The organism is Gordonia sp. SGD-V-85, from assembly GCF_001456905.1.
Taxonomy (GTDB): Bacteria; Actinomycetota; Actinomycetes; order Mycobacteriales; family Mycobacteriaceae; genus Gordonia; species Gordonia hongkongensis.
Genome location: NZ_LNQO01000007.1, coordinates 115,343 through 173,013 on the forward strand (window position 1 = coordinate 115,343; position 57,671 = coordinate 173,013).

Here is a 57,671-nt window from a genome sequence, read left to right on the forward strand (position 1 = left end):
ATCAGGTTCACGTCCTTCGGGTTCACGCCGGCCTGGTCCAACGCGGCGAGCAGGCTGTAATGGGCGGTGGACGCGAACGCTGTCGCGACCCGCTTGCCCTTGAGATCGGCGACTGTCTCGATGCCGGTTCCGTTGCGCGCGACAAGGGCCTCGTTGTCGCCGGCGACGTCGAGCACGAAGGCCACCTGGTACGGGATGTTCAGCGGCGCGGACAGTCCACGGGCCACCGGGCTGGAGCCGATGGCGGCGAAGTCGACCTCCTTGGCGACGAACGCGGTGTTGATGTCGGCACCGGAGTCGAACTTGGTCCACTTGATGTTGTAGTCCGGCAGCGCTTCTTCGAGCCACCCGTTGTTCTTGACGATCAGGTCGCCGCTCGGGAACGACTGGTAGGCGAGCCGGATCGTCGGCTTGCTGCCGTCCCCGGAGTTGTCGACCGAGCAACCGGCGAGCACCAACGCCACTGCGGCGATCATCCCGAGCACCGCACCGAAGCGCGACCGGCGCAGCCGGTACGAACCGGACCCCTTGCGTGTGATTGTCATGTCTTTCAGGCCTTTCCGCGCCACGGCACCACTCGGTGCTCGACTGTTCGTAGGAGCCCGTCGATGATCAGTCCGGACAGACCGATGGCGATGATGCCGACCAGGACGACGGGGGTGTTGTTGTAGTTGCTGGCGTCCTTGACCACGCCACCGATTCCGGGGATGCCGTTGAACAGCTCGGCCGCGACCACGGAGGAATACGCGATGCCGACCGAAAGCCTTACGCCGGTGAAGGTCTCGGGCAGCGCCGACGGTACGACGACATCGCGGATCACCTCGGACCGCGAGGCCCCGAGCGCGCGCGCCGCCTCGATGAGACTCACCGGCGCGGCACTGACGGCGGCGGTGGTCGCCACCGCCGCGGGCGGTAGCGCGGCCAATGCCAGCAGCGTGATCTTCGGCGCTTCGTCGATGCCGAGCCAGATGACCAACAGGAAGAAGTAGGCCAGCGGCGGTAGAGCGCGCAGGAACGTGAGCCACGGTTCGAGCAGGCGTCGGAACCACCCCACCGTTCCCATCGCCAGACCGAGCAGCACGCCGAGGATCACGCCGATCGCCACACCTGCGAAGACCCGGCGCAGCGTCATGTATAGGTGTTCCCACCAGTAATAGTCGGCATAGCCGCGGACTCCGTCGTGCGTCGTGGACATGTCGACAAAGGCCTGCCACACGGTGCCCAGGCGCGGCACGAAGGTCTCACTCCAGATCCCGCTGACGGCGACGACCTGCCACACGGCGGCGAACAGCACCACCGAGAGCAACGGGAGTCCCACCCGGGTCAACAGCGATCGCGCGCGAGACGAACCGCCGGGCGACGTGCGCTCCGCCCCACCACCCGCTTCGTCCGGGGTGATGTCCACAAACAAGGTCACCGTGCATGTCTAGACATCGCGAACCCCGGCGACCAGAGTTTTCCTCTCCGAGAGGAAAACTCCTGTCGGATGCATACGGATCCGGCGCGATGTGCATGTGGCGTGGGGTTTCGCTGGTCGCGTCCGTGTGGAAGTTGCCTAGAACACGAACTGCGCGGCCACCTCGGCGACACCGGCCAGCGCGGACTGGACGCGAGCGTGTAGCGCGACTCCGGCGGCTGTCCATCCGGGTTCGTCGTCGAGGTCGGCGTCGTGTGGACGCGCGTTCCACACGTCGTTCCACTCGGTGAGCTCCGCTGCCAGCTCGGGGTCGAGGCCCAGGCGCAATGGGTCGGCGGGGTAGTTCTCGGTGAAGTTCTCCCAGAGTGGTCCGGCGCCCCACTCGGGAAACATGCGGATGAGCCGCAGGCCGTCGGGAAGCACCACCGGTCGTGACTCTGCGGAGCGGGAGGCAAGATATCGCAGTTGCATCTCGGCTCGCCCTGCCCGCTCGACCCGTGTTCGAGCGGGCTCCCGATAGTCGTACCCCGACAGCCACACCAATCGCTCATGGTCGGCTCGATCGTCGACGACGACAGCGAGCGACCACAACTTGCCCTGATCGGTGAAGAAGTAATCGGCGTCCGAGATCACCGTCGTCACATCACATCCGGAGTAGTCGAGGACCTCCGCGCGGTGGCCGGCCCCGTCTTACTCGAAACCGAAGAGTCTCAACGGTGTCTCGTCACCGGCGTCATCGCCACCCGACCGCGCTGTGTTGCTGTTCGTCATCTCTTCACACCCCCGATCGGTGAGCATCTCTCACACATCCAGCCGCCCTAAGCGACAAACCCTTGCGACCGAGGTGCACGACAAGACGCCTGCGCGTCCGAGGTGCGGGAAGCGTACGCATGCTTCCTGATCCGAAAGAACCGCAAACCCCTGGTCCCTGAGGTGCGAGGAGCGCAAGCCGCCGGGCCGAGCAAGCGACGAAGGAGCGCGTCGAGGTCGACGAGCCACGAAGGGCCCTGATGAGGCACCTTGCGAGCCCTTCGTGGCAGTGAGAATGGGTGTGGGTGGTTGACCGGGTTTGGGTCTGACTTACTTCGTGGCTGACGGTGCTGTCATGGGCGAGATGTGTCGGCCCAGAACTTCGGTCGATCACCTGCACCAAGTGACCTTGAGGGCCGGGGCGGGTGTGACCTGATTAGGACCCTGTCTGGCTGGTAGGCCGTGACTCTTCACTGTCCTGTCCACCCGCCCCGGTGAGGTCATCCCACACCGCAGTGAAGGAGACACCGCCAGAATGGCTGAGACAGCAGTGACCACGCAAGTGGTCGTACTCGGAGTCGACACCCATCAACAGACCCATCACGCCGCGATCGTCGCCACCGACGGCCGCCCGCTGGCCGATCGCGAGTTCCCGACCACCACCGCCGGCTACACCCAGTTGTGGCAGTGGGCGTGTGGCTTCGGCCGCGTCGAGGATGCCGCGGTGGAATCGAGCGCCTCCTATGGGGCCGGGTTGACCCGCATGCTCACCGCTGAAGGGGTGCGAGTGATCGAGGTCAACACCCCCGATCTGCCGCGCCGCTACGCCCACGGTAAGACCGATCAACTCGATGCCTACGCCGCGGCGATGGCCGTCATCACCGGCCGCGCCACCGCGGTGGCCAAAGACACCCGCGGCGCGGTCGAATCTGTTCGGATGCTCACCGTGGCAAGGGCTTCGGCCGTCGCAGAGGCCACCCGGATCGGTAACCAGATCCGTGACCTGTGTACCACCGCACCAGCCGAGCACGCCGATCAAGCGCGCCAGGCCCGCACCATCGCCAAGCGGGCAGCATTCATCACAGACTTGCCGGTACCAGCCGAGAAAGCTGATCTGTCCGCGCCGGCCGCGGCGTTCGTGCGCGCGGCGCGGTCGCTGCTCGACCGACACCGACTCGCCCAACAACAAGCCCGGTCCTTGGCCCGCGAACTCACACGACTGCTGAGCAAGCTGGTACCCACCCTGCTCTCGCGCCCGCAGATCGGGCCGATCACCGCCGCCCGCCTGGTGATCACCGCCGGTGACAACGTCGAGCGGATGGGCACCGAGGCACGGTTCGCCAAACTCGTCGGCGCCGCCCCGTTACCGGCATCCTCAGGCAAAACCAGCCGCCACCGACTCAACCGGGGCGGGGACCGGCAAGCCAACAGCGCTCTGCACATGATCGCGGTCGGACGCATGAAATCCCACGCCCCCACCCGCGCCTACGTCGAACGCCGCTCCGCCGAACACAAAACGAAGAAAGACATCCTCCGCTGCCTCAAGCGATACATCGCCCGCGAAGTGTTCCGCGACCTCACCACCGACCTCGGAGCACTTGACAAGCTATAGGACTCCTCTCGCTTCGCTCGCACCTCAGCATGCAGAAGTCTGGACGCTCACGAGTGTTTTTCGTAGTCCACAACGGCCGCCAGGCCGTACCTACTGAGGTGCAAGAAACGAACCCTCCCCCGCTCCCCGAGACGGGAGAAGCGCAAGCACCGACCCCCTCCGTCCCCCGAGGCGCGACGAGCGCAAGCGACGAGCCTCGAAGGGGTCTACACCCCAGGCCGAACTCAAAACCGCTCGCAATCAGGCCGATCGAACGTGAACCGAAATGCGGGACGAGTGTGACTGGAGTACACCTTGTCAACAATCCACGCCCACCCAACGCGAATCGACGCACAGACGACGAAATATGCTGCACAGTCGATGAATTCGTGGTTCTCGGCCTGTGGAATTTTCTCGAAATCGAACGAATGTTCCTGTACCTTGGAGTCATGCCAGAGCTCGCCACTCTCCTCGATCAGCTCATCGAAACCACACCACCCGCCGATGACCCCACGGGCAGAGCGACGTTCGACGCCCTCGAGACGCTGCGTTTGATCCGCAACACCGTCGACCACCAGATCGTCACCCACACAGCGCAACTCGACGACCTCCGTGTCGCCCAGAAAGCGGGCAGCACCACCAAGAAACTGCTGATCGAGTCAGGCCATGCCCCGGTCGCCGCTCTTCGCACCATGCGGAGTGTCGACGCCCTGCCCACGCTGCCCGCCCTGGCGAGTCACGCGGCCGACGGGCGGCTGTCCAGCGAGATCGTCGACGCCATCGTCCGAGGCATCAACCAGATCGACAAGCGTTGTCACAAAGCCCTTTCCGACGACAAGCGCTCACGGTACGAACTCGAACTCATCGCCCAAGCACTCTCCGGCGCAACACCGACACAAGTACTCAAGCATGCCCGAGCCATCGCCAACACTCTGGCGGACACCTCCGACACCAGCGTACCGGCCGCCGACGACCCATCGCTGAACGCGGTCAACGCCCACACCACCGACGACGGCCGCGTCGAAATCCGGGCCGACCTCACCCAGATCGTCGGCGAGAAGTTCCTGGCCATGATCGACGAACGATCGTGTCCACGGCCCGAACCCGACGGAGCCGAAGATCGACGAACCGCCGAGCAGCGCCGTGCCGACGCTTTCGAACTGATCCTCGACCAAGCAGCGATCGGCGCGACCATCGACACCGTCGGAAGCCCACGCACGCAACTGATGCTGACCATCCCCGCCACCGGAGAACTCGCAACGCTGCCGTGGACCGGGACGGTCAGCCATGCCACCGCGAAACAGGTCTCCTGCGACGGATCCCTGATCGAGATCGTCCTCGACAGTGAGGGCGTACCGCTGCAGATGGGCCACACCCGTCGGTTGTATCCGGCACACCTCCGCAAAGCAATCATCGTCCGCGACGCCTGCTGTATCAAATGTGGTGCACCACCGTCATATACCCAGGTCCACCACATCCAGCCATGGGCCGACGGTGGACCCACCGACCTCGACAACGGCTGTTTGCTGTGTCAGCGCTGCCATACGCAGGTCCACCACCACGGCTGGGACATCGTGATGGGTTTCGACCGTCATCCCTGGCTTGTCCCACCCGCGACCATCGATCCGCGGCGCCGACCACTACCCGCCTACAACCGACGCACCATGCGACTCGACGACGCCGCCTGACCGCTGCCGCCACAGACCACCAGACTTTCGCGTAGCAACCTCGCTCCCGGCGCCCGCCCGGGACCGCATCCGTCCCTTGACAACTCCACAGCGACACTGCAGTCGGCTCCGTTCCTGGTCGGATCGTGGACCGGGAACGGGGCCGTACTGTGAAACCCTCGCCGCTACCCCGCCCTTGCACCTGGACCACATGCGGGCTGACGGCCGCCGTGAACTGCCGAATGGGCTGCCGCCCCGTCAGTGGGCCGCGATACTTCCGACTGCGGCAAATCGATGTCCGGTAGCGCACCCTGTTGGGCAGCTTCACCTGCAGGCCGAAGTTTCTCTTAGACAACTGCGCCCAATGGAAAGACCGGCATCGCTGTATGCCCGTGCCCCCGACATTGAAGCGCTCCTTCGGCCGAACGTGCGCTACTGAATACATGCGCAACCGATCCGAGGAGCGCGGTTGCCTCACCCCCGGCCGCAAGGCTCAACCGAGGAGCGCAGTCGACCTCGACCGGCGGGACTGTCTCGCATACCTGCCCCGACTTGTGACCGACAGACTGCAACTCGACTCCCAGACCTCGATCGAAGTCTCTGCCGGTCGAGTTGAAGCTTGCCGGTCGCCGGACCCTTCGTGGCTCGTCGCTGCGCTCCTCGCACCTCAGGGAGCAGGGGCTGACGCGCCCTCCGCAAGCTCCGGACGCACCTCAGGGAGCAGGGGCTGACGCGCCCTCCGCAAGCTCCGGACGCACCTCAGGGAGCAGGGGCTGACGCGCCCTCCGCAAGCTCCGGACGCACCTCAGGGAGCAGGGGCTGACGCGCCCTCCGCAAGCTCCGGACGCACCTCAGGGAGCAGGGGCTGCCGCGGGCACACCGACGACAACCGCCTGCTCATCACGCCGACGTCAGCTGACCGCGAGCCACGCCGCGAGTCCGAGCCCGCACACCCCGACCACGATCCGGAGCGGCCCGGGCGGCAGCCGTTTCACGACAGGCGGGCCGCACCACCCGCCGGCAAGACAGCCGACGGCCATGGCGAGCGCCGCCCACCAGTCGACGGGACCCCAGATCATGAAGCCGATGGCGGCGATCGTGTTGGCGATGCCGAGGAACAACGACTTGGACAACGCTGCGCGCCACAATGGTTCGCTGGTCACCACGAGCATGAGCGCGAGAATCATGATGCCGGCGCCCGCCCCGAAGTACCCGCCGTACACCGAGATCAGCGTCAGGCCCAGGATGAACACCCAGGGACGCTCGGCGTGCGAGGTGGCCCACCGCCGCAGAACCGGTTGCGCCAACAGGGCGATCGCGGCGATCGCCACCAGGAACGGCACGACGGCCTCGAACGCCTCGGCCGGCGTCGACAACAACAGCACCGCCCCGACCGTGCCGCCGATGAGCGCGGCGATCGCGCCGATGGTCAGCCGCCTGCGGTCACCGTCGAGGAGGGAGCGTCCCGACTGTGCGGTACTGCCCACCCCGACGGCGACCAGCGCGACCGTGTTCGTGACATTGGCCGCGATCGGACTGAGTCCGACGGCGAGCAGTGCGGGATAGCTGACGATCGACGCCAGCCCGGTGATGTAGCCGATCAGGCCGGCGCCGAAACCGGCGACGACCAGTAGAGCGAGCTCAGTGAGCGAAATGACGCGCCCCGGTGAGGTAGAGCGTCACGCCCGCCTCGTCGGCCGCCTCGATCACCTCGTTGTCGCGAATCGAACCGCCCGGCTGCGCAACGGCTTTCACCCCGGCCGACAGCAGTACCTGCAGTCCGTCCGGAAAGGGGAAGAACGCGTCCGACGCCCCGACGCTCCCCGCTGCACGGTCACCGGCGCGTTGCACGGCCAGGTGCGCGGAGTCGACGCGATTGACCTGGCCCATGCCGACGCCGACCGACGCACCGTCGGACGCCAGCAGGATGGCGTTGGACTTGACCGAACGGCACGCACGCCAGGCGAACTCGAGGTCGGCAAGGGTCTGGTTGTCGGCCGGCGGACCCGCCACGAGGTTCCAGTTGGCCGGATTGTCGCCGTCGGCGTCGAGGACGTCGCGCTGCTGCATCAGCAGTCCGCCCGACACCGGCTTCGTCTCGATCCCGGTCGCCGCCGGCGGGGTGGCCACCAGGACGCGGATGTTCTTCTTACGGGTCAGCACCGAGAGCGCACCGTCGGCGAAGCCGGGCGCGACGATCACCTCGGTGAAGATCTCGGCGACCTGCTCGGCCATCGCCACGGTGATCTCACGATTCGCCGCGATCACGCCGCCGTAGGCGCTGACCGGATCGCACGCGTGCGCCTTGCGATGCGCCTCCGCGATGTCGGCGCCGATGGCGATGCCACACGGGTTGGCGTGCTTGATGATCGCGACCGCCGGGGCATCGAAGTCGTAGGCGGCGCGCCACGCGGCATCGGCGTCGGTGTAGTTGTTGTAACTCATCTCCTTGCCGTGGAGCTGCTCGGCGGTCGCAACCCCGCCGGCCCCGGCGTTACCGACATACAGTGCGGCCGGCTGGTGCGGGTTCTCGCCGTAACGCAGCACCGCGGAGCGGGTCCAGGTCGCACCGGCCCACGCCGGGAACTGCGACTCGTCCTCGGGCGCAACCACACTCGACATCCACGACGCGACCGCGACGTCATAGTCCGCGGTGTGCCGGAAAGCCTTTGCCGCAAGCTTCTTCCGGTCGACGAGCGAGAACCCGTCGGCCGTGAGGGCCTCGGTCACCAGCGAGTAGTCATCGGGATCGACCACGACGGCGACCGACGGGTGGTTCTTCGCGGCCCCACGCACCATCGACGGGCCGCCGATGTCGATTTGCTCGATGCACTCGTCCGGAGTCGCACCGGACGCCACCGTCTCGGTGAACGGATAGAGATTGACGACGACGAGATCGAATGCGGCGACGCCCAGTTCGTCGAGCTGAGCCACATGATCGGACTTACGGGTATCGGCGAGGATGCCCGCGTGCACCTTGGGGTGCAGGGTCTTGACGCGGCCGTCGAGGCACTCGGGGAAGCCCGTCAGCGTGGACACCTCCACGACCGGCACGCCCGCGCCGGCGATGGTCTTCGCGGTGGACCCGGTGGACACGATCTCCACTCCGGCCGCGTGTAGTGCCGTCGCGAGGTCGGCGAGACCGCTCTTGTCGTAGACACTCACCAGCGCGCGCCGAATCGGTCGACGAGAGCTGTCAGAGCTGGGTGCGTTCACGGGATGCGGGCCTTTCGTCCATCGATGACTACTCCTCGGGTGACCAGTGCGGTCACCACGTCGGCGAGCAACACACGCTCAACCGTCTTGATGCGTTCGTGCAGGGTGTCGACCGTGTCGTCGTCGTCGACGGTGACCACTCGTTGCGCGAGGATCGGGCCGGTGTCGACGCCTTCGTCGACCAGATGCACCGTCGCGCCCGTGACCTTGACGCCGTAGTCGAGCGCCTCGACGACACCGTGGGCGCCCGGGAACGCGGGTAGCAGCGCTGGATGACTGTTGACGACGCGACCGCCGAACCGGCCGAGAAAAGCCGGGCCGAGGATCTTCATGAAACCGGCGGTCACCACCCACTCCGGCTCGATCGCGGCGACCTCGTCGGTCAGCGCACGATCCCACGTCGCACGGTCGGCGTGGTCGGCGACACGGCAGGTGATGAGCGGGATGTCGTGGCGCTGCGCGACCTCTTGCGCCCGGCACGAGCGGTCGACCACGATCGCCGCGACACGGAACGGGGCATCCTCGTCACCGGCGCGCGCGATCAGCGATTCCAGCAGCGAACCGGTGCCCGACGCCATCACCACCAGCGGGGTGCGACCAGGTGCCGTCGGGGATGTCACGTCGTCGAGACTAATCGCCGCACGTTGGGCCGCCCGCGCCGGGTGGCGCCGCCGGAGCACGCCCGGGAAGCGCGCTGTCAGCGTTGCCGTGAGGCCCCGTGCGAACCGGGATGGAGGTCGTGATCCACGTCGACGGCGAGATCCGCCACGTCGAGATCGTCGTCGTACACGCGGTTCTTCGCCGGCGCGCGCCCGGATGCGGTGTCGAGATCGGAGTCGTCCGGGTCCGACGCGGCGACGTTCTCCGCGTCGTCGTCCGCGAGGTCAGCGTCCCCGAATTCACCGTCGTCGAACTCACCGTCGTCGTAGTCCGAGTCCTCGTACTCGCCGTCCTCGAATTCGCCGTCCTCGACCTCTGAGTACTCGGCGTACTCGTCGTCCTCGTCCAGATCGGTGACGATGACGTATTCGTCCTCGTAACCGAGGTCGAGTGGATCCTCGAAGTACTCCTCGCCGACAGCGAGACGTGCCGCTCGGGTCGACGGCAGGAAGGCGTAGACGAGCACGATGAGCAGGCCGACGACCGCGATCCAACCCAGTGTGAAGACCCCGGCCGCCGACACCGTCACGACGACCTCGCCGAACTCCCCCAGCGTTCCACCCGCCGAGACGGTGAGAACGGCGACCACCGAAGCCGCGACCGCCGCGGCGACACCCACCGAACGCACGTGGGCCATGGGATCGAGGTCGCGGCATCGCCAGCCGACGAACGCGGCGACACCGGCCGGCACGAGCAGTCCGACGAATCCCCATGCCCCGGCACCCGGCCCGTCGGGAAGGACCGCGAGAACCGGGACGGGCGGGACGGCGTCACCGCGGACCGTGAACAGGTCGACCGTCGTCGCACCGATCTGGACGTCGGAACCCACGAGCACCGCCATCGCGGCGACCATCACGTTCGGGAGGTAGAGCATCGACAGCAGGGTGAGTCCCAGGAACCCGTCGAAGTCGTAACCGGTTTCGATCAGTTCACCGATCTGCCCGTGCCTCATCAACATTCGCAGACACACCAGCACGGCTCCGGCCACCAGTAGCAGCAGCGCCGCCACCAGCCCGTACCGGAAACCGCGACGATCGGCGTGGGTCACGCCCCCGCGGACGGCGAAGTCGCGTCGCCGGCTCCACACGACACCGGCGACCGCCGCACCGCCGTGTACGCCGAGGGTGTAGAGGAACGCGAGCAGCGCGTTGGGCGTCTGCACCGGCAGGACCGACCCGCCGTCCATGACGACCGCCAGGGACATCGCGGTGATGAGAACGGGACCGATCACCGCCGAGAACACGACGGCGCCGAGGTCGAACAGGTCGTGCCGATCGCGTTCGTTCGAGTTCGTGCCACCGGCGACGGCCCGGGCCGTCAGCCAGGCAGTGCCGGCGGCGACCGCCAGCGTCGGCAGCAGCGGCAGCACACCTATGGTGACCCCGCTGATCGTGACCGGCATCTGGTGGACGGCCAGCCAGCCCGAGGCGATCGCACTCGGCAGTCCGGTCAGGCCGCTGCCGGCCAGCAGCAGCACCGAGAGCATCACGACGATCAGCGTCACCAGCGCTATCGCGGGAACGGTGAACGCGACAACCGCGAGCTGCCGGGCCGAGCCCTCGGCCGCCGTGCGCTGCGCACGACGTGATCGCCGCAGGTTACGCAGCTGCGACGCCAGATTGTCCGTGGTCGGGTCCGACTTGAGGGAGGGCATCGTCATGAGCCTGACACGGTCCCGGCCGAGGCCGTCGTAGACGCGCCGAGCGGGCTGCGAAAGGGAGTCAGCTCACCGCTGGACCGTCCGCACAACGACAGTGCCCCGTCGACCGATGGTCGACGGGGCACTGTGGGTTCTGTCAGTTGCCGCTGCCGGTGGGCGGTTCCGGCTTCTGGAAGACCGTGGTGGAGTGGTCTCCGGCCGGGGTGTCGGTGCCCGAGGGGCTGGCGGATCCACTGGGCGCGGCCGGGGATGCGCCCGAGGCGCCGGCCGCGTACTGGCCGGGACGGTAGTCCCCGTAGCCCGACTCGCCGTGACCGGAGGCCGATGCCGACGATTCGCTCGCACCGCCGGAGTAACCGCTCTGACCGGCGGTCGACGCGCCCGACGACTGCGAGTAGGCCGACGGGTCGTAGTTCGCCGACGACTGCTGGCCGTACTGAGCCTGCGCGCTGCCGGTGCCGTAGGCGGTGGTCTGCGCCTCACCGTAGCCACCGGTCTGCTGGTGAGCGCCGGTGTCGGACTGCGCGGCCGACGAGCCGGGGGCTACCGCGGCGGTCGCCGAGCCCACCGCGGGCGCCACCTTGATGACGCCGGCGTCGACGAGCAACCACACGACTGCGAGAACCGCGGACAGGAGGGTGAAGATCAGCAGCACGATCGCCCCGGCACCGTTGTCGTCGATGTTGAGGAACTGGAACAGCGTGATCAGGAACGAGGTGATCGCCAGCGACGCCACGATCGGCGCCGCAGGCACCTTGATGCCCGGGATCAGCGAGATGAGCGCCAGGATTCCGGCAACGCTGATCAGCGTGTACGGCGCGTTGTACTGGGTCTGGAACAGCTTGAGCGCGAAGTCATAGGTCTCGGCGGCGGACAGGAACCCGCTGAAGAGGACGATGAGGCCGAAGGCGCCGATCGCGGCGGCGAGGAGAACCGGGGTGATGGCCGGCAGTCCCTGACTCGGCGTCTTGGTCGGCTGCGGGGAGTATCCGTACTGGCCGTAGCCCTGCTGGCCCTGCTGGTCCTGGCCGTATCCGGGTTGGCCGTACCCCTGCTGGCCGTATCCCTGCTGGCCATATCCCGGCGCGGGGCTCTGGCCGTAACCCGGCTGCCCCTGGCCGTAGGACTGTCCGCTCTGACCGTACTGCTGGCCCCCGTACTGCTGACCCCCGTACTGCTGGGCCTGACCGTACTGATCGGAACCGGGCGCGGGGCTCGCCTGCGGACCCGTGTTGTGCGCGCCGGACTGGGGATATCCGGATTGATTGCCGTACTGGCCGTAGGACTGGCCGGACTCGGGCTGCTGCTGCCCGTAGCCGCCGGGTGGGTAGGTCATGACGATCTCCTGGTCGGGTCGGTCGGTCAGGATCAGCGGGTCGCGTCGAGGTGACGGCGTCCGGCCGTCGCCCCCCCACGAGCGCAGAACTGTCGACCACGCTAGTACACATACCAGCCGGGTCCCATGACCCTTGCACATCGGGGTCGCCCCGCCGGGCCACGAATCCCGCTCACCAGCGATGCGCGCGCCCTTGCTCGGCGTACCAGTTGATCAGCGCGTAGTCGTCGACCGCCTTGGGGTCGATGTTGACCTCGGAACGGCCCGCCAGAATCGCGGTGACCGGAACCTCGAGCTTCTTTCCGGTCCGGGTGTGCGGAATCCCGGGGGCCTCGATGACCTCTTCGGGCACATGGCGTTTGGAGAGGCGGTCGCGGACCGCGCCCGCGATCCGGCCGATCAGCGCGTCGTCGAGCGTCGCGCCGGGGACCAGGGTGACGAACAGCGGCATCCAGTAGGCGCCGTCCGGTCCGTCGACACCGAGCACGAAGGCCTCGGCGATCTCGTCGAGCGCTTCGACGACCTCGTAGATGTCGGCCGATCCCATCCGGATCCCGTGGCGGTTCAACGTCGCGTCGCTGCGGCCGTGGATCACGAGCGACCCACGTTCGGTCACCGTCACCCAGTCGCCGTGCCGCCAGACCGGTTTCTCGGGATTCGACGCACCGCCCTCCCATTCGTGGGCGAAATAAGCCGCGCGGTAGCGCGCACCGTCGGGATCGTCCCAGAAGCTCACGGGCATCGACGGCATCGGCGCGGTGACGACGAGTTCACCCACCTCCCCCACCAGCGGGCGGGCGTCGGGCGACCAACTCTCCAGTGCCACACCGAGGTAGCGCACCGACAGCTCCCCCGGGACGACCGGTACACCGGTGGAGCCGCCGGCGAACGCGGACACGATGTCGGTGCCGCCGCTGATCGACGAGATGGGCAGTCCGGCCCCGACGTGGTCGTCGACCCAGGTGAAAAGATCTGCGGCGAGCGATGATCCGGTACTCCCGAGAGTGCGCAACCGACCGAGGTCGTGCCGGCGGCCCGGTTCCAGACCCGCCTTCCGCGAGGCCTGCAGCTGACCGGGACTCGTGCCGAAGTAGGTGACGTGCTCGTCGTCGACGACCTGCCACAGGCGGTCGGCGTCGGGGTACAGGGGCGAACCGCTGTAACAGACGATCCGCGAACCGCAGAGAAGTCCGGCGACCTGATAGTTCCACATCATCCAGCTGAGCGCGGTCTGCCAGAAGAACACGTCGTCTGCGGACAGATCGCCGTGCAGGGCACCGGCTTTCAGGTGCTCCAGCAGGACTCCCCCGTGTCCGTGCACGATGCCTTTGGGAGTTCCGGTGGTGCCGGAACTGAACAGCACCCAGAGCGGATGATCGAAGGGCACCTTGACGAGGTGGAAGTCGCCGGGGTCGCTGGTGACGGCGTCGGCATAGTCGAGGGCCGACGAAGACTCCTCGGTCGCGCCGATCGTGATGTGCGCGACCAGGTCCGGCAGTAGCCCGGCGAGCTCGGCGCTGTCGGCGCGCTTGTCGACGACCTTGCCGTTGTAGCGATATCCGGCGGCGGTGAACAGGACCTTGGGTGCGAGTTGGCCTAGTCGACCGGCTGCCCCCTGCGGGGCATAGTCCTGTCCACATCCGGACCAGATCGCGCCCAGGGATGCGGTGGCCAGGAAGGCAATGACGGCCTCGGGGATGTCGGGGAGGTAGGCGGCCACCACGTCCCCCGACCCCACTCCGCGCGCACGCAGGGCCGCGGCCAGGCCCGCGACCTGCGCCGGCAGTTCCGCCCACGCGATCTCGGAACGGTCACCGGCCTCGTCGATGCCCACGATCGCGGCACCGGGCAGGGCGGCGTGCCGCAGGATCTGATCGACGTAGTTCAACCGCATCCCGGGGAACCAGACCGCACCGGGCATCCGGTCGTCGGCGAGCACCGCCTCGTCCCCGGGGCCGAGCGGCTCCGCGGCGAGGGCGTCGAGGTCGAAGAATTCCCAGACGGCACGCCAGAACCGGGCCGGATGTTCCACCGACCACGACCACAGATCGTCGTAATCGCCTGTGTCGGTCTCGAACCGCCCGGTCTCGAAACGCTCGGCGACGAAGCGGCCGAACCGGTCCATCTGGGTGCTCGTGACCCGCTCCGCAGTCCTCGACGTGCTCATCGCAACTGCTCGAGGATCGAGACCGCCTCGTCGCGCATCGCCACCTTGCGGACCTTCCCGGTGACGGTCATCGGGAACTCCTCGACCACATGGACGTACCGCGGGATCTTGTGTCGCGCGATCTTGCCGGTCGCGAACTCGCGCAGGTCGTCGGCGGTGAATTCGGTTGCGGTGTCGCGCAACCGGACCCAGGCCATCAGCTCCTCGCCGTATTTCACGTCGGGCACCCCGATCACCTGGGCGTCGAGGATGTCGGGATGGGTGTAGAGGAACTCCTCGATCTCGCGCGGGTAGATGTTCTCCCCGCCGCGGATCACCATGTCCTTGATGCGCCCGGTGATCCGGACATAACCGTTCTCGTCCATGTCGGCGAGGTCGCCGGTGTGCATCCAGCCGTCGGCGTCGATGGCCTCGGCCGTCTTCTCCGGGTCGTTCCAGTATCCGGTCATCACCGAGTAACCGCGCGTACACAACTCGCCCGTCTCGCCGCGCGCCGAGGTCTCCCCGGTTCCGGGATCGACGACCTTGATCTCCAGGTGCGGGCCGACCCGCCCGACGGTGGTCACACGCAACTCGAGGGGATCGTCGACCCGCGTCTGCGTCGACACCGGCGACGTCTCGGTCATGCCGTAACAGATCGACACCTCACGCATGTGCATGCGGTCGACGACCTGCCGCATGACGTACTCGGGGCACGGCGACCCCGCCATGATGCCGGTGCGCAGGCTCGACAGGTCGATGTCGAGCCCGTCGTCGAGCAGGCCGAGTTCGGCGATGAACATGGTGGGCACGCCGTAGAGGCTGGTGCAGCGGTACTCCGCGACCGCCTCGAGGGTGGCCCGCGGGTCGAAGGCCGGCGCCGGAATCACCATCGCCGCACCGTGACTCGTCGCCGCAAGGTTACCCATCACCATGCCGAAGCAGTGGTAGAAGGGCACGGGTAGGCAGATCCGGTCGTCGGCGGTGTAGTTCAGCAGTTCGCCGACGAGGTACCCGTTGTTCCCGATGTTCCGGTGCGACAGCGTCGCACCCTTCGGGAAACCCGTTGTACCCGAGGTGTACTGGATGTTGATCGGGTCGTCGGGTGAGAGCGACGCAGCGATCTCGTCGACGCGTGTGAGCTCGTCGGCGCTCGGCTCGACACACAGCGCATCCCAGCCGGGGGATTCGAACAGGACCACTTCGCGCAGCTCCGGGCACTGTGGCCGGGCCTGGTCGAGCATCGTCGAATAGGCCGAGTCCTTGAAGCTCTCGGCGGCCAGGACGACGCTCGTCCCGGACTGCTGCAGCGCGTACTCGATCTCGTTCTGCCGGTACGCGGGATTGAGATTGACCAGCACGGCGCCGATCTCGGCCGCGGCGTACTGGGTCAACACCCATTCGAACCGGTTCGGCGACCACAGCCCGACGCGGTCGCCGACCGACACGCCGAGTCGTAGCAGTCCGGCCGCGAGCGCGCGTACGTCACGGTGGAACTCGGTGTATCGCCATTCCCGCCGTGCGGCGGCGTCGATCAACGCGGTTCGCTCGCCGTGGTCCGCGACGGTTCGGGCCAGGGTGGCTCCGATGGTCTCGGTGAGCAGTGCCGGTGTCTCCTCACCGCGCGTGTGTGCAGGCTTCGGGTGCGCCTCGGTGCTCATGTTCTCGCTCCGGTCTGTTCTCGGGGGGTGGATGCCCGGATGGTCGGGGGCTTCGTCAGTTCTCGGGGGCGGGATCGGTACGCGTACCGCTCACACGGGACAGGACGACCTCCGCCTGGCGCAGGACCGGCCCGTCGATCATCTGACCGTCGAGGCTGAACACCCCGCCCGCGTGTTCGGCCGCACCGTCGAGGACCTTGCGCGCCCACTCGACCGCCTCGTCCGACGGGCGGTAACCGTTCCGGATGTGATCGACCTGGGACGGATGGATGCATGCGGTCGCGGTGTAACCCAGGGCCACCGCGTCGCGGACCTCGGCGACGAGTCCGTCGACGTCGGAGATGTCGAGGTGCACCGAGTCGACGGCGAACTTCCCGTACGCGGCGGCCGCGATGCGGACCATCGACCGGACCCAACTCGCGACGTCCCGGTACTCACCCGGCCGGGCTTCACCCGGACCGAACCGGCTCGACGTGCCGCCGAGGCCCGCGACGAGATCCTCTGCCCCCCACATCAGTCCGATGCAGTTGGAGGTGGCGGCGATGTCGCGGGCGCGGGTCGCGCCGAGCGGCGTCTCGATCAGTGCGATCGTCTGGAACGCGGTGTCCAGGATCGAGGACACGTCCTCGGCCTTGGCCTGCATGACCACCCGGTAGTTCGTCTCCGAGACGGCGGCGAGATCGCGCCGGTAGTCGCCGGTACCGGCCGGGTTGATCCGCACGATGGTGCGGTCCGGATCGACCGGATTGGCGACGAGAGCCTCCCGGGCTGCGGCGCGGTTCGTCGGCGACACCGCGTCCTCGAGGTCGAGGATGACGACGTCGGCCCGGTCGAGGGCCTTCTGGTATCGCTCGGGACGGTCCGCCGGGCAGAACAACATCGCCGGCCCGGGCGGCAGCCACGCGTTGGTGAGCTGCCCCGACAGTCCGGAACCCGCGACCGGGCCGCCGGGTGGGTCCTCGAAGAACATCGTCGTCACTCCGTCCGTTGCCTGCGCACCAGCGTTGCTCGTGCGGCGCGGGCGACGACCTCGCCGTGCTGGTTGCGTCCGATGTGGGTCAAGTTCACCACGCCCTCACCCGGACGCGACCGCGATTCGCGTTTACCGGTGCACTCGGTCTCCGCGTACAGGGTGTCGCCGGCGAACAACGGCGCCGGGAAGGCGACCTCGCTGAAGCCCAGGTTCGCCACGAGGGTGCCCTGGGTGAGTTGGGAGACCGACAATCCCACGATCGTCGACAGGGTGAACATGGAGTTGATCAGTCGTTGCCCGCCGAAACCCGGCTGTTCGGCCGACCAGGCGGCGTCGAGGTGGAGCGCCTGCGTGTTCATGGTCAGCGTCGTGAACAGCACGTTGTCGGCCTCGGTGACAGTGCGTCCGGGCCGGTGTTCGTAGATCGTGCCCTCCTCGAACTCGCCGAACCACAACCCGCGCTGCACGATTCGACGCCCGCCGGTGGTGTCGCTCATGCGAACCCCAGCTCGCGCGCGATCAGCATGAGCTGCACCTCGGTCGTGCCCTCACCGATCTCGAGGATCTTCGAATCGCGGTAGTGCCGGGCGACGGGATATTCGTTCATGAAGCCGTACCCGCCGTGGATCTGCGTGGCCATCCGGGCATTGTCCATCGCCGCCTCACTGGCGATCATCTTGGCGATCGACGCCTCCTTCTTGAAGGGCTTGCCCGCCAACATCTTCGCCGCCGCGTCGTAGTAGGCGGTCCGCGCGACGTGGGCGCGCGCCTCCATCCGGGCGATCGCAAAGGACACCGACTGGTACTCACCGATCGCCTTGCCGAAGGATTGTCGCTCCTTGGCGTACTTCACGCTCTCGTCGACGCACCCCTGGGCGACGCCGGTGGCGAGGGCTGCGATGGCGATCCGCCCCTCGTCGAGGATGGACAGGAAGTTGGCGTATCCGCGGCCGCGGACACCGAGCAGGTTCTCCTTGGGAACGCGTACGTCGGTGAAGGTCAGCGGATGGGTATCCGAGGCATTCCACCCGACCTTGTTGTACGCCGGCTCGGCGGTGAAACCCGGCGTGCCGGACGGCACGATGATCGTGGAGATCTCCTTCTTGCCGTTCTCCTTCACCCCGGTCACCGCGGTCACCGTCACCAGTGAGGTGATGTCGGTCCCCGAGTTGGTGATGAACTGCTTGCCGCCGTTGATGATCCAGGAGTCACCGTCGTCCCGGGCCGTGGTCGCGGTGGCCCCGGCATCCGAACCCGCCCCGGGTTCGGTCAACCCGAAGCCGGCGAGCGCCGTGCCCGCGGTGAGTTCGGGGAGGTACTGCTCTTTCTGCTCCTCGCTGCCGAATCGGTAGATGGGCATGGCGCCCAGACTCACCCCGGCCTCGAGGGTGATGGCGACGGACTGGTCGACCTTGCCGAGTTCCTCCAGCGCGAGTGACAGGGCGAAGTAGTCGCCGCCCATGCCGCCGTACTTCTCGTCGAAGGGAAGCCCGAACAGTCCCATCTTGCCCATCTGGGCGACGACGTCATACGGAAAGCTGTGCTCGGCATCGTGTTTCGCGGCCACCGGCGCCACCACGGTCTGCGCGAAGTCGCGGACCGTCGCGATGAGGTCGGTGTACTCCTGGGTGAGTTCCATGTGAGTGTTCTCCTGGGAAGGTTGTTCGACGGGTGGTTCAGGGCCCTTCGTGGCTCGTCGCTTTCGCTCCTCGCACCTCAGGGATCAGTAAAGGCTCGTCGCTTTCGCTCCTCGCACCTCAGGGATCAAGGGGATCGCCGGCGGTGACGACGGCGAGGATCTGTCCCGCGTCGACCTTGTCCCCCACCTTCACGGAGATGTCGACGGTGCCGTCCACCGGCGCGGTGAGTGCATGTTCCATCTTCATCGCCTCGACGACGACGATCGACTGGCCGGCGGAGACGTCGGCCCCGATCTCGGTGGCGACGGCGACCACGGTGCCCGGCATCGGGCTGGTGATCTCGCCGGCGTGCTCGTCGGCGGCCTCGTCGAGCAGGGGCTTCGCGAGTTCGAGGACCCAGGTGCCCGACGGCCCTCCCACCCACCAGCTCTCTCCGACGCGAACACTCGACCACGACTGCGTCACCCCGTCGACGACCAGGCGGTCCGAGCCGCGACCGTCGCCGGGCTGCGCCGGCTGGTAGACCACGTGCCCGGTCCACGGCGCCTCGGCGTCGTCGTCGAAGGTGACGGTGGCGGTTCCCGAGACGGACCATTCGTCGGCGGCATCGACCTGGATGGCCACCGTCGAATGTCGTCCGCCGGCGACGAGGCGGGTGCGGACCGGAGCGGATCGACCGACCCGCCATCCGACCGCCGAGGACCAGACGTCGTCGGCATCGCGAGCGCCGATCCGTGCCAGACCCACGAGCACCTGTGCCTCGGGAATGGGCTCCGGCGCAGCGTAATCGGTGACGAGGCGGTCCAACAGCTCGGTGTCGAGGTCGGCGTCCACGACCGCCTGCTGGCGCAGGACGAAGCGGCAGAAGTCGATGTTGGTGACCACGCCCAGCACGCGTGTGTGGGCCAGTGCCTGATCGAGACGTTCGAGCGCCTCCTCCCGGTCGGCACCGTAGGCGATGATCTTCGCGAGCATCGGGTCGTAGTCACTGCCGACGCGCAATCCGTCGAGCATGGCCGAGTCGACGCGGATGCCGCCACCGGCCGAGGTGTCGGGATGGACGAGATGCTCGATCGTGCCGCCGGTCGGCAGGAAACCGCGGGCCGGGTCCTCGGCGTACACGCGTGCCTCGATCGCGTGGCCGCTGAGGGTGATCGTGTCCTGCGTCAGACCCAGGACTTCTCCGCGGGCGACGCGGATCTGTTGTTCCACGAGGTCGACTCCGGTGACGAGCTCGGTCACCGGGTGCTCGACCTGCAGGCGGGTGTTCATCTCCATGAAGAAGAACTCGTCGGGCCGGTGCGCCGACACGATGAACTCGACCGTGCCCGCCCCGGTGTAGCCGACACTGCGCGCGGCATCGCACGCGGCCTCACCGATGCGAGCACGGGTCTCGGCGTCGAGCAGCGCCGACGGCGCCTCCTCGATCACCTTCTGGTGCCGCCGCTGCAATGAGCACTCGCGCTCGCCGAGGTGGATGACGTTCCCGTGCTGATCGGCGAGGACCTGCACCTCGATGTGGCGCGGGGTGTCGACGAAATGCTCGAGGAACAGCGCGTCGTCGCCGAACGCGGCGGCGGCCTCACGGCGGGCCCGCTCCAGCGCAGCCGGCAGCTCCGACGCCTCGGCCACGCGATGCATCCCCTTGCCACCGCCACCCGCACTGGGCTTGATGAGAACCGGGAACCCGATGTCGGGTGCCGCGGCGATGAGGTCGTCGTCGGTCAGGCCGGGGCGCGACAGACCCGGCACCACCGGCACGTCGCGAGCGGTGACGGCGGCCCGGGCCGTGATCTTGTCTCCCATCGTCGCGATCGCCTCCGCGGGCGGCCCGATGAAGACGATGCCCGCCTCCGCCAGAGCGGCCGCGAACTTCTGGTTCTCCGACAGGAATCCGTAGCCCGGGTGGACGGCGTCGGCACCGGTCTTGCGTGCCGCGTCGACCACTTTTGCGATGTCGAGGTAGCTCTGGGTGGCGGCGGCCGGGCCGATGTGCACGGCGACGTCGGCCTCCCGGACGTGGCGCGCTTGCGCGTCGGCGTCGGAATAGACGGCGATACTGCGGATTCCCATGTGGCGCAGGGTGTCGATCACCCGGCAGGCGATCTCACCACGGTTGGCCACCAGGACACTGCGGATGGGTCTGGTACTCACGGTCGAAGTCCTCGGGGTAGGCGGAGCGGCGTCGGCATCGGTCGTCACATCCGGAAGACGCCGTAGCGCGGATCGGCGAGCGGTGCGTAGCGGGCGGTCTCGAGAGCGAGGCCGAGCAGTGTCCGGGTCTGTGCTGGGTCGACGATGCCGTCGTCCCACAGCCGCGCCGTCGAGTAGTAGGCATCCGATTGTTGTTCGAACTGTTCGCGGATCGGGGCCTTGAACGCTTCCTCGTCCTCGGTGGACCATTCCGCGCCGGATCGCTCGATCTGGTTGCGTCGCACCGTTCCGAGGGTGTCGGCGGCCTGCGGTCCGCCCATGACCGAGATGCGGGCGTTGGGCCACATCCACAGGAATCTGGGCGAGTACGCGCGTCCGCACATCGAGTAGTTGCCCGCCCCGAAGGAGCCGCCGACCATGACGGTGAACTTGGGCACGCGTGCACACGCCACGGCATTGACCATCTTGGCCCCGTGCTTGGCGATGCCGCCCTGCTCGTAGGCCTTGCCGACCATGAAGCCGGTGATGTTCTGCAGGAACAGCAACGGGATGCGACGCTGGTCGCACAGTTCGATGAAATGAGCTCCCTTCAGCGCGGATTCGCTGAACAGGACACCGTTGTTGGCGACGATCCCCACCGGGTGACCGTGCAGGTGCGCGAACGCCGTCACCAGACTGGTGCCGTAGTTCGCCTTGAACTCGTTGTATTCTCCTCCATCGCACAAGATCTCGATGACCGATCGGACGTCGTACGGAGTTCGCGGGTCGGTGGGCACCACGTCGTAGATGTCGGTCTGCGGCCGCACCGGCTCGCGGACCGGGATCGTCTCCCACTGTGGCGCCTCACGGGGCCCGAGCGTCGCGACGATCTCGCGGACCTTGGCGAGCGCCTGCTGGTCGTTGTCGACGAGGTGGTCGGTGACACCGGAGACCGATGAGTGCATCGCACCACCGCCGAGGTCCTCGGCGGAGACATCTTCTCCGGTCGCCGCCTTCACCAGTGGCGGGCCCGCGAGGAAGATGGTGCCCTGATTGCGCACGATCACCGTCTCGTCGCTCATCGCCGGGACATAGGCCCCGCCGGCGGTCGACGACCCGAGCACCGCGGCGATCTGCGGGATGCCGGCGGCGCTCATGGTCGCCTGATTGAAGAAGATCCGTCCGAAGTGATCCCGGTCGGGGAACACCTCGTCCTGCTGGAGCAACATCGCGCCGCCCGAGTCGACGAGGTAGATGCACGGGAGCCGGTTGGCCGCCGCGATCTCCTGCGCACGCAGATGCTTCTTGACCGTGACCGGGTAGTACGTGCCGCCGGAGACCGTGGCGTCGTTGGCGACGATCATGCACTCTCGACCCGCGACGCGCCCCACGCCGGCGATGACCCCGGCGGCGGGCACCTTGCCGCCGTACATCCCGAAGGCCGCGAGCGGGGCCACCTCGATGAACGGCGACCCGACGTCGAGCAGCCCGTCGACCCGGTCCCGCGGGAGCAACTTTCCGCGAGCGACGTGGCGATCACGAGCCTTCGCGCCGCCGCCGGCGGACACCTCTCGCAGGCGTTCGTCGAGCAGGTCGAGATTGCGCTGGTGTGCGGCCCGGAAGCCGTCGAGCGTGCTGGTCACCGTCGACCCTTCAGTTAGTGGCTATTAACTGAAAGTGATCGTACGCGATGAAGTGGCCCATGTCACGCCCCGGTTCATCCACCGCGTCGACATGACCTACGTGACGCGCATCACGTCTTCTCGTACTGTTGTGGCAGGCCCACCACCCCCGGGCCGACACAACCGATGCGCCGACACCCCGGAACCCCGGACCGGCCACCGCACACAGAAGGCCAGGTGACCCCATGACCCTCGCAGACGACCGCGCTCGCTCCGAGCACGTCCCGACCCCCGGCACGCCGCCCGAGACGGCAGCCACCGGGTTCTCGCTCGACGACCGCTACACCCGCGAGTCCGGCGACATCTACCTCACCGGCATCCAGGCCCTGGTACGCATGGTCCGCGACCGCGCTCGCGTCGACCGCCGTTCCGGCCTCCGGACGGCCTCGTTCATCTCCGGCTACGAGGGCTCTCCCCTCGCCGGTTACGATCTCGAACTCGCCCGACGGCACGAGCATCTCGCCCCGTACGACGTCATCCACCGGCCCGGTCTCAACGAAGAGCTCGCCGCGACCTCGGTGATGGGTTCGCAGCTCGCCGCACAGGTCATCGGCGGTGCCGAATTGACGCCGTCCGCGGACGGGCTCCCCCGCGACGGCGTCGTCGGATACTGGTACGGCAAGGCGCCCGGTCTCGATCGCGCGACGGACGCCCTGCGGCACGCGAATCTGATCGGAACCCATTCCACCGGTGGCGCGGTCGCGCTGGTCGGTGACGACCCGGGCGCGAAATCCTCGACGGTCCCGTGCGCATCGGAGATGGCGCTGGCCGACCTCTACATCCCGATCCTCTATCCGGCCGATTCCCAAGACATCTTGGATCTCGGTGTCCATGCGGCGCTCATGAGCCGCACCAGCGGGGTCTGGACCTCGCTCAAGATCTCCGCGCACGTCGCGGACGGCGCGTCGACCGCACGCGTCGACCCGGACCGCATAGTGCCCGTCTACGGCGACCTCGGGACGAGCCCCCACGTGCCCAGCGGGCGCCTACTCGGCGCCCACCTCATGGAACTCGAACAGAATCAGCTGACCACCCGGCTCCCGCGTGCGCAGGAGTACGCACGGCTCAACGGCCTCAACCGGATCGTGGTCTCGAGTCCCGACGACCGCATCGGCATCGTCGCCGCGGGAAAGACCTACCTCGATCTCCGGGAAGCACTGCGTCTGATGCGGATCGACGACGAGGATCTGCGCCGGCTCGGAATCCGCATCCTCAAGCTCGGCATGGTCTACCCGATCGAGCGAGAGATCCTGAATCGCTTCATGTTCGACACCGCCACCGGTGATCTCGACGAGGTCATCGTGGTCGAGGAGAAGCGCGACTTCATCGAGACGATGATGCGCGACATCCTGTTCCGCCACCCGCGGGCCCCGCGCATCGTGGGGAAGGTGCACGAAGACGGATCGACCTTGTTCTCCCGCTTCGGCGAACTCGACGTCGACGCGGTGACCCGAGGACTCGCCGACCGTCTCGCCCGCCACGGGGTCGACGCCGCGCGGATCTGGCTCGACCGCAAAGCCGCTCGCCGCACCCGCATCGAACTCCCGTTGGCGGTGCGCACCCCGTACTTCTGCTCCGGCTGCCCCCACAACAGTTCGACGAAGGTCGCCGAGAACACCCTGGTCGGCGCCGGCATCGGTTGTCACGCGATGGTGTTGCTGATGGATCCCCGGCAGGTCGGCGACATCGCCGGGGTCACCCAGATGGGCGGCGAGGGCGCGCAATGGATCGGCATGGCCCCGTTTGTGTCCGCGGACCACTTCGTGCAGAACATCGGCGACGGAACCTTCTCGCACTCGGGGTCGCTGGCGTTGCGGGCGGCCGTGGCGTCGGGCGCGAACATCACCTACAAGCTGCTCTACAACGGCACCGTCGCGATGACCGGCGGACAGGACCCGGTGGGCGGGATGACCCTGCCGCGGTTGACGTCACTGCTGCTCGACGAAGGTGTCAGCCGGGTCGTGGTCACCTCCGACGACCCGAAACATGTTCGTACGCTGGGACTCCCCGACACCGTCGAGGTCCGCCACCGCGATGACCTGCTCGAGGTACAGACCGAACTCGCGGGCGTCGCGGGCGTCACGGTGCTCGTGCACGATCAGCATTGCGCCGCCGAGAAGCGCCGCAAGCGCAAGCGCGGCGCCATGCCCACCCCCACTCGTCGCGTCGTGATCAACGAACGCATCTGCGAGGGGTGCGGCGACTGCGGCGAGAAGTCGAACTGCCTCTCGGTGCACCCGGTCCAGACCGAGTTCGGACGCAAGACGCGCATCGACCAGAGTTCGTGCAACCTCGACCTCTCCTGTCTCAAGGGCGACTGCCCGTCGTTCGTCACGGTCACCCCGGGCACCGACCGCATCCGCACGCGCGCAGCCGATCTGGCGGACACCGTGTTGCCGATGCCCGCGGTCCCCGCCATCCGCGACACCTTCTCCCTGCGCATCACGGGTATCGGCGGTACCGGCGTGGTGACCGTGTCCCAGGTCCTGGCCACCGCTGCCGTCCTCGACGGCCACTCGGCCCGGACCGTCGACATGACCGGGCTCGCGCAGAAGGGCGGCGCCGTGGTCAGCGACATCAAGGTGGCCCCGTATCCGCTGGAGCAGGCGGCGAAGGTGGCGTCCGAGGACTGCGACCTGTACCTCGTGTGCGATCCGCTGGTCGGCACCGACCCGGTCAACCTCAAGGTCACCGCTCCCGAGAAGACGGTCGCGATCGTCTCGACCACCCAGGTGCCGACCGGGTTGATGGTCATCGACACCTCGGTCGGGTTCCCGGCGGACTCCGCCGTCCACTCCGCGGTCGACTCCCGGGTCGCGCGGACCGTGTACCTCGATTCGGGAGCGGTGTCGACAGCCTTGTTCGGCGACGAGCAGTACGCCAACATGTTGATGGTCGGTGCTGCGTATCAAGCCGGGGCGCTGGCCATCTCGGCGGAATCCATCGAGCGGGCGATCGAGCTCAACGGCGTGGCCGTGGACGCGAACGTCCAGGCGTTCCGGCGCGGCCGGCAGGTCGTGTCCGATCCCGACTCCGTGTCCGGCACCATCGACGGACTGCACGGTCGCGGGGTCGCCGAGATCGAACCGAGCCGCCACGCCCTCGAGGTGGTCAGCGCGCTCGGGGATATCGACGCCGACCTCCGGCGCACCATCGCGATCCGGTACGACGAGCTGACCGCCCACTCCGACGAGAGATACGCGCGAACCTACCTCGACACGGTCGACCGCGTACGACGCGTCGCATCGGACGCCTCGCTCACCGCCGCCGTCGCCCGGAACCTGTTCAAGCTGATGGCCTACAAGGACGAGTACGAGGTCGCCCGGCTCACGCAGGACCCGGCGTTCGCCGCGCGCATCGCCGACGAATTCGGCGCCGACGCCGAGGTCGCGGTACGCCTCCACCCACCGACCCTACGGAGTATGGGGATGCGCGAGAAGCTGGCGCTGGGATCGTGGGCCGACACCCCGCTGAGCGCGCTCGCGAAGATGAAGCGCCTCCGGGGGACCCGCCTGGACCCGTTCGGCCGCAGCGAGATCCGTCGCACCGAACGTGCGTTGATCGTCGAATACCGGGAGCTCGTCGACGCCGCGCTCGATGCGCTCGCGAGTGGGCGCATCGGCGCGGACCAGGTACCCGCGGTCGTCGACCTCGCGGAACTACCGGACATGGTCCGGGGTTACGAGGGGATCAAGATGGCCAACGTCGCGCGCTACCGGGAAGCGGTCGCACGGCAGCGGGAGGTGCTGGGGATCTAGGGCCTTCGAGCCGGCGCAACTGAAAACCGCCCGACACAGCGCACCCGACGCCCATGAGGCGTCGGGCCACCGCTGGAGGGTGGTTTTCAGCCGGCCGGCCTCACCGCGCCCGCCGAAGACGCGCCACAGCGGTCTGGTCATCGTCGCCCGAGACGACCTCGCACTCGTAGTGCGCTCTGGTCGGCGGGGCGACCCCGACCAGGTCGTACTGGGCGGTGTTCATCTCGATCAGCAACTCGCCACCGACGGCGAGCCATCTCCGGGCGTCGGCGATCAAGGCCGTGATGTGGTCGAGGCCGTCCCGGCCGCCGAGCAGCGCGCCGCGCGGTTCGTGATCCCGCGCCTCCGGCGCCAGCAGTCCGAGCGCAGACTCGGGCACGTAGGGAGGTACTGCGGCGATCACGTCCAGACGGCCGCGTAGTGCTGCCGGTAGCGGGACGAGCCCGGCACCGAGGTGAATCCCGGTCCCGCCCGGCAGGTTTCGGCGCGCGAAGCCGAGGGCGGTGTCGTCAGCATCGACGACATGCAGTTCGACGCCGGGCACCGCGGCCGCAACACTCGCGGCGATGGGTGCGACGCCGCAGAACGCCTCGAGTACGGTCGGCGACCGGCACGCATCTGCTGCGGCGATCGCGGTGCGCGCCAACAACAGGGAACGCTGCCGCGGCACGAAGACGCCCGTGCCCACGGACAACCGCAACTCGCCGAACTGCACCCAGCCCACCAGATGCTCGATCGGCACGCCGGCCACGCGTCGGGCACAGAGCGCGTCGAGTTCGGTTGCGTTGGTGGTGTGTTCGCGAAGCAGCGCGGCTTCTTCGTCGGCGAAGACACATCCCGCACGACGTAGGAGGCCGACGATCGGATCGTCGGGGCCGTCATCCCCGGTTGGGCGCGTCATCCTTCTTCAGACCGTACAAGAAGGCCGCCGCGATGAGCAGCGTCACCTGCAGGAATCCCAGGATCAGTCCGACGATCGCACCGGCGCCGAGGTCGAGGAACGGCGGCGTGATCAGTGCCGCGGCGAACAGGGCCAGCCACGCGGCGACTCCGACGACCGCGAGGAACGGCAGCGCCTTGCGATAGCTCGGAACCAGCACGAACGTCGCCGCGATGCCGACGACCCCGAGCAGGATGAAGAACTTGCCGGGGTTCAGGACGATCTCGTAGGAGAAATACGCGGGAATACCGCCCTGCCCTTCCTCGAAATCCGTTCCCCAGCGGTTGAGTTCCTCCTCGGCGCCGACCCCGACCGAGATCCACCCGAGGAAGCCCATGAAGTACGTGACCACCCCCGCGACCGCGGAGGCCAGCGCGAAGATCACCGACAGGTCGGCACGTGGGCCGCGGGCCGGCTGTCCCCAACCGGGAGGCGGGTACTGCGCGCCGGTGTTCCACTGCTGAGGCGGAAGACTCCCGGTGCCGGGGTGCTGGACGTGGGCCGTCTGATCCTGGTTGCCGGCGAAGCCCCCGGTCTGCGGTGGGCCCTGCGGAACGCCTGACCACTGACCGCCGGGGTGCTGAGGTTCGCCTGGATTCACGATCCGCTCCTCGTCGCTGCTGCGGGACTCGGCCCGCCGCCCTCGCGGGCTGTTCTGCGCCCGCCGTCCGGCGCGCGATCATGCGCAAGACTAAGCCCTTCCCGGCCTCGTGAGCACCGACTGGTGCAGTTTTCATTCGACCGGGTCACCCACCCCGCGCGCCGACGTCGGACACGCTGCATCTCGTCCGCACGCGCGAACGCGTAGAGTTCGGGATCGATGTCCGCGACGCATGAACCGCGCGAGGACGAATCGGAGATCACGAATCGTCCGCCGACGCGCCGAACCCAGGCCAAGGCGGCCCGTCGTGCCGAATTGCTGTCCGCCGCCGCCCACCAGATGGCCGAGCGAGGATTCGCCGGCGTGCGACTGGAGGACATCGGCCGAGCCGTCGGGGTGAGCGGCCCGGCCATGTACCGCCACTTCTCCTCCAAGACCGAGCTTCTCGACGAGATGCTCATCGACATCAGTCAGCGACTGCACGACGGCGGCAGCGAGGTCGCCGACCGCGGCGGCTCACCGACGGAAACCCTGGTGGCGCTCATCGGCTTTCACATCGACGTCCTCGTCACCCGTCCCGACCTCATCACGGTGCAGGATCGGGACCTGCCGTCGATGACCCCGGACGCCAATCACCGGGTCCGGCTGCTGCAGCGCCGTTACGTGGAACGGTGGGTGGACGTCCTCCTCGCGGTGGTCGACGAGAACGGGGGCACACTCGACCGCGAGGAAGCCCGCGTGCGGGTCCACGCGATGTTCGGGTTGCTCAACTCGTCGCCTCGCCTGCCCGCGTTCGACCAGCACGGACTGCGTCGCCTCCTCACCGCGATGGCGCTGGCGGCACTCCGGTGTGAGGTGCCGGATCACAAGTGATCCGGCACCTCGCGCTCACCAGCCGTCGATGTGGAGGACCGAGTCGAGAGACTTCCGCGGCGCGGGCTTGAAATCGGTGCCCTTGCTGTAGGCCACCGGCAGCAACACGCCCTGATGGATGTTGGCCGGGATGCCGAGGAGCTCGGCCACCTCTTTCTCGTAGTTCAGGTGGAGGGTCGTCCACGCCGATCCGAGGCCGCGAGCACGCAACGCCAACTGCAGGCTCCAGGCACCCGGCAGCAGCGAACCCCAGACACCGGCCTGGTTACCCGCCGGCAGGTCGCCACCGGTGTAGATGGCGCCGATGACGAGCACCGGGACCTGACCCATCGTGTCGGCGAGGTACTGGGCACTGGAGGCGACGCGCTTGCCGGTCTCATCCCGCGGGGCCTGGCCCGAGTAGTACTTGGCGAACGACTGCGCGTAATAGTCCGCGACCTTCTGCTTCAGCTCGGGATCGGTGAGCACGATCCAGTGCCAGGTCTGGCTGTTGCTGCCGGTCGGTGCCTGCAACGCGACCTCGAGCGCCTCCTTGACCACGTCGAGCGGCACGGGACGCTCGAAGTCGAGACGCTTGCGCACCGAGCGGGTGGTGGTGAGGAGTTGGTCAGGGTCCAGGGGCAGTAGATCGGTCATCCCTCCATCCTGCACAAAACCATGTCCGTGCACCACGTCGGCCCCGCTGCGCCGGGACCGTCGGCGGGTGCGCCGTCAGGGCGACTCCGGCGGCAACACACCGGCCTGCTCCAGGTACTCCACCAACCTGTTCGTGACCTTCGCCCGACGGACCTCGGCCGGTGTGAAGTACGCCGCGTCCGCGGCGTCGTCACCTGGACGTAGTTCCCCGGAACGGATCTCGGCACGGAAGTCGTGGACCTCGTACACCCGTCCGTCGCCGACCGGGATCTCGAGTTGGATGGCCGGTTCGCCGACCGTCACCCGCAAGCCGGTTTCCTCTTCGACCTCGCGGACCACCGCCTGCTCCAGCGACTCCCCGGGCTCCACCCGGCCGCCGGGGAGGCTCCAGTGCCCGGCCGACGGCTCGTTCCGCCTCAGGATCAACAGGATCCGTCCTGACTCGTCGGTGATGAGCGCCCCGACGGCGACGGTGCGCGCGCTCATCGCGCGTCTTTCGTCGGCACGCGTGTTCGTGCCTCGTCGTCCGGAACCGGCGATCCCGCGAGATACCGGCCGATCCAGTCGCGGATCGCCGACAGCGCTTCGTCGTCCGATCCGGCGTCGACGACGTGGTCGATCATGCCCTGCGCGGCCATGCGCCCGGCGAGAATGCCCTGCCGCGAGGCCATCTCACCGGCATGGTCGAGATCACGGTGCACGATGAGACTCGCTCCCTCGGGCGGCAACGGCGAGAGCCAGGCGTCGGCGCGCGCCACCCGGACGTCGGCGGGGAACAGCGCGAGCGCGGCGCCGCCCGCACCCTGCCCGAGGAGGACCGAGACCGTCGGCACGCGCACACTGAGCAATTCGACTGTGCAGCGCGCTATCTGCGCCGCGAGGCCACCCTCCTCGGCGACGACCGACAGTTCCGCGCCCGGGGTGTCGATCACGGTGACCACCGGGAGTCCGAGGTCGTCGGCCGCCATGATCGCCCGCCGCGCCTCGCGCAGATGTCGCGGCCCCGGGAGGTTCCCCGCCTCCTGTGACGTCCGGTCGTAGCCGACGACCAACGCGACCCGACCGTCGAAGTCGCTGAGCGAGAAGCGCAGTGGCCCGGCACCCGACAGTGGCGCCGAATCCCCGCCGGCCAGGAACTCGACCAGGCCCGCGCGTCCGGCCTCGCGGGTGGCGAGCACACAGGCCCAGGTGTCCTCCGACTCCCCCGACTGCGTGCGCTGCGGACGTACCGTCACCGAGTCGTCCGACGACGGCCGGTCACGCGCGTCGAGCAGTCGCAGCACCGCGGCGAGGCGGGCCGGCAGATCGACGGGATCGACCACGTCGTCGACAACCGTTGTGCGGACCAGATTCTCCGCGGTCTGGACATCGGCCGGAAAGGGCTCCCCGTACAGGCCTTCGTAGACGCGCGGCCCGAGAAAACCGATGAGCGCTCCGGGTTCCGCCCAGGTGATGTGGCCGAGCGAACCCCACGACGCGAACACCCCGCCCGTGGTCGGATGACGCAGGTACACCAGGTAGGGCAGGCCGGCGGCCTTGTGGTCGGTCACGGCACCCGTGATGGCAACCATCTGCAGGAACGCCGCGGTTCCCTCCTGCATCCGGGTGCCTCCGGAGGCGGGATACGCCAGCAGCGGGAGTCGTTCGCGTGTCGCGCGTCGGACCGCTGCGACGATCCGGGCCCCCGCATCGCGCCCGATCGACCCGCCGAGGAACTCGAACTCCACCAGCACGATCGCCACTCGCCGGCCGCCGATCGCGCCGGCGCCGGTGGTGACCGATTCGTCCGAACCGCTCTTTCGGCGTGCCCGGTCGAGCTCGATGGCATAGGTGTCGTCCGCACCATCGGACGTCGTCGCGGGCTCACCGACCGGCGCATCCCACGGTTCCCACGTGTCGTCGTCGATGATCATCTCGCGCAGGTCTGTCGCCGTCAGCCGTGCCCGCTCACCCATGCCTCACACCGTATCCCGCCACGGCCGGGTGGCTCCGGCCTGACGTCGACCCCCGGCGACGCCCCGACGCGATGATTTTCGTCGGCGCCCGGTGTCATACTCTCGTCAGCCCGACACCCGTTCCGTACCATCCGACCGATCTTCCGGGGGCCCGCATGTCCGACACCTTCCGCATCACCCGATCCACCATCGTCGACGCACCGCCCACTGCGGTGCTGCCGTACCTGGTCGACTTCCACCAGTGGGTGCACTGGTCGCCGTGGGAGGGCGTCGACCCCGACATGACGCGCGACTACTCCGGTGCGGAATCCGGTGTCGGCGCGAAGTACGCGTGGTCGGGCAACAAGAAGGCCGGTCGCGGCGCCATGGAGATCACGCGCGTCGACGAGCCGCGCGAGGTCGAGGTGCACCTTGCCTTCGAGAAGCCGATGAAGGCCACCAACACCGTCACCTTCGAACTCGCGCCGGAGGGACAGGCGACGCGGGTGTCCTGGACGATGGTCGGCGCACAGACGTTGTTCAGCCGCGTGGCAGGGTTCTTCGGCATCTTCGACAAGATGCTGGGCAAGGACTTCGAGAAGGGACTGACTCAGCTCAAGGCGGTCAGCGAGAGTAGATGACCCGGGTGCGCAGGAGGACGTCGGCCACCGACCGCCGACGCCGGTCGACGACCACCCACACCAGACCGATCGCGAAGAACGTACAGAGCAGGGCGCGCAGCACCGCGATGGTCGGCCGGATGCGTGCACCCTCTGAATTGACCACCCGCAGGCCCATCACGACCGACCCGAGGGTGCGTCCGGAGACCTCCCAGCACGTCGCGAGGTAGAGCACCGCCACCAGCACGAAGCCGGTCGTGGTGAAGACCAGATTGACCTCCGGCAACGAGAATTCGCTGACCGAGAGCACGAACTTCATCAGGGACAGGCCCGCATAGGCGGCACCGAGGATCGTCCAGACGACGAGGAGGTCGAGGAACGAGGCGACACCCCGGCTCACGATGCCCGCGTTCTTGTCCCGGTCCTGCACCGCATGGGCCTTGTGCACGGGCGGCAGACCGGGCGTCGTCGGGGACGAGTTCTGCAGCGGCTCTGTCGGTTTCGGTTCCGCGGTCATCGTGGCCCCTCCTCATCGGGAGCTGCCTCGATGGCCGCGGCACCGCGGCGACGCAAGAATCGGTTGACCGCGTTGGCCACCGCGTCGTCGGCACGTTCGCTGGTGCTGCGCACGTCGGTCATCACATCGGCGGTCACCGACGTGCTCGCCTCCCGGATGATGTCGGGGAGGTCGACACCGTCGATGATCTCTTCGGCGAGTCCGATCAGGTCGACGCGCCCGAGGATGGCGTCGATGTCGATCCGGGCCGCGATCGCGTCGATGTCGATCCGGGTGGCGACGGAGTCGAGATCGACCTTGCCGATCACCCTGTCGAGGTCCACCAGATCGATCGCCGCCATCAGATCCACCTGTGCGACAGCCCGATCGAGATCGACCGTGGTGATCACCTCGTCGATGTCGATGAGTGCGAGGACCTCGCTGATGAGTCGTTTCAGGTCGACGTGGGTGAGGACGAGGTCGGTGAGGTCGACCTCCTCGACCAATGCGTCGACGACCTCACGGATGACGACTCCCAGAACGGCTCGCGTCGTCGAGACCACCACGGTGACAGCGGTGTCGGCGGCCTCGGCCAGCCGCGCACGGACGGACCCGACGACCCCGCCCGCGAGGGGTAGACGTTCCGCGACGTCGGCCACCACCCCGGCGAACCGCATCGACTCCCCTGCCAGCTGGGAGATCGCGCCGCGTCGCGCCGGGGAGTTCACCGACGAATTATCGCACGCGCCGATCCGGTCGGTCGGCCCACGAAAAAACCCGAGCGGGCAGACCCGCTCGGGTTCTTCGGTTTCCGTGACTTCTTACAGTGCCTCGTAGAGCTCCCGCGCCAGCGCGGCGGTCTCGGACGGCGTCTTGCCGACCTTGACGCCCGCAGCCTCGAGGGCTTCCTTCTTGCCCTGCGCGGTGCCCGCACCGCCGGAGACGATGGCGCCGGCATGGCCCATGGTCTTGCCCTCGGGGGCGGTGAAGCCCGCGACGTAGCCGACGACGGGCTTGGTCACGTTGGCCTTGATGTACTCGCCGGCCTTCTCCTCGGCGTCGCCGCCGATCTCACCGATCATCACGATCAGCTTGGTCTCGGGATCCTTCTCGAACGCCTCGATGGCGTCGATGTGGGTGGTGCCGATGACCGGGTCGCCGCCGATGCCGATGGCGGTCGAGAAGCCGAGATCGCGCAGCTCGTACATCATCTGGTAGGTCAGGGTGCCCGACTTGGAGACCAGACCGATCGGCCCCTTGCCGGTGATGTTGTTCGGCGTGATGCCCACCAGCGCCTCACCCGGGGTGATGATGCCGGGGCAGTTGGGGCCGATGATGCGGGTCTTCTCGCCCTTCTCCACGTTGTAGGCCCACGCGTAGGCGGAGTCCTGCACCGGGATGCCCTCGGTGATGACCACGAGCAGCGGGATCTCCGCGTCGATGGCCTCGATGATGGCGTCCTTGGAGAACTTCGGCGGCACGAAGGCGATCGAGGTGTCGGCCCCGGTCTCCTTCATGGCCTCGGCGACCGATGCGAACACCGGCAGCTCGACGTTGTTGCCGTCGGCGTCGACGTGCGACACGGTGGTGCCGGCCTTGCGCGCGTTGACACCGCCGACGATGTTGGTGCCGGCCTTGAGCATCAGAGCGGTGTGCTTGGTGCCCTCACCGCCGGTGATGCCCTGGACGATGACCTTGTTGTCTTTGTTCAGAAAGATCGACATATTCCGTGGCTCCCTTACTTGCTCGCCAGCTCGGCGGCCTTGTCGGCGCCCGAGTCCATGGTTTCGGCGAGCGTGACCAACGGGTGGTTCGCATCGGCCAGGATCTTGCGGCCTTCGTCGACCTTGTTGCCGTCGAGGCGTACGACCAGCGGCTTGTTGGCGTCGGACCCCAGCTTCTCGAGAGCACCGACGATGCCGTTGGCGACGGCGTCACATGCGGTGATGCCACCGAAGACGTTGACGAAGACGCTCTTGACCTGCTCGTCGCCGAGGATGACGTCGAGGCCGGCAGCCATGACCTCGGCCGAGGCGCCGCCGCCGATGTCGAGGAAGTTCGCGGGCTTCACGTTGTTGTGCTTCTCACCGGCGTAGGCGACCACGTCGAGGGTCGACATGACCAGTCCCGCGCCGTTGCCGATGATGCCGACCTCGCCGTCGAGCTTGACGTAGTTGAGGTCGTTCTCCTTGGCCTTGAGCTCCAGGGGATCGGTGGCGTCGCGATCCTCGAACTCCTCGTGGCCGGGCTGACGGAAGTCGGCGTTGGCATCGAGGGTGACCTTGCCGTCGAGGGCGAGGATCTGATCGTCCGGGGTGCGGACGAGCGGGTTGACCTCGACCAGGGTGGCATCTTCCTTGACGAAGACCTCCCAGAGCTTCGCGATGGTGACCGCTGCGGCGTCGAGCACCTCGGCAGGCAGATGGCCCTGCTCGGCGATCGAGCGCGCGGTTTCCAGATCGACACCCTTCACGGCGTCGACGGCGACCCGCGCGAGGCGCTCGGGCTTGGTCGCCGCGACCTCTTCGATCTCCATGCCACCCTCGACCGAGCACATGGCCAGGTAGGAGCGGTTGGTGCGATCGAGCAGGAAGGAGATGTAGTACTCCTCCGCGATGTCGCTGGCCTCGGCGACCAGCAGCTTCTTGACGACGTGGCCCTTGATGTCGAGGCCAAGGATGTTGGAAGCGTGGGACTGCGCGTCGTCCGGGGTCGCGGCGTACTTGACGCCGCCTGCCTTGCCACGCCCGCCGGTCTTGACCTGCGCCTTGATCATCACGGGCTTGCCGATTTCCTCGGCGATCGCCCGCGCATCGGCGGCATCATCGGTCACCCGACCGGGTGTGGTGGGAACCCCGTGCTTGGCGAACAGTTCCTTCGCCTGGTATTCGAAGAGATCCATTCAGCTCACCATCTCGTAGATTTGCCCGCGCAAGGGTGTAATGCGGGCCATATCGGACTCTAAACCTGTCGGGAATCGCCACCCCGCGCGCACCCTGCGCTTGTGCGACAGATCACTCGCTCGGTCGGTTCTCACAGTATTGACGTCGTGACGTGAGGTCCGCAGCGTCGGTCCGACCCCATGAACTGCGACGACCGCAGAATTCATCGGCGCGCGGTCTTCACAGGTTGAATTTGCTGTAGTGAACAGAAAATCCGGCAATTTCCATACTTGGCGACCAGCCATGTGACTCAGCTCACAATATGCCGGTTTGTCGCTTTCTACGGTTGGACTTGCCGCAATCATTTCGTTACCGTCGGCTCTCAGCGGTGGTCACAGAAGGATTACGGACGGTGACTTCGATCCGCCGGCGACGAGATGCGGTAGCGAAGAGATGAGGTGGACGATTTGGCGGGACTCGGTGTCTCACGCGGATCGGGCCGCGTCCGATCGGGCGGGTTGATCGATGACGTCACAGCGGAAGAGATGACCACGATCATCCCCCTTGTCGACACCGACGATGCGGCCGGGTACGACCTCACCGACTACGAGTTCGACTTCGCAGACTCCGACACCTCCACTCGCGAGCACTCCGACGCCGGCTGGACGCCGTCGTCGTGGCAGGGCTACTACCGTCCCACCCGTTCGGAGATCACTCAGGACATCCTGATCCCCGAGCACGAGTTCGATCAGTACGAGCACGACGAGCCGTTCGACGTCGAGGGCGCCGAGCTCGACATCTTCGACGGAGGCGAACTCCGTTCGCTCGACGACGACGATCTCGACGACGACACCGAGCATCGCCCCTTCCGGACGAATCCGGCCGGACAACGGGTCCGGCGTGGCGGCAAGCACCGCATCGCGGCGCCGCCGAACGCCCTCAAGGGCGGACGCGCAGCTCTCATCGCCATGGCCGCCGGCGCGGCCGTCGCCGCGGTCGCTCAGGTCGGCACGAGCGACGAGGCGCCCGCACCCGTGAACGCCGCGGCCGTCAACGACGCCACCGCCCCGGGCGCCGCACCCGCGGAGCTGGGCCCCGGCGTCGCTGCTGCGACCGCACAGACCGACCAGATGAACGTCTTCACCAATCAGCTGGGTGTGGGCGCCAAGATGGCGGCGGACCAGGATCGTCGCGAGGCCCTGGCCCGGCGCCCGCTCTTCACCTCGCCGATCCCGCTCGGCAGCTACGACTTCACCTCCGCCTTCGCGATGCGCTGGGGCACCATGCACGGCGGCATCGATATGGCCGCTCCCCTCGGCACCCCGATCCACGCCGCCACCGACGGTGTCGTGATCAAGGCCGAGCCCGCGTCGGGATACGGCCACTGGGTTCAGATCCAGGCCGCCGACGGCACGGTCACCATGTACGGCCACATGGCCTCCTCGGGCGTCCTGGTCACCGAAGGCCAGCGCGTCACCGCCGGCGACGTCATCGCCCTGGTGGGCAACGAGGGCTTTTCGTTCGGCCCGCACCTGCACTTCGAGGTGTGGAAGAACGGCAACACCAAGATCGACCCTGTGCCCTGGCTCGCAGCCAAGGGCGTGAAGCTCTCCGGTTACACCGGCTAGCAGAAGGGCCCCACAGGTCGCGTCGAGCCACGAGGGGTTGGCGACGCGGTCTCACCAGGACCCTTCGTGACGGCCTCCGCAAGCTCCGGCCTCCTCAGGGAGCAGTGGTTGGGCCCGCTCCGAGCACAACGAGTTCTTTCGTAGTCCACGATGGCCGTCAGGCGCGGTTGCTGAGGGGCGAGCTCGCGCGCGTCACGAAGGGCATTCGCAGTCTCGGTTGCCAGGACCCTTCGTGACGCGCCCTCCGCAAGCTCCGGGCGCTCCTCAGGGAGCAGTGGGGTAACTTCTTCCGGATCAGGGAGCGGGGCGTGCGCTCCTTGCGAACCCAGCCCTAGAGCTTGTCCCCGGGAATCCCGCCCGCGGTGAGAAGTGTGACGCGTCCCGCGCTGCCGCCGTAGTCGATGGTGACGCGTTCGGTGGCGCCGCTGCCCTCCTTGGCCACGACCTTGCCCATGCCGTACTTCGGATGGTTGTGTCGGTCGCCGATGTCGAGCTGAACCTGCTTGTTGCGTCCGCGGGCCGGATCCGACGAGTACGACGAGCGGCCACGGCCCATCGACGAACCACCCGAACCGGAGAATGCCCCGTCGCGGCCGAACACGCCGCCCGACGATCCGCCGAAGCCGCGCATGGAGCGCTTGGGTTCGGTTCGGCGCCAGTCGACGAGGTGTTGCGGGATCTCTTGCAGGAAACGGGATTCCGGGTTCGACACCGGTTGCCCCCAGGAGGCGCGGGTGACCGACCGGGTGAGGTACAGACGCTGCTTGGCGCGGGTGATCCCGACGTAGGCCAGGCGCCGCTCCTCGCTCAGCTCGGCCGGGTCGCCGAGCGCGCGCATGTGCGGGAAATGACCGTCCTCCCAACCGGTGACGAAGACGACCGGGAACTCGAGGCCCTTGGCGGTGTGCAGGGTCATCATCGTGACCACGCCCTCGCCCTCATCCGGCACCTGGTCGGCGTCTGCGACGAGTGAGACCCGCTCGAGAAACGCTGCGAGCGAACCGGGTTCGGGCTCGCCCTCGCGGTCCACCTCGACCTCGGGGTCGTCGGCATCGGCGTCGACCTGCGCGGCGTCGGCACTGAATTCCCGTGCCACGGCGACGAGTTCGTTGATGTTGTCGAGGCGTGCGCCGTCCTGTGGATCGTTGGACGCCTCGAGTTCGGCGCGGTAGCCGGTGCGCTCGACGATCGCGTCGACGAGTTCGCCGATGTCGGCCGACTCCTCGGTGGCGTCGAGGAAGGCCACATCCGCGTCCTCCGAGCCGGCCTCGCCGAAGTGGGTCAGGAAGTCCGACCGGAGCCCTTCGATGAGTTCGACGAACCCGCCGATCTGCTTGACCGCCCGCGTGTTGAGCAATGCGACCTTGCCCTCGGCAGCGTCCATCAGCGACTCGTAGAAGCTCCGTCCGGTGTTCTCCGAATGCACGGCGACGCAGGCTTCCGCGCGATCGCCGATACCGCGCCGAGGCGTGTTGAGAATCCGGCGCAGGCTGACCGAGTCGTCGGGGTTGGCGACCACCCGCAGGTAGGCCACCACATCCCGCACTTCTTTGCGCTCGTAGAACTTGGTGCCGCCGACGACCTTGTACGGAATCCCGTGCCGGACGAACACCTCCTCGATCGCACGCGAACCGGTGTTGGTGCGGTAGAACACCGCGATGTCGGAGTATTTGTGACTCGACGACCCGCCGATCGAGTAGTCGGTGAGTTCCTCGATCTCCTTGGCGATGAACGTCGACTCGTCGCGGTCGGAGTCGGCGACGTACCCGACGATGAGCTCGCCGTCACCGGAGTCGGTCCACAACTTCTTCTCGCGCCGGTTGGAGTTGCGCGCGATGACGGCGTTGGCCGCCGACAGGATCGTTTGCGTCGACCGGTAGTTCTGTTCGAGCAGAACGGTTTCGGCGGACGGGAAGTCGCGTTCGAATTCCTCGATGTTGCGAATGGTGGCGCCGCGGAAGGCGTAGATGGACTGGTCGGCGTCGCCGACGACGCACAGCTCCGACGGCTCGAGACCACTCGCGGTGGTCTGCTCCCCCACCAGTTCGCGGATGAGCACGTACTGCGCGTGGTTGGTGTCCTGGTACTCGTCGACGAGGACGTGACGGAACCGGCGCCGGTAATACTCCGCGACCTGGGGATGCCGATGTAGCAGAGCGACGGTCTCCCCGATCAGATCGTCGAAGTCGAAGGCGTTTGCGGCGCGCAGACGGCGCTGGTACTCGGCGTAGATCTGCGCGATCGTCGTCGACGTCGGGTCGTCCTCGGGCGCCGCGGCCAGCGCCTCGTCGGGCGAGATCAGTTCGTTCTTGAAGTTCGACACGGCCACCGACACCCCGCGTGGGCTGAACTTCTTGGGATCGAGGTCGAGGTCACGGATGACCATGCCGAACAACCGCTTCGAGTCGTCGGCGTCGTAGATGGAGAAGTTCGAGTTCATCTTCTCCAGCAAGCCCGACTGCGCCCGGAGGATGCGCACGCATGTGGAGTGGAAGGTCGAGACCCACATGTAGGCGGCGCGGGGGCCGACGAGGTCGATGACCCGCTCGCGCATCTCCGCGGCGGCCTTGTTGGTGAAGGTGATGGCCAGGATCTGCCCGGGCGTGACGTCCCGTGCGGCGAGCAGGTAGGCGATCCGGCGGGTCAGCACCGCCGTCTTGCCCGAGCCCGCGCCCGCCACGATCAGCAACGGCGCGCCGGCGTGGAGCACCGCGGCGCGCTGTTGCGGGTTGAGACCGTCGAGCAGGCGCGCGACCCGGTCGTCGGCGGCCGCACCCGAGGGAGCGGCGCCCGCGCGACCGGCGAGAAGAGGGGCAGAAGAAGAGCTGTTCATCGGTTGTCCAGGTTACCCGCCACCGCCGACAGACCCCCGTCGGCCGGTCCGCTCCACCCCGGCACGTGGTCGACCGAACAGCCGACCGGCCCCGTGGGTTGAGACCCCGATCGCCGTGTCCCGCGGCTAATATGACGCGGTATCACCGGCTCGGGGTGCCCTGTCTGCGAACAACTCGCACGCGGCGACGACGCCCCGGCGAGCAGGAAGAGGCGCCATGAAGAGACCGTCCATCGTCCCCGCCGCCATCGCCCTCGGTGTCGGAGCACTGGCCCTCGTCATCGCGCTCGTCCTGTCGTTCGTCCCGTTCAGCAGCGCCGGCACCGTGGAGCCCACCCCCGCCTTCCGTGCGCAGAAGAGCCTCGACGAGGTGCTGTTCAAGATGGCGACGAGCCCGGCGGCGAAGTTCACCGGCAAGGTCACCTACAAATACGACGACGAGCGCGGCGAGGGGACGGTCGAGTTCGACGACCTGATCGTCACCACGTCGAACACCGCCGAGGGCACGATCACCCTGGGCTCACAGCAGGGCGAGTACCGGCAGATCGGCAACAGCCCGTTCCTCAGCGCCCCCGGCGCTCTGTGGAACGAACTCCTCGTCGACGCCGAGAAGACGAATCTCGACGCCGCCCCGCTCGACAACAAGTGGGCCTCCACCCGCTTCACCAGCCTGCCGCGCCTGGGCACGATCCTCGGCCCGGACAACCTCGCCGGCGACATCGGCAACATCGAGAACGGCGACGCGCCGCAGCTCGGGGCCGAGCTCCCGGCGCCCAACAAGGGCACCCCCGACGCCCGACGCTGGCCCACCACCGACCCGCCGATCGAGTTCGTCGGCGACGACAAGGTGAAGATCGGAGCGTGGGAGGTCACCTTCGACCCGGAGACGAAGAACGTCACGAACGTCAAGGGTCAGAGCGTGCAGGGCCCGGTCACCTACGACATCGACGCCGCGGTCAGCCTGCAGCCGGCCGACCAGGCCCAGAAGGTGTTCGCGAACCAGCGTGCACTCGTCTCGGACCTGCTGTCGGTGCCCGCCCCCGGCCTCTGGATGGAGCAGCCGGTGGTGTCCTCGCGCCAGACGGGTGCATGCACCACCTCGTCCTGCGCCTTCGACTACACCGTGCAGGGCAGCCCGTACGCCGACAACGTCCGCGGCCACTTCAACTACGGCCTGACGCTGAACTTCGCGGTCGGCAACCGCCCGCCCGGCGCCGTCGGCGGTGAGTGCAAGGTGGTCCTGCGGGTCGACTTCGGACGCAACGGAACCACCCGCTGCGCGGCGACCAACCTCCCGCCGGACACCAACATCGCGTCGCGGTACACCTTCACCTATCTCGCCTTCATCGACGCGACCACAGACGAACTGAACGATCTCATCGACAACAACGAGAAGCAGACCAACACCGAGATCGTCTACGTCCGCACCGGGAACAAGGAACCGGCACAGGCCCGGTTCGGCTCCGGTGTGACCGGCCTGCCGAGCTACTACGCGATCAAGCGCGGCGACTACGTCTTCGACGGCATCGGCACCGACGGCAACATGCACATCACCTTCGGTGAGGGATATCAGGACCACATCGTCGGCGGCACCTTCGATCCGTCCTGGGAAGGCACCGAGGTGCTCCGCAAGCAGATGGAGCAGCAGGTCGCAGCGGCGGGCGACGCGCAGGTCGTCTACTTCGTCGCCGAGGAGGAGACCGCGTCGGCGCTGCGAGCCCTCATCGCCGCGGAGAACCAGAGCGACAACATCTCCGCGTTCTACTACGACTAGTGGTGTGTCTCGGAAATAGGTGGCCGGTATCCGGTGGAGCGATCGGTGGTCTGGCAAGGCGGAGGAGGGAGGGATAGCGGAGCTATCTCGACCGACGACAACGCAGCCAGGCGCCGATCGAGCGCCGGAGACCAGTCGCTTATTTCCGAGACACACCACTAGAACTCAGCCGCCCGCGAAGCGCGCCTCGGCGGCCTCGCCCACCCGGCCGGCGCCGGTGTGCAGCCGCAGCCCCGGCGTCAGGGGCCGCAGATCGACGTGGTCGCCGCCACCGTTGATCCGGACATACACCGACCCCAGTCCCGCGCGGACCGGTGCCCGGACCGCTTCCCCGTCCGCGAGCGCGATCTCGATCTCGCCGTCCCGGGTCGCGCAGTAGCTGAGCGCGATCGTCCAGGGCCAGGAGAAGAGCGGACCGTCGAGTCGCAGTCGGGTGGGTCCGTCGACCTCCGGGGTCCGGCAGGTCCCCGCCCCCGCGTAGATGGTGCGACGCTGCGTCACGCCGCCGGGCACGAGATTTCCCGCGGTGTCGAGCACGAACAACCGGTCGGTGGCCACCCCGAAGTCGGGCCGGGGCTCCACGCGGCCGAAGATGCGGCTGACCTGGTTGTCGGGGTAGACGAAGGGTTGCAGGATCTCCAGGGGCACGGACTGGTCGAGCATGGTCACGCCGCCCGGCCCCTGCGTCGCGGCGTCGTGCAGCGATGCGGTCGCGGTCTCGAGGTAGTCGCCGGTCGGGTTGTCCCGCCACGACGACGAGAACGAGACCAGCGACACCAGCGCGGACACCACGACGAGCGCACCGACGACGGACGCGAACGCGGGCAGCGCGGCCGACCGCTCCTCATCGCGCCCGGCCTCGGCGTCGGACGTGCGCGCATGCCGTCCGCCCACATCGGTGGTCCGGGCCGGCGCCGCGCACAGCAGGGCCAGAGCGATGGTGAACACCAGCGCCGTGTCCGGGAGATAGCGCATGTGCTGGGCGAGTTCGATCGCCGTCTGCGGGCTCGACCGGTTCCACATCACCGGGATCTGGGCGGCCACCGCGTAGATCAGCGCGCACACGACGATCGCCGCGCCGCCGCGTCTGCGGGCCACCGCCCACCAGGTCACCGCGACCAGCACCAGCCAGCCGCCGACGATCATCCACATCTGCGGGAAGCCGGTCGGCGGACTCGGCGTCCACCGCTCCCATTCCCACGGCCCGCCGACGAGCGACGGCACGATCGCATCGGTCACCGACCGCCAGACCAGGCGCGCGGTCTGCGCCACCGAATGCTCACCCGACGTCGGGTCGGTGGTGATGAAGTACACCGCCACCCACGACGCGGCGACGACGGTCAGCGCCAGCCACAACTCCCGGGCGGCCCGCAGCGTCACCGTGGTCGCGCGGGGACCGCCGTTCGCGAGGACCGCGGCCACCAGCGCCACCGGGAGGATGAACAACGACTTCTCGAAGAACGCCAGCGCGATCAGGAAGACGATCGTCGAGCGGATCCACACCAGCCGGCGTCGCGCGTCGTCGACGTCACCGCGCGCGAGGCGGACCGCGTCGGCGACGATCCACGCCATCGCCGCCTGCAGGGGCAGGGTGTTGAGGCCGGCCGCCCACCAGGCGAAGGCGGGCACCGTCATCGGACTGAACAGATAGAACGCGAGCGCGACGAGTGCACCGATGCGGGCGCGCGGCGCGATGACCCGCACCATCCGCCACACCGCCACCGACGCGATCGCCTGCATCGCCACGAGCATCAGCGCCGGCAGCGCCCAGTTCAGCGGTGCCAGCCACGTGGCCACCCCGGCGAGCAGGAACGCCGCCGGCATGAAGTGCCCGTCGTGACTGTGACCCAGGTACTCCCAGGACAGGATCGGGTTCGACGACGCGCGTGCCACGAGGACCAGATCGTCCCAGTAGAAGTTGCCCGTCGCGACGAGCCAGCCGCGGATGATCAGCTGACCCACGATCAGGGACAGGGCGACGAGGGACACCATCCGCGCGTTGGGCATGCGCTCCAGTTTCCATGTGCCGCGAGCGGCGTCGTGGTCGGGTCGGGCGACTCGGCCGCATGCGGGTCGTCGCGGGGCGTCGTGGCAAAATCGGGCGCGTGACCGACCGCAGCCCCAGCCCCGGCGCCCAGGACCCCCGCCCGTCCGGCGGCACGTCGTTCGAGCACTCGATCGACCTCGACAAGTACGAGCTCTCGTCCGAGGTCGGCGACCTGCCCGACGACATCGACCAGCTGCGGCTCGAGATCGACCGGCTCGACGCCGTGATCCTCGCCGCGATCAAGCGCAGGTCGGCGGTGTCGAAGAAGATCGGTGCCGCACGCATGGCCTCCGGCGGCCCCCGCCTGGTCCACAGCCGCGAGGTGAAAGTGCTCGAGCGCTTCCAGGATCTCGGCCAGGAGGGGCACACCCTCGCGATGCTGCTGCTGCGTCTGGGGCGAGGGCCACTGGGCCGCTGACCCGCCGGCCCCTCGCACACCGACGCGGTGATCCGGTGACGCCTGCGCGCCACGTGTGACGACCGTCGCGGCCACGACGCCGAGCACATAAGGTTGGTGGTCATGAGCACCCAGGCACCTGGCAGCGACTTCACCGGCACCGACCACGGCGACATCACCGCGACGCAGTCCTGGCAGGCGCTCGCGGCTCATCAGCCGCATGTGTACGCCATGCACCTGCGTGAGGTGTTCGCGATCGATCCCGCACGCGGGCGCGAACTCACCGTCGACGTCGGCGATCTGCACATCGACTACTCGAAGCACCGGGTGCTGCGCGAGACGCTCGAACTCCTGATGAGCCTGGCCCGCGAGGTCGGTCTCGAGGAGATCCGCGACGACATGTTCGCCGGCGCCCACATCAACACCTCCGAGGACCGCGCCGTCCTGCACACCGCGCTGCGCCTGCCGGCCGATGCGACACTGACCGTCGACGGCCAGGACGTCGTCGCCGACGTACACGAGGTCCTCACCCGGATGGGCGAGTTCACCGACCGCCTCCGCAGCGGAGAGTGGAAGGGACACACCGGAAAACCCATCACCGACGTCGTCAACATCGGCATCGGCGGCTCCGACCTCGGTCCGGTGATGGTCTATCAGGCGCTGCGCCACTACGTCGACGCCGGGATCCGCTGCCACTTCGTCTCCAACGTCGACCCCGCGGACATGGTCGGCACCCTCGCCGACCTCGACGCCGAAACGACACTGTTCATCATCGCCTCGAAGACCTTCACCACTCTCGAGACACTCACCAACGCCGCCGCCGCCCGCACCTGGCTCCTGCAGGCGCTCGACGCCGACACCGACGCCGTGGCAAAGCATTTCGTCGCCGTCAGCACCAACGCCGCCGAAGTGGCGGAGTTCGGCATCGACACCGACAACATGTTCGGCTTCTGGGACTGGGTCGGCGGCCGGTACTCGGTGGACTCCGCGATCGGGCTGTCGGTGATGGCCGCGATCGGCAAGGAACGCTTCGCCGAGTTCCTCGACGGCTTCCACATGGTCGACGAGCACTTCCGCACCCAGCCCCTCGAACGCAACGCACCGGTCATTCTCGGCCTGATCGGCCTCTGGTACAACAACTTCTGGGATGTCGGTGTCCGCGCGGTGCTCCCGTACAGCAACGACATGGCCCGCTTCGCCGCCTACCTGCAGCAGCTGACGATGGAGTCCAACGGCAAGTCGGTCACCGCCGGCGGCCACCACGTCACCACCGACACCGGCGAGATCTTCTGGGGCGAACCGGGAACCAACGGCCAGCACGCCTTCTACCAACTGCTGCACCAGGGCACGCGGATGGTGCCCGCGGACTTCATCGGTTTCGCCGAACCCACCGACGACCTGCCGACCGCTCCCGACGGCTCGGGTTCCATGCACGACCTGTTGATGAGCAACTTCTTCGCCCAGACCAAGGTGCTCGCCTTCGGCAAGACCGCCGACGAGATCGCCGCCGAGGGCGTGCCCGCACATGTCGTGGCCCACAAGGTGATGCCGGGGAACCGCCCCACCACCTCGATCCTCGCCCCCCAGCTCACCCCGTCGGTGATCGGCCAGCTCGTGGCGCTCTACGAGCACCAGGTCTTCGTCGAAGGCGCCATCTGGGGCATCAACCCGTTCGACCAGTGGGGTGTCGAACTCGGCAAGACCCAGGCCAAGGAACTGCTCGGCACCATCACCCGACCCGAAGCGCCTGACACGCACGACGATTCGTCGACCGACGCCCTCGTCACGTGGTACCGGGAACGACGGGGCCGCGCGGTCTGAGGGGGTTTCGACAAGCTCAACCGGCACAAGGGCGGCTCAACCGGCGGTTAGGTCCAGTACTCCTCGTCGAAGACCGCATCGGGGATCTCGTCCCCGGGTTCGACGCCGAGCGACTGGATGCGGCCCATGATGGCGGCCGCGGTCGCCACGTAGGTGACGAGATCGGTTGGCTCGACGTCTCGTTCGGCGGGATCACCGCCGAGGAATTCATACAGGGCGGGTGGCACGCAGGCACCCATGTCCAGGGCGCGGGTACCGGTCGCCTCCCGCCACGCATCGAAGCTCGCCACGTCGACGGCCTCGGCGACGTCACCGGTCCGGACGGCCTCGGACACCTCGTCGACGGTGGCCAGCTCACCCGAGGTCCCGCTCGACGGGTCGAAGCCGAGAACCGTGTCGGCGGCGGTGGTCTCGTCGTCGGAGAGGGTGAAGTAGACGATGCCCCGCCAGTCGGAGCCCAAGGCCGCGATGTCCGTGCGGTCGAAGATCTCGCCGAGCAGTTCGCCGACCTGATCCCGCTGTCGAGCGCCGAACACCTGAAACGCGCCCGAGGCCACCACTTGTCCTTGCTTGTTCGCCACGACGGCCACCTTACGCAGGTCAGTCGTCGATACCCAGGACGACCACGCGACCCGTCGTCAGCGACAGGTACACCGTCGCGCGCCACTCCGGTGACGAAAACGCACGGTCGAGGGCGGGCCCGCCGACAAAGCCGCCGGGCGGCACCAGGTCGCGCAACGCGCCCGCCACCGAGTCAGGCGGGGCCACCGGGTCGGCGCCGTACTGCCCCGCCCATGCTGCCGCGCGCTCGGTACCGACGTTCACGACCGCGTCGAACCAGTAGGTGGATGGTCCGGGGACCCTGTCCGACGAGTTGCCACCGAGGGTGCCGGCCGTCCAACCCTCGATCACCGAACCCTGCAGGAGCGGAAACCGTCTGATCACCGGCCCCTCGTCACGCTGTGGTCCGGCGGTCACGATCTTGGTGGAGGGCGGCGGCGCTGACGTCGACGCCGGAGGCGAGGGGATCGGATCGCGATCGTGCGGTGCCGCAGGCGCACAACCCGCGAGAAAGACGGACCCCGCGGCGCACGCGGCGAGGACGGCCGTCAGCCGCTCGAACCGATGAACACCCATCCCGTGACGGTAGCCCGTCGCCGGGGGTCGAACGCGAAACATCCACTGTCTGAACGAACTACACAAATCAGACCAGTCGGCGGCTGACCGACGCCGGCAGGAACTTCAGCGCGGCCGCGATGGGTGTCCAGGGCCACGCGGGCACCGGGGCCCAGTCCTTCTCCGCCTCGATCGCCTTGACCAGCGCGTCGACGCCCTTGTCGGTCTCGACCATCAGGGACGTCTTCACGCCCCGGTTGATATCGGTCTCGATGTAGCCCGGCGCGACCACCGACACCGTGATCGGCGACGACGCGAACTCGGCCTGGAGTCCCTGCCCCAGCGCCGTCAGCCCGGCTTTCGACGCCGAATAGGCGGCCTGCGCCTTGGGCATGCCGCGAACACCCGAGATGGAGCTGATCAGCACGAGGTGCCCGGCGTTCTGCGCACGGAAGATCTCCAGCGCCGCCTCGGCCTGGGCCAGCGCGCCGACGAGATTGGTCTGCACGGTCTCGATGTTCGCGGCGGCCTTGCCGGTGCCGAGGGGTGCGCCCTTGCCGAGTCCGGCGTTGACGATGACCCGGTCGAGACCGCCCAGACCGTCGGCCAGCCTCCCGAAGACCTCGGGGACGGCGTCCACGTCGGTGACGTCGAGCGTCGCGACCTCGACCTGTGCGGCGGTGGGCCGCAGTTCGCCGGCCAGCGCATCCAGCTTCTCGCGGCGGCGCGCCGCGAGGGCGAGCGAACGTCCCTGGGCGGCGAAGCGTCGGGCCATGCCTTCCCCGAGCCCCGAACTCGCACCCGTGATGAGAATCCTCTGCCGTGTCGTCACGAGGACCAGGCTACCGGCCGGTAAGTTCTGCCTTCCCGGTCGCCCGGCGCGACCTACTTCAGCAACCGCGACATCCGACGGTCCGCCAGCACCTTCCCGCCCGTCTGGCACGTGGCGCAGTACTGGAAGGACCGGTCCGCGAACGACACCTCGCGGACGATGTCGCCGCACACCGGACACGGCAGGCCGGTGCGGGCGTGCACGCGCAAACCAGTGCGCTTCTCGGACTTCAGCCGCGCGACGGCCTGCCCCTCCAGACGCCCGGTCGCGTCGGTGAGCACGCCGCGCATGGCGTCGTAGAGTGTCGCGACCTGGTCGGCCTTCAGTGTTTTCGACGACGCGAACGGCGACAGGCGTGCGGTGTGCAGGATCTCGTCGGAGTAGGCGTTGCCGATCCCGGCGATGGTGTGCTGGTCGGTGAGCACGTTCTTGATCCGGCCGGTGGTGCCGGCGAGGATCTCGGCGAACTGTTCGGACGTCAGCTCGAGCGCGTCCGGTCCCAGACCGGCGATCCGCTCGACGTCGGCGAGGTCGCGGACCAGCCACACCGCGAGTCGCTTCTGCGTCCCGGCCTCGGTGACGTCGAACCCCTCGCCGGGTAGGCCGCAGTGCACGCGCAGGGCGATCGGGCTCTTCCCGCCCGGCCGCAGGGGTTTGGGCGACAAGTCCTCGCTCCACCGCACCCAGCCCGCCCGCGACAGATGGATGACCAGCTGCAGCAACGGCTCTGACGCAGTGGCCGCCGAACCGGGAATGGTACGGATGACCAGGTACTTCCCCACCCGGCCGACGGATTCGACGATCCGGTCCATCAGCGCCGTGTAGGGCGGGTCCGCGGTCTTCAACACTGACAACGACGCGACGTCGACCCGGCGGATCGGGAGTCCGGCCGCACGGCCGTCGACGTAGTCGGCGATGGCGGCCACCTCTGGGAGCTCAGGCATGCCACCAGTGTGCTCTAGTTGTGGGATGAACTCCCGACTTTCCGACGCCGAGCTGGCCGCCCGGATCGCGCAGGGAGCCGGCGAAGTACTCCTCGGAATCCGTTCGGGCGACCTGCTCGGCGGCGCGATGCTCGGCGATGTGGGCGATGCGCTTGCGCAGGCTTGGATCTCGACGGTGCTCCGCAAACACCGGCCACGCGATGCGGTGTTGTCCGAGGAAGCCGCCGACGTCGGCGACCGGGCCACCGCGTCGCGCGTGTGGATCATCGACCCCCTGGACGGCACAAGGGAATTCGCCGGCGGCTCGTCGGACTGGGCCGTACACGTCGCCCTGACCGAGAGCGGGATCGTCACCGAGGCGTCGGTGTCGCTGCCCGCGACGGGTGAACTGTTCCGTTCCGACACCGTCGCGGAGACCACCGGCGAACTGACCCGGCGTCTCGTCACCTCCCGGTGGGGCGGCTCGTATGAGACCAGCTACGTGGCGAACCGACTGGGTCTGCAGATGGTGCCGGTCGGTTCGGCCGGCGCGAAGGCGATGGCCGTCGTCCGCGGCGATGCCGATGCCTATGTCCACGCCGGCGGTCAGTACGAGTGGGACAACGCAGCGCCGGTGGGGGTCGCCCTGGCGGCCGGACTGCACTGCAGTCGCCTCGACGGGTCGGAGATCGTGTACAACAACCGGCATCCGTACATGCCTGACTTCGTCATCTGCCGCAGCGAGATCCGCGAGGAGATGCTCGGCGCGCTGCGTCAGATCTGGTGAACTGAACCGGTGAACGGCATCGGCGACGCGGTGGTGCGCATCGGGCCCGCACTGGTGGTGGCCGTCGTCCTGTTAGCCGTGGTCGCCGTGCTGGTGAACCGTCGGAGCGGATTGGCCCGGGAGACCGTCGTCGCCACGCTCCGGGCCGGCGCGCAACTCGCGGCACTGGCTGCCGTGCTCGCCGCCGTCATCCCCCACCTGTGGGCCTCGGCGCTGTTCGTCGCGGTGATGGCGACCGCCGCGTCCTGGACCTCGGCCCGACGAGTGCGACCGGGGGGTCCCCGCCTGGCGGGAACCGCGTGGTGTGCCGGGCCGGTGGCGGCGCCGACGATCGCGATCGTCACCGCTCTGGTGGCAGTCGGTGTGCTTCCTGCCCGCGGCATCGCCGTGATCCCCACTGCCGGCATCATGCTCGGCGGCGCGATGGTCACCGCCTCGCTCGCCGGACGCCGGGCGCATGACGAGCTGTCGGTCCGTCGCGGCGAGGTGGAAGCCGCGCTGTCGCTCGGCTTCGACCCGCGGGACGCTCGGATGGAGATCGCCGGCCCGCCCTCGGCGACCGCGCTCGTCCCCGGCCTCGATCAGACGAAGTCGGTGGGACTCGTCACGATCCCCGGCGCGTTCGTCGGCATGGTCCTCGGCGGGGCGTCGGTGTGGGCGGCCGCGGCGATGCAGATGTTCGTGCTGATCGCCTTGCTCGCGGTGAGTTCCATCGCGATGCTCGTGACGGTGGAACTGGTGGCGCGAGAGCACCTGTGATCTGGCGACGCATCTCACCAGGACCCTTCGTGACGCTCGCAAGCTCGCTCCTCAGGGAGCGGGGTGGGCCCCGAGGTGCGAGGTGCGAGGAAGCGAGCGCAGCCCCTCCGTTCCCTGAGGAGCGCCCGGAGCTTGCGGAGGGCGCGTCACGAAGGGTCCGGCTACTGGCGACTCTTCCGCAGCAGATAGATGTCCATGATCCAGCCGATCCGGTCCCGGGCCTCGGCGCGAGCTTCGACGATCCGGTCCGTCACCTCACCGACCTTGCCGCTGATCAGGATCTCGTCCTCGGTGCCGACGTAGGCGCCCCACCAGATGTGATCCTCCGGGTCGGCGGTGTGCCGGAAGGTGAGGTCGGCGTCGAGCATCACGATCTGATTCGCGTCGGCGCCCGCGGGCGTCTCCGCGAGGCGTCGGCCCGTGGTCGTGTGGATCGGTTCGCCGACGCGATTGGCGACGATGCGGTGGGCCGCCGTGAGCGCGCTCGCGCTGGTCACGCCGGGGATGACCTCGACCTCGAGTTCGAGGTCGTCGCGGGCGGCGAGATCGTCGACGATCCGCAGCGTGCTGTCGTAGAGGGCGGGGTCACCCCAGACGAGGAACGCGGCCACTCCCCCGTCGCCGACCTCGTCGCGCAGTGCGCCGGCGATCAGCTCGGCGCGCGCGGCGTGCCAGCGCCGGACCTCGGCGTCGTAGTCGGCCGGTTCCCGGTCGCGTGGCGGATCGGGGATCTCCACCAGCGAATGCCCCTCGCGCGCATACTCGTCGAGGATGGCGCGGCGTGCGTCGAGGAGGCCGCTCTTCGCCGTGCCCTTCTCCAGCGCGAGGAAGGCATCGACGTCGGCCATCGCGTCGATCGCCTGCAGCGTGATCTGACGCGGTCCGCCGGGCCCGATCCCGATGACTCGCAAGGTGAGTCGCACGGTCAGATCTTCACCTTCGAGAGTCCGTGCTTGCGCGCGGTCATGTCCAGGATCAGCTGTCGCGGCGCGAGACGCCGGAGCAGGAAGACCACCCCTGCCTGATTGCCCTTGGCGTAGAACGGCTTCGGATGCTCGGCCAACGCGGCGTCGACGATCTGGGTGGCCATGCTCACCGCACTGATGCCCGCGTCCTCGTTGCGCCGGGTGGCGGCGGCGAGCGTCTCGTACTCGGCGCGATAGGGCGAGTCGTCGCCGATGTGAATGCTGCGGCGATCACCGATGCCGGTGGCGATCGTGCCGGGTTCGACACTGATCATCCGTATCCCGTACGGCGCCAACTCGCGTCGCGACGCGAGCGCGAAAGCCTTCAGCGCCGACTTGGTCGCGGCGTAATTGGACCGGAAGGCGACCGGGAAGCTGGACAACATCGACCCGACCATCACGACCGTGCCCCGGCGCCGGAGACGCATGCCGGGCAACACCACTTTGGTCAGCGCGATCGGCCCGAAGACGTTGACCCGGAACAGATCCTCGACGGCCGCCATCGAGGTGTCCTCGAGCGCACCGGCCTGGGACTCGCCGGCGTTGTTGATCAGGATGTCCACGTCGCCGACGAGGGCCGCGCAGGACTCGGCGGATTCGTAGTCGGCGTTGTCGAGCCGGACGTAGGTGACGCCCTGGATCGGGTTGCGTACGGAATCCGGATTGCGGGTGGTGCCGTAGACCCGGTGTCCCCTCGCGACGAACTGGCGGGCGACCTCGGCCCCGATGCCACTGGTCGCGCCGGTCACGAGGACTGTCTGTGAACTCACGACCGCAACGGTAGCGCAGCGGCCGACGGGTCAGATGAGCTTGTCGTACCGGCGGGTGAGGATGCTCAGTTCTGCTGCCACTCGCTCAGTGTCGGGACCGTAGGGGCGCCGCGGATTCCGGGTGAACCAGTCGGCAATCCGCTGGCCCGGCGTCCGCTGGCCGACGGGGGTACGTCGCGCGGTGAGACTCAGTAGGCCGGCTGCACCGACGACCGAGGCGACCACGACAAGGGCGAGAACGAAGAGGAGTGTCATGGCAGTAATCCTCCGCCCACATCATTTCGGCCACCAGTGGCAGTTAAGTCAATGTTCGCAAATTATCTGCCATACTGGTCAGGTGCTGCATTCGGTTGGTGTCCTCCTGTACGGACACGTCGCGCTCTTCGAGTTCGGCGTCGTGCACGAGGTGTTCGGCCTCGACCGCACCGACGACGACGTCCCCGCCTTCGACTTCCGGGTCGCCACACCGGATCCCGACACCGCGCTGGCCGTCGGCAACGGGGTGTCGATCCAGGTGTCGCACACCCTGGACGAGTGCCGCGACGTCGATCTCGTCGTCATCCCCGGCGGAAGCATCAGCGGCGACTACCCCGTCGAGATCCTGGACACCATCCGTGCGGTCGTCGACAACGGCGGACGTGTCCTCACCGTCTGCTCGGGCGCGTTCGTCGCCGGCGCGGCCGGACTCCTCGACGGCCGTCGGTGCACCACCCACTGGCGCTACGGCGACCATCTCGCGCGCATGTTCCCCCAGGCGCAGGTCGACACCGACGTCCTCTTCGTCGACGACGGACCCGTGACCACGAGCGCCGGCACAGCCGCCGGGATCGACGCCTCGCTGCACCTGGTCCGCGAATCCTGGGGACCGGCCGTCGCCAACCGCATCGCGCGGCGCATGGTCGTGCCGCCACACCGCGACGGCGGACAACGCCAGTTCGTCGAGGCCCCGGTGCCGGCATGCAACGACGAGGGCTTCGGATCGCTCCTGGCCTGGATGACGGCCAACCTCGACCGCGATATCAGCATCGACGACATGGCGTCCCGGATGCACATGTCCGGACGTACCTTTGCGCGTCGCTTCGTCGACGAGGTCGGCATATCGCCTCGCCGCTGGCTGACCGAACAGCGAGTGCTGTCGGCGAAGAACCTGCTCGAGACGACCAGCGCCAGCGTCGACGAGGTGGCACGCCAGGTCGGCTTCACGTCGGCGACGCTGCTGCGCCACCATTTCGCCGCGAGTGTCGGCGTCTCGCCACTCGTCTACCGTCGGCGGTTCGCGAAATCCGGCGTGAGTTCGTAGGCCGAAACCCCGCGAGACGGCACTCGCGCAGTGGAACGGCCAGACTGGTGCCCTCGGTAGGATTCGAACCTACGACCTACCCTTTAGGAGAGGGTTGCTCTATCCCCTGAGCTACGAAGGCGGACCGCGAAGAGCCCACGGTGGCGCGGCTCCCCGACAGCGGGAGTCTACGCGAGCGACCTCACCCGGCCACACCACACACCTCAGATGGTGAAGATCGTGTAGTTCGCCCCCGTCGCCGGGAACACCCACGACGATGTGTGACGCCCGGCGTCGGAATGCGAGCACCGGTACGATCGACCCCGACGCGAACCGGACATTTCCGGCTGTGATCGTCACCACTGAGGACACCCCGGCGTTGAGGTTCCTGCCAGCCTGTGTCCGTACACTGCCTACCGCATACGTTCTACCGTTTCACCCGGGGAGGTCTTTTCGTTGGTGCACGCGGCATCAGGATCGGCGCGCACCGCCGACGACGACGAGACCACGGCCACCGCTGTCGAGTCGCCGGACTCCGCCACCGTGGCACCCCGTCCCGCCGAGTCTGCCCCTCCCGCGCCCACGACCAAGCCCCGCGGTCGGGCGCACACCGCCGACTTCGTCCGGGTCGTCCTGTTCACCTTCGTGGTCGTCGCGCACAGCATCAACGCCATCAACGGCGGTGCCGACGAGATCAGGGGCGCGAATCTCGTCGGCACCCTGTGCCACCTGACCCGATACGGCTTCGTGGCGGTGACCCTCTACGTCCTCGTGCTGAGCATGCAGGGTCGGGAGATGTCGCCGTGGCAGTTCTGGCGGCGTCGTTTCGGGCTCGTCGTCGGCCCCTACCTGGCATGGACGCTGATCTACACGATCACCGACCACATCATCATCGCCGACAATCCGTTCCCGCCGATCAGTGAGATGGCGCCGCGCCTCGCGCACGACCTCCTCGTCGGCGAGGGCAAGTACCAGCTGTACTTCCTGCTGATCTCGATGCAGATCTACCTGTTCTTCCCACTGATCTCGTGGCTGTTCGAGCGGGGCCGCGGCCGACCGTGGCTGATGCTGGCCGGCGGAACCGCGATCCAGCTCCTGGTGTTCGTCATCTACCAGTACCTGCCCCGACCGTCGGGTCAGGTGTGGGACGTCGCCTACCAGCACCTGTGGAAGACGCTGCCGATGTACGCGCTCTTCATCACCATGGGCGTGCTGGCCGCGCAGCATCGCGAGGCGGTCGATCGTTGGCTCCGCGACCACATGGCGATGGTCGTCCTGGTCGCGGCGGGCTGCGCGGCCTTCACCGTTGCCGGATACCTGTTGGCGACATCGCCGGGCAACGTGCCGTGGAAGGCCAACACCGCCTGGAACCCGGTGTCGCTCCCCTGGTTCATCGGCGGCTTCGTCCTGCTGTGGCTGATCGGCCTCGTCTGGGATGACCGACGCGCCGCCGGCCGGCCCGCCGGCGGAAAACTGGTCTCCCAGGCGACCCTGCGCGCTTTCGGGGTCTTCGCGGTACACCCGCTGATCCTGGACGTCCTCGGACGCGTCGGATTCCTCAGCGGCCTCTTCGACTGGTTCCCGCATTCGGCGATCCTGCGCTCGATCATCTTGGTCGTGCTGGTACTGACGGCCTCGCTGGCGCTCGTCGACGTCCTCCTACGCCTACCGTTCAGCAAATGGCTCACCGCCCGGCCCCGCATCCCCCTGTTGCCGAAGCGGAACAAGAAGAAGCAGGACCGGGCGGTGGAAGTCGGTCAGTCGGCGGGGGCTGAGAAGGAGTCCGCCGGCTAGTTTCTGGCTAGTTGTACTTCGGGTTGTTGATCACCGGGATCTCGATGTTGATCGGCATCCGCAGTTCGGACATGTAGAAGAGCACGAACTGGCGGAGGAACTCGTCGAACAGCCAGTACGCCTCACGCGGCATGCCGACGTTGAGCAGGCCCTCGCGGATCTGTACGTACGGACCCCACGCCGTCTCGAGCAGCGGGCTCCACACGGGCTCCCTCGGGATCTGATACCAGTTGGCGACCTTGTCACCGAGCACGAATCGCGTGAGCGCCCCCAGGACGCCGCGCGAGATCAGCGAGAGGTCGAGGTTCATGCCGAGGTCGAGCAGCATGTCGGCGAGCTTGCGACCCTCGGGGGTCGGCGCCAGGATCGGGTCGAGGACCTGCTGCGCCTGCGAGTCGGCGGCGGCCCAGGAGGCGGGGATGTACTCGTCCTGGACGCCCAGCAGGCGAGCGGTGATCTGCCACGAATGCAGGAATCCGGCGGATTCGTCGGCCGCGATCGGGACGTTCCACTTGTCGAAGTTGCGCATGACGGTCGTCGGCAGGCTGTGCCAGGTGACCATGATGTCGGCCTGACTGATCGGCTTCTTCTCCGTCGCGCCGTGCACCCAGTGCGGCGACTGCGGCAGGAGGTGTCGCACGCCGGCGTGCGCCATACGGGTCTTCACGCAGGTCACGATCATCTCGCCGCCGGGCTGATAGGCGTTGAGCGATCCGATGTCGTATCCGAGCTTCGCGGTCTTGGTGATGCGGTCCTTGAGGTCCCATCCGCCCTTGGAGTAGTAGACCGACCGGGCCTCGCGCGGGATGACGGTGCTCATCATGCCGCTGGCGAAGCCGTACAGGACGCCGAGGTAGGTTCCGCGCTTCTGGTTGAATCGGACCGCGTCGGCCAGCTTGGCCTGGTCGGCCCACGCGGGCAGCTGACGAGCGTGCTCCATGAAGTCGCGCAGTTCCGAGGGCAGCCCGGCGGGCAGCGGCTGCGAGTTACGATGCCACGTGCGCAGCAGGCGATTGACGTTGCGCACCTGCCCGCTGTCGATGACCTTGGCGATCACCGGGTCGGCCTCGTCGTCCCACAGCTGCCGCGGGTCCGCGCCGCGACCGCGGCCGGGCACCGAGTTCGCCGGCGACCACGTCCACGGCGTCGTCTGCGAGAGCGCCGCGACCGCACCGGCTGCGCCGACGACACCGCCCGCGCGTATCAGGTTCCGCCTGTTCAGATCTTCCATGACCCCGTCCCATCACTTCCATGTATCAATGTGACAAACAACGTATCCTTGTATCATTGTTACCACCGCATGCTCCAGAACACACCTCTTTCGCGAATTTTGCGATCATGGAAGCTCATGCGGTCATGATGTGAGGAAGGGGGTGAGGCGAGTGACCACGCAGCCGTCCGGCGCTTCGCTGTCCAGCTCGCTTCTCCAGCGGGCGTTTCTCGAATCCGCGGCTCAGTCCGACGTGGCCGCCGATCCCACCGCCGAACGTCTGCTCGACGCGGCCTTCGAACTCTTCTGCCGACTGGGTGTGCAACGGACGCCGATGGAGAAGGTGGCGAAGAGCGCCGGCGTCACGAGGGTCACCCTGTATCGCAAGTTCGCCACCAAGGACGCCCTGGTCGACCAGGTGGTGCTCCGCGAGTTCCGTCGGTACTTCGACCGGTTCCGCGCGGAGATCCGCCGCGCCGACACCGTGGCCGACCGCGTCGTGGTCGGGTTCGTCGGTTCGCTGCGGGCGATCTCCGGCAACCCGCTGATCGGTGAGATCAGCGACGCCGAGCCCAGCATGCTGATCGAATCGATGATCGGCGGCGACGGCATGCTGCTCGCGACGGTCCAGCACTTCGTCGCCGCCCAGCTGCGCCGGGAACAGCTGGCGGGCAACATCTCTGACGAACTCGACGTCGATCTCGTGGCCGAGATGATGGTCCGCATCTCCGCGTCGTTCCTCACCGTGCCCAGCCGCGTCGTCGACATCACCGACGACGCGCAGCTCGCTGCGGTGGCGCGCCAGTTCCTCGTACCGATGCTCAATCCCGCGCAGTAAACCGCCGAACCTGTAAAGATCAGAGCGCTCACCACATCTGAGGGGACTGACGATGCGCTCTTGGTCTGTGATCATCATCCTGGCCGTCTCACAGTTCGTGATGGTGCTCGACAGCACCGTGATGAACGTGTCCATCTCGGTCGTGGCCGACGACCTCGGGACCTCGATCACCGGCATGCAGGCCGCGATCACCTTCTATGCGCTGACGATGGCCGCCTTCATGCTGACCGGAGGCAAGCTCGGCGACTTGATGGGGCGCGCAAGAGCATTCAAGATCGGTGCGGTCATCTATGGCATCGGTTCGCTGACCACGGCGCTGAGTCCCAACCTGACCGTCCTGCTCATCGGTTGGTCACTCGTGGAGGGGCTGGGCGCGGTGCTCGTCATCCCTGCGATCGCATCGCTGGCCGCCATCAACTACACGGGCAAGGCCCGGGTCACCGCATTCTCGATCCTGGGCGCGGTCACCGGGCTGGCCGCCGCTGTCGGCCCGCTGCTCGGTGGCGTGATGACCACATACCTGTCGTGGCGCTACGTGTTCGTCGCCGAGACCGTCGTCATGGTGGCGGTCCTGTTCGCGGCCAAGCTGATTCGTGACGTTCCCCGCGACCCGGAGGTACGCATCG

Annotated in this window: 49 protein-coding genes and 1 tRNA gene (2 of these 50 running past the window's edge); 15 read left to right on the forward strand and 35 right to left on the reverse strand. The window is 67.9% G+C overall.

The genetic code is table 11. The features are described 5' to 3' along the window. The 3 genes from AS181_RS10400 to AS181_RS10410 all read right to left on the reverse strand — a co-directional run. On the reverse strand, positions 1-545 hold the 5' portion of the coding sequence (locus tag AS181_RS10400; protein WP_091344334.1) for a taurine ABC transporter substrate-binding protein. 529 nt of this gene lie to the left of the window's left edge; only the first 545 of its 1,074 coding nucleotides appear in the window; it begins with the start codon at positions 543-545; the stop codon falls past the left edge of the window. Between the two features lie 5 nt (positions 546-550). Continuing rightward, positions 551-1,417 carry an ABC transporter permease gene (locus AS181_RS10405; protein ID WP_058251521.1) on the reverse strand — a complete coding sequence of 289 codons (867 nt, stop codon included), beginning with the start codon at positions 1,415-1,417 and terminating at the stop codon, positions 551-553. 138 nt (positions 1,418-1,555) lie between these two features. Next, complete coding sequence (locus AS181_RS10410; protein WP_058251522.1) at positions 1,556-2,059, reverse strand: hypothetical protein; 504 nt, start codon at positions 2,057-2,059, stop codon at positions 1,556-1,558. Between the two features lie 643 nt (positions 2,060-2,702). Between AS181_RS10410 and AS181_RS10415 the strand changes: the two genes are divergently transcribed. Next, positions 2,703-3,779: an IS110 family transposase gene (locus AS181_RS10415; protein ID WP_058251523.1), complete on the forward strand. Its 1,077-nt coding sequence runs from the start codon at positions 2,703-2,705 to the stop codon at positions 3,777-3,779. 407 nt (positions 3,780-4,186) lie between these two features. Continuing rightward, positions 4,187-5,446 (forward strand): HNH endonuclease, encoded by a 1,260-nt coding sequence (locus AS181_RS10420; RefSeq protein WP_058251673.1) that lies wholly within the window; start codon positions 4,187-4,189, stop codon positions 5,444-5,446. An 890-nt stretch (positions 5,447-6,336) separates the two neighbouring features. Here AS181_RS10420 and AS181_RS10425 read toward each other — a convergent pair. The 12 genes from AS181_RS10425 to AS181_RS10480 all read right to left on the reverse strand — a co-directional run bounded on the left by AS181_RS10425 (position 6,337) and on the right by AS181_RS10480 (position 22,493). Then, positions 6,337-7,080 (reverse strand): sulfite exporter TauE/SafE family protein, encoded by a 744-nt coding sequence (locus tag AS181_RS10425; protein ID WP_082652915.1) that lies wholly within the window; start codon positions 7,078-7,080, stop codon positions 6,337-6,339. After that, the gene (purH, locus tag AS181_RS10430) at positions 7,067-8,641 is read right to left on the reverse strand and encodes a bifunctional phosphoribosylaminoimidazolecarboxamide formyltransferase/IMP cyclohydrolase (protein WP_058251525.1); all 1,575 of its coding nucleotides are present in this window, start codon (positions 8,639-8,641) and stop codon (positions 7,067-7,069) included. The genes AS181_RS10425 and purH overlap by 14 nt, the downstream gene beginning before the upstream one ends. After that, positions 8,638-9,261 (reverse strand): phosphoribosylglycinamide formyltransferase, encoded by a 624-nt coding sequence (gene purN, locus AS181_RS10435; RefSeq protein WP_058251526.1) that lies wholly within the window; start codon positions 9,259-9,261, stop codon positions 8,638-8,640. Before purN ends, purH begins: the two co-directional genes overlap by 4 nt. 77 nt (positions 9,262-9,338) lie before the next feature. Continuing rightward, on the reverse strand, positions 9,339-10,955 hold the full coding sequence (locus tag AS181_RS10440; RefSeq protein WP_058251674.1) for a cell division protein PerM: 1,617 nt from the start codon (positions 10,953-10,955) through the stop codon (positions 9,339-9,341). 142 nt (positions 10,956-11,097) lie between these two features. Further along, a complete protein-coding gene (locus AS181_RS10445) occupies positions 11,098-12,297 on the reverse strand; it encodes a DUF5336 domain-containing protein (protein WP_058251527.1) in 1,200 nt (399 codons plus the stop codon). A gap of 172 nt (positions 12,298-12,469) precedes the next feature. Next, a complete protein-coding gene (locus AS181_RS10450) occupies positions 12,470-14,422 on the reverse strand; it encodes an acetoacetate--CoA ligase (RefSeq protein WP_442902777.1) in 1,953 nt (650 codons plus the stop codon). Between the two features lie 38 nt (positions 14,423-14,460). After that, positions 14,461-16,104 (reverse strand): AMP-binding protein, encoded by a 1,644-nt coding sequence (locus tag AS181_RS10455; protein WP_058251529.1) that lies wholly within the window; start codon positions 16,102-16,104, stop codon positions 14,461-14,463. 55 nt (positions 16,105-16,159) lie between these two features. Further along, positions 16,160-17,074: an HpcH/HpaI aldolase/citrate lyase family protein gene (locus AS181_RS10460; RefSeq protein ID WP_058251675.1), complete on the reverse strand. Its 915-nt coding sequence runs from the start codon at positions 17,072-17,074 to the stop codon at positions 16,160-16,162. Positions 17,075-17,079: 5 nt separating this feature from the next. Continuing rightward, positions 17,080-17,574, reverse strand: a complete 495-nt coding sequence (locus tag AS181_RS10465) for a MaoC family dehydratase (protein WP_058251530.1) — start codon at positions 17,572-17,574, stop codon at positions 17,080-17,082. Then, entirely contained in the window at positions 17,571-18,716 is a 1,146-nt protein-coding gene (locus tag AS181_RS10470; protein WP_058251531.1) for an acyl-CoA dehydrogenase family protein, read from the reverse strand. The genes AS181_RS10465 and AS181_RS10470 overlap by 4 nt, the downstream gene beginning before the upstream one ends. A gap of 118 nt (positions 18,717-18,834) precedes the next feature. Further along, positions 18,835-20,871 carry an acetyl/propionyl/methylcrotonyl-CoA carboxylase subunit alpha gene (locus tag AS181_RS10475; protein WP_058251532.1) on the reverse strand — a complete coding sequence of 679 codons (2,037 nt, stop codon included), beginning with the start codon at positions 20,869-20,871 and terminating at the stop codon, positions 18,835-18,837. Positions 20,872-20,915: 44 nt separating this feature from the next. Next, complete coding sequence (locus AS181_RS10480; RefSeq protein WP_058251533.1) at positions 20,916-22,493, reverse strand: carboxyl transferase domain-containing protein; 1,578 nt, start codon at positions 22,491-22,493, stop codon at positions 20,916-20,918. A 224-nt stretch (positions 22,494-22,717) separates the two neighbouring features. Here AS181_RS10480 and AS181_RS10485 point away from each other — a divergent pair, with 224 nt between their 5' ends. Next, positions 22,718-26,290 (forward strand): indolepyruvate ferredoxin oxidoreductase family protein, encoded by a 3,573-nt coding sequence (locus AS181_RS10485; RefSeq protein WP_058251534.1) that lies wholly within the window; start codon positions 22,718-22,720, stop codon positions 26,288-26,290. 100 nt (positions 26,291-26,390) lie between these two features. Here AS181_RS10485 and AS181_RS10490 read toward each other — a convergent pair whose 3' ends face one another. Next, complete coding sequence (locus AS181_RS10490; RefSeq protein ID WP_058251535.1) at positions 26,391-27,191, reverse strand: SAM-dependent methyltransferase; 801 nt, start codon at positions 27,189-27,191, stop codon at positions 26,391-26,393. Then, the gene (locus tag AS181_RS10495; protein ID WP_058251536.1) at positions 27,169-27,831 is read right to left on the reverse strand and encodes a DUF5336 domain-containing protein; all 663 of its coding nucleotides are present in this window, start codon (positions 27,829-27,831) and stop codon (positions 27,169-27,171) included. The genes AS181_RS10490 and AS181_RS10495 overlap by 23 nt, the downstream gene beginning before the upstream one ends. Positions 27,832-28,050: 219 nt before the next feature. Between AS181_RS10495 and AS181_RS10500 the strand changes: the two genes are divergently transcribed. Beyond that, entirely contained in the window at positions 28,051-28,704 is a 654-nt protein-coding gene (locus AS181_RS10500; RefSeq protein ID WP_058251537.1) for a TetR/AcrR family transcriptional regulator, read from the forward strand. Positions 28,705-28,719: 15 nt separating this feature from the next. Here AS181_RS10500 and AS181_RS10505 read toward each other — a convergent pair whose 3' ends face one another. The 3 genes from AS181_RS10505 to AS181_RS10515 all read right to left on the reverse strand — a co-directional run bounded on the left by AS181_RS10505 (position 28,720) and on the right by AS181_RS10515 (position 31,295). After that, positions 28,720-29,340 carry a nitroreductase family protein gene (locus tag AS181_RS10505; RefSeq protein ID WP_058251538.1) on the reverse strand — a complete coding sequence of 207 codons (621 nt, stop codon included), beginning with the start codon at positions 29,338-29,340 and terminating at the stop codon, positions 28,720-28,722. A 75-nt stretch (positions 29,341-29,415) separates the two neighbouring features. Next, entirely contained in the window at positions 29,416-29,826 is a 411-nt protein-coding gene (locus AS181_RS10510) for an NUDIX hydrolase (RefSeq protein ID WP_058251539.1), read from the reverse strand. Beyond that, positions 29,823-31,295 carry a carboxyl transferase domain-containing protein gene (locus AS181_RS10515; RefSeq protein WP_058251540.1) on the reverse strand — a complete coding sequence of 491 codons (1,473 nt, stop codon included), beginning with the start codon at positions 31,293-31,295 and terminating at the stop codon, positions 29,823-29,825. Before AS181_RS10515 ends, AS181_RS10510 begins: the two co-directional genes overlap by 4 nt. A 155-nt stretch (positions 31,296-31,450) precedes the next feature. Between AS181_RS10515 and AS181_RS10520 the strand changes: the two genes are divergently transcribed. Further along, positions 31,451-31,915, forward strand: a complete 465-nt coding sequence (locus AS181_RS10520; protein ID WP_058251541.1) for an SRPBCC family protein — start codon at positions 31,451-31,453, stop codon at positions 31,913-31,915. On the opposite strand, the gene AS181_RS10525 is transcribed toward AS181_RS10520, so the two are convergent. The 4 genes from AS181_RS10525 to sucC form a co-directional block, all read right to left on the reverse strand. Continuing rightward, complete coding sequence (locus AS181_RS10525; RefSeq protein ID WP_058251542.1) at positions 31,899-32,411, reverse strand: RDD family protein; 513 nt, start codon at positions 32,409-32,411, stop codon at positions 31,899-31,901. The genes AS181_RS10520 and AS181_RS10525 overlap by 17 nt on opposite strands. Further along, positions 32,408-33,118, reverse strand: coding sequence for a hypothetical protein (locus AS181_RS10530; protein ID WP_223258814.1), 711 nt, complete (start codon positions 33,116-33,118; stop codon positions 32,408-32,410). Before AS181_RS10530 ends, AS181_RS10525 begins: the two co-directional genes overlap by 4 nt. A 93-nt stretch (positions 33,119-33,211) precedes the next feature. Next, positions 33,212-34,114, reverse strand: coding sequence for a succinate--CoA ligase subunit alpha (sucD, locus tag AS181_RS10535; RefSeq protein ID WP_058251543.1), 903 nt, complete (start codon positions 34,112-34,114; stop codon positions 33,212-33,214). A 14-nt stretch (positions 34,115-34,128) separates the two neighbouring features. Continuing rightward, positions 34,129-35,292, reverse strand: coding sequence for an ADP-forming succinate--CoA ligase subunit beta (sucC, locus tag AS181_RS10540; protein ID WP_010843609.1), 1,164 nt, complete (start codon positions 35,290-35,292; stop codon positions 34,129-34,131). A gap of 438 nt (positions 35,293-35,730) precedes the next feature. Between sucC and AS181_RS10545 the strand changes: the two genes are divergently transcribed. Further along, a complete protein-coding gene (locus AS181_RS10545) occupies positions 35,731-36,900 on the forward strand; it encodes a M23 family metallopeptidase (RefSeq protein WP_058251544.1) in 1,170 nt (389 codons plus the stop codon). Positions 36,901-37,231: 331 nt separating this feature from the next. On the opposite strand, the gene AS181_RS10550 is transcribed toward AS181_RS10545, so the two are convergent. Further along, a complete protein-coding gene (locus tag AS181_RS10550; protein ID WP_058251545.1) occupies positions 37,232-39,733 on the reverse strand; it encodes a UvrD-helicase domain-containing protein in 2,502 nt (833 codons plus the stop codon). A 217-nt stretch (positions 39,734-39,950) separates the two neighbouring features. On the opposite strand from AS181_RS10550, the gene AS181_RS10555 reads away from it, so the two are divergent. Further along, positions 39,951-41,507 carry a hypothetical protein gene (locus tag AS181_RS10555; protein ID WP_058251546.1) on the forward strand — a complete coding sequence of 519 codons (1,557 nt, stop codon included), beginning with the start codon at positions 39,951-39,953 and terminating at the stop codon, positions 41,505-41,507. Positions 41,508-41,672: 165 nt separating this feature from the next. Here AS181_RS10555 and AS181_RS10560 read toward each other — a convergent pair whose 3' ends face one another. Next, a complete protein-coding gene (locus tag AS181_RS10560; RefSeq protein WP_058251547.1) occupies positions 41,673-43,514 on the reverse strand; it encodes a hypothetical protein in 1,842 nt (613 codons plus the stop codon). A gap of 98 nt (positions 43,515-43,612) precedes the next feature. Between AS181_RS10560 and AS181_RS10565 the strand changes: the two genes are divergently transcribed. Both AS181_RS10565 and pgi read left to right on the forward strand, forming a co-directional pair. Further along, the gene (locus AS181_RS10565) at positions 43,613-43,972 is read left to right on the forward strand and encodes a chorismate mutase (RefSeq protein ID WP_033203695.1); all 360 of its coding nucleotides are present in this window, start codon (positions 43,613-43,615) and stop codon (positions 43,970-43,972) included. A gap of 102 nt (positions 43,973-44,074) precedes the next feature. Beyond that, the gene (gene pgi, locus AS181_RS10570) at positions 44,075-45,772 is read left to right on the forward strand and encodes a glucose-6-phosphate isomerase (RefSeq protein ID WP_058251548.1); all 1,698 of its coding nucleotides are present in this window, start codon (positions 44,075-44,077) and stop codon (positions 45,770-45,772) included. Positions 45,773-45,819: 47 nt separating this feature from the next. Here the strand turns inward: pgi and AS181_RS10575 are convergent, their stop codons facing one another. The 4 genes from AS181_RS10575 to AS181_RS10590 all read right to left on the reverse strand — a co-directional run bounded on the left by AS181_RS10575 (position 45,820) and on the right by AS181_RS10590 (position 48,664). Beyond that, on the reverse strand, positions 45,820-46,353 hold the full coding sequence (locus AS181_RS10575; RefSeq protein ID WP_058251677.1) for a hypothetical protein: 534 nt from the start codon (positions 46,351-46,353) through the stop codon (positions 45,820-45,822). Positions 46,354-46,372: 19 nt separating this feature from the next. Beyond that, a complete protein-coding gene (locus tag AS181_RS10580) occupies positions 46,373-46,909 on the reverse strand; it encodes a hypothetical protein (RefSeq protein WP_058251549.1) in 537 nt (178 codons plus the stop codon). A gap of 67 nt (positions 46,910-46,976) precedes the next feature. Further along, positions 46,977-47,720: an SDR family oxidoreductase gene (locus AS181_RS10585; protein WP_058251550.1), complete on the reverse strand. Its 744-nt coding sequence runs from the start codon at positions 47,718-47,720 to the stop codon at positions 46,977-46,979. A 53-nt stretch (positions 47,721-47,773) separates the two neighbouring features. Continuing rightward, complete coding sequence (locus AS181_RS10590) at positions 47,774-48,664, reverse strand: DNA-formamidopyrimidine glycosylase family protein (protein ID WP_058251551.1); 891 nt, start codon at positions 48,662-48,664, stop codon at positions 47,774-47,776. A gap of 25 nt (positions 48,665-48,689) precedes the next feature. Between AS181_RS10590 and AS181_RS10595 the strand changes: the two genes are divergently transcribed. Together AS181_RS10595 and AS181_RS10600 are read left to right on the forward strand one after the other, a co-directional pair. Continuing rightward, on the forward strand, positions 48,690-49,430 hold the full coding sequence (locus tag AS181_RS10595; protein ID WP_058251552.1) for a 3'(2'),5'-bisphosphate nucleotidase CysQ: 741 nt from the start codon (positions 48,690-48,692) through the stop codon (positions 49,428-49,430). Positions 49,431-49,439: 9 nt separating this feature from the next. Continuing rightward, a complete protein-coding gene (locus tag AS181_RS10600; protein ID WP_058251553.1) occupies positions 49,440-50,189 on the forward strand; it encodes an ABC transporter permease in 750 nt (249 codons plus the stop codon). A 161-nt stretch (positions 50,190-50,350) separates the two neighbouring features. Here the strand turns inward: AS181_RS10600 and cobF are convergent, their stop codons facing one another. Genes cobF through AS181_RS10615 form a run of 3 tightly spaced genes read right to left on the reverse strand, consistent with a single transcriptional unit; the run spans position 50,351 to position 52,179 of the window. Beyond that, positions 50,351-51,112 carry a precorrin-6A synthase (deacetylating) gene (gene cobF, locus AS181_RS10605; protein ID WP_058251554.1) on the reverse strand — a complete coding sequence of 254 codons (762 nt, stop codon included), beginning with the start codon at positions 51,110-51,112 and terminating at the stop codon, positions 50,351-50,353. A gap of 2 nt (positions 51,113-51,114) precedes the next feature. Further along, entirely contained in the window at positions 51,115-51,924 is an 810-nt protein-coding gene (locus AS181_RS10610) for an SDR family oxidoreductase (RefSeq protein WP_058251555.1), read from the reverse strand. Positions 51,925-51,954: 30 nt separating this feature from the next. Beyond that, positions 51,955-52,179, reverse strand: coding sequence for a hypothetical protein (locus tag AS181_RS10615; RefSeq protein WP_058251556.1), 225 nt, complete (start codon positions 52,177-52,179; stop codon positions 51,955-51,957). Between the two features lie 82 nt (positions 52,180-52,261). On the opposite strand from AS181_RS10615, the gene AS181_RS10620 reads away from it, so the two are divergent. Further along, entirely contained in the window at positions 52,262-53,224 is a 963-nt protein-coding gene (locus tag AS181_RS10620; protein ID WP_058251557.1) for a GlxA family transcriptional regulator, read from the forward strand. A 45-nt stretch (positions 53,225-53,269) separates the two neighbouring features. On the opposite strand, the gene AS181_RS10625 is transcribed toward AS181_RS10620, so the two are convergent. Then, positions 53,270-53,345 (reverse strand) — tRNA-Arg (locus tag AS181_RS10625). 317 nt (positions 53,346-53,662) lie between these two features. Between AS181_RS10625 and AS181_RS10630 the strand changes: the two genes are divergently transcribed. After that, on the forward strand, positions 53,663-54,997 hold the full coding sequence (locus AS181_RS10630; protein ID WP_058251558.1) for an acyltransferase: 1,335 nt from the start codon (positions 53,663-53,665) through the stop codon (positions 54,995-54,997). A 7-nt stretch (positions 54,998-55,004) separates the two neighbouring features. Here AS181_RS10630 and AS181_RS10635 read toward each other — a convergent pair whose 3' ends face one another. Continuing rightward, positions 55,005-56,228 (reverse strand): oxygenase MpaB family protein, encoded by a 1,224-nt coding sequence (locus AS181_RS10635; protein WP_058251559.1) that lies wholly within the window; start codon positions 56,226-56,228, stop codon positions 55,005-55,007. A 151-nt stretch (positions 56,229-56,379) separates the two neighbouring features. Here AS181_RS10635 and AS181_RS10640 point away from each other — a divergent pair, with 151 nt between their 5' ends. Both AS181_RS10640 and AS181_RS10645 read left to right on the forward strand, forming a co-directional pair. Continuing rightward, complete coding sequence (locus tag AS181_RS10640; protein ID WP_058251560.1) at positions 56,380-57,045, forward strand: TetR/AcrR family transcriptional regulator; 666 nt, start codon at positions 56,380-56,382, stop codon at positions 57,043-57,045. Between the two features lie 52 nt (positions 57,046-57,097). Further along, positions 57,098-57,671, forward strand: the 5' end (the start) of a protein-coding gene (locus tag AS181_RS10645) for an MFS transporter (RefSeq protein WP_058251561.1). The gene runs 1,073 nt beyond the window's last position; the window shows 574 of its 1,647 coding nt (coding positions 1-574); it begins with the start codon at positions 57,098-57,100; its stop codon lies beyond the right edge, outside the window.

Bases quoted from the DNA above. Each gene is read 5' to 3' on its own strand.
- AS181_RS10440 (WP_058251674.1), bottom strand. From the start codon at position 10,955: ATGCCCTCCCTCAAGTCGGACCCGACCACGGACAATCTGGCGTCGCAG.
- AS181_RS10580 (WP_058251549.1), bottom strand. From the start codon at position 46,909: ATGGGTGTTCATCGGTTCGAGCGGCTGACGGCCGTCCTCGCCGCGTGC.
- AS181_RS10560 (WP_058251547.1), bottom strand. From the start codon at position 43,514: ATGCCCAACGCGCGGATGGTGTCCCTCGTCGCCCTGTCCCTGATCGTG.
- AS181_RS10420 (WP_058251673.1), top strand. From the start codon at position 4,187: ATGTTCCTGTACCTTGGAGTCATGCCAGAGCTCGCCACTCTCCTCGAT.
- AS181_RS10635 (WP_058251559.1), bottom strand. From the start codon at position 56,228: ATGGAAGATCTGAACAGGCGGAACCTGATACGCGCGGGCGGTGTCGTC.
- AS181_RS10505 (WP_058251538.1), bottom strand. From the start codon at position 29,340: ATGACCGATCTACTGCCCCTGGACCCTGACCAACTCCTCACCACCACC.
- AS181_RS10590 (WP_058251551.1), bottom strand. From the start codon at position 48,664: ATGCCTGAGCTCCCAGAGGTGGCCGCCATCGCCGACTACGTCGACGGC.
- AS181_RS10515 (WP_058251540.1), bottom strand. From the start codon at position 31,295: ATGGGTGAGCGGGCACGGCTGACGGCGACAGACCTGCGCGAGATGATC.
- AS181_RS10465 (WP_058251530.1), bottom strand. From the start codon at position 17,574: ATGAGCGACACCACCGGCGGGCGTCGAATCGTGCAGCGCGGGTTGTGG.
- AS181_RS10455 (WP_058251529.1), bottom strand. From the start codon at position 16,104: ATGAGCACCGAGGCGCACCCGAAGCCTGCACACACGCGCGGTGAGGAG.
- sucD (WP_058251543.1), bottom strand. From the start codon at position 34,114: ATGTCGATCTTTCTGAACAAAGACAACAAGGTCATCGTCCAGGGCATC.
- AS181_RS10500 (WP_058251537.1), top strand. From the start codon at position 28,051: ATGTCCGCGACGCATGAACCGCGCGAGGACGAATCGGAGATCACGAAT.
- AS181_RS10415 (WP_058251523.1), top strand. From the start codon at position 2,703: ATGGCTGAGACAGCAGTGACCACGCAAGTGGTCGTACTCGGAGTCGAC.
- AS181_RS10450 (WP_442902777.1), bottom strand. From the start codon at position 14,422: ATGGACCGGTTCGGCCGCTTCGTCGCCGAGCGTTTCGAGACCGGGCGG.
- AS181_RS10595 (WP_058251552.1), top strand. From the start codon at position 48,690: ATGAACTCCCGACTTTCCGACGCCGAGCTGGCCGCCCGGATCGCGCAG.
- AS181_RS10445 (WP_058251527.1), bottom strand. From the start codon at position 12,297: ATGACCTACCCACCCGGCGGCTACGGGCAGCAGCAGCCCGAGTCCGGC.
- AS181_RS10470 (WP_058251531.1), bottom strand. From the start codon at position 18,716: ATGGAACTCACCCAGGAGTACACCGACCTCATCGCGACGGTCCGCGAC.
- AS181_RS10510 (WP_058251539.1), bottom strand. From the start codon at position 29,826: ATGAGCGCGCGCACCGTCGCCGTCGGGGCGCTCATCACCGACGAGTCA.
- AS181_RS10555 (WP_058251546.1), top strand. From the start codon at position 39,951: ATGAAGAGACCGTCCATCGTCCCCGCCGCCATCGCCCTCGGTGTCGGA.
- AS181_RS10550 (WP_058251545.1), bottom strand. From the start codon at position 39,733: ATGAACAGCTCTTCTTCTGCCCCTCTTCTCGCCGGTCGCGCGGGCGCC.
- AS181_RS10525 (WP_058251542.1), bottom strand. From the start codon at position 32,411: ATGACCGCGGAACCGAAACCGACAGAGCCGCTGCAGAACTCGTCCCCG.
- AS181_RS10615 (WP_058251556.1), bottom strand. From the start codon at position 52,179: ATGACACTCCTCTTCGTTCTCGCCCTTGTCGTGGTCGCCTCGGTCGTC.
- AS181_RS10490 (WP_058251535.1), bottom strand. From the start codon at position 27,191: ATGACGCGCCCAACCGGGGATGACGGCCCCGACGATCCGATCGTCGGC.
- sucC (WP_010843609.1), bottom strand. From the start codon at position 35,292: ATGGATCTCTTCGAATACCAGGCGAAGGAACTGTTCGCCAAGCACGGG.
- AS181_RS10520 (WP_058251541.1), top strand. From the start codon at position 31,451: ATGTCCGACACCTTCCGCATCACCCGATCCACCATCGTCGACGCACCG.
- AS181_RS10460 (WP_058251675.1), bottom strand. From the start codon at position 17,074: ATGTTCTTCGAGGACCCACCCGGCGGCCCGGTCGCGGGTTCCGGACTG.
- AS181_RS10485 (WP_058251534.1), top strand. From the start codon at position 22,718: ATGACCCTCGCAGACGACCGCGCTCGCTCCGAGCACGTCCCGACCCCC.
- pgi (WP_058251548.1), top strand. From the start codon at position 44,075: ATGAGCACCCAGGCACCTGGCAGCGACTTCACCGGCACCGACCACGGC.